At 39.4% G+C, this 41,253-nt stretch carries 35 protein-coding genes and 2 tRNA genes (1 of these 37 cut by a window edge); 28 read left to right on the top strand and 9 right to left on the bottom strand.

All coding sequences use genetic code 11. The features are described 5' to 3' along the window. Positions 1–1,000: 1,000 nt before the first annotated feature. The 3 genes from BUA88_RS08250 to BUA88_RS08240 all read left to right on the top strand — a co-directional run bounded on the left by BUA88_RS08250 (position 1,001) and on the right by BUA88_RS08240 (position 5,501). Positions 1,001–1,699, top strand: a complete 699-nt coding sequence (locus BUA88_RS08250) for a GTP pyrophosphokinase (RefSeq protein ID WP_072915802.1) — start codon at positions 1,001–1,003, stop codon at positions 1,697–1,699. A 51-nt stretch (positions 1,700–1,750) separates the two neighbouring features. After that, entirely contained in the window at positions 1,751–2,605 is an 855-nt protein-coding gene (locus BUA88_RS08245) for an undecaprenyl-diphosphate phosphatase (RefSeq protein ID WP_072915799.1), read from the top strand. A 178-nt stretch (positions 2,606–2,783) separates the two neighbouring features. Next, entirely contained in the window at positions 2,784–5,501 is a 2,718-nt protein-coding gene (locus BUA88_RS08240) for a coiled-coil domain-containing protein (RefSeq protein WP_072915795.1), read from the top strand. 67 nt (positions 5,502–5,568) lie between these two features. Here BUA88_RS08240 and BUA88_RS08235 read toward each other — a convergent pair whose 3' ends face one another. The 6 genes from BUA88_RS08235 to BUA88_RS08210 all read right to left on the bottom strand — a co-directional run bounded on the left by BUA88_RS08235 (position 5,569) and on the right by BUA88_RS08210 (position 9,959). Beyond that, positions 5,569–6,147, bottom strand: coding sequence for an ATP-binding cassette domain-containing protein (locus BUA88_RS08235; protein WP_072915790.1), 579 nt, complete (start codon positions 6,145–6,147; stop codon positions 5,569–5,571). Continuing rightward, positions 6,148–6,828 carry an ABC transporter permease gene (locus BUA88_RS08230; RefSeq protein WP_330390235.1) on the bottom strand — a complete coding sequence of 227 codons (681 nt, stop codon included), beginning with the start codon at positions 6,826–6,828 and terminating at the stop codon, positions 6,148–6,150. Positions 6,829–6,886: 58 nt separating this feature from the next. Continuing rightward, positions 6,887–7,960, bottom strand: coding sequence for an ABC transporter substrate-binding protein (locus tag BUA88_RS08225; protein WP_072915781.1), 1,074 nt, complete (start codon positions 7,958–7,960; stop codon positions 6,887–6,889). A 32-nt stretch (positions 7,961–7,992) separates the two neighbouring features. Further along, entirely contained in the window at positions 7,993–9,030 is a 1,038-nt protein-coding gene (locus BUA88_RS08220; protein ID WP_072915778.1) for a M42 family metallopeptidase, read from the bottom strand. A 22-nt stretch (positions 9,031–9,052) separates the two neighbouring features. Beyond that, positions 9,053–9,676 carry a ribonuclease H1 domain-containing protein gene (locus BUA88_RS08215; RefSeq protein WP_072915775.1) on the bottom strand — a complete coding sequence of 208 codons (624 nt, stop codon included), beginning with the start codon at positions 9,674–9,676 and terminating at the stop codon, positions 9,053–9,055. A gap of 211 nt (positions 9,677–9,887) precedes the next feature. Beyond that, a tRNA-Thr gene (locus BUA88_RS08210) sits at positions 9,888–9,959 on the bottom strand. Positions 9,960–10,061: 102 nt separating this feature from the next. On the opposite strand from BUA88_RS08210, the gene BUA88_RS08205 reads away from it, so the two are divergent. The 3 genes from BUA88_RS08205 (at position 10,062) to BUA88_RS08195 (ending at position 12,141) form a co-directional block, all read left to right on the top strand. Then, the gene (locus tag BUA88_RS08205; protein WP_072915771.1) at positions 10,062–10,748 is read left to right on the top strand and encodes a lytic transglycosylase domain-containing protein; all 687 of its coding nucleotides are present in this window, start codon (positions 10,062–10,064) and stop codon (positions 10,746–10,748) included. Further along, positions 10,745–12,010, top strand: a complete 1,266-nt coding sequence (locus BUA88_RS08200) for a diaminopimelate decarboxylase (protein ID WP_072915768.1) — start codon at positions 10,745–10,747, stop codon at positions 12,008–12,010. The genes BUA88_RS08205 and BUA88_RS08200 overlap by 4 nt, the downstream gene beginning before the upstream one ends. Before the next feature lie 47 nt (positions 12,011–12,057). Next, a tRNA-Leu gene (locus tag BUA88_RS08195) sits at positions 12,058–12,141 on the top strand. 99 nt (positions 12,142–12,240) lie between these two features. Here the strand turns inward: BUA88_RS08195 and BUA88_RS08190 are convergent. Continuing rightward, positions 12,241–14,874, bottom strand: a complete 2,634-nt coding sequence (locus BUA88_RS08190; protein ID WP_072915764.1) for an ATP-binding response regulator — start codon at positions 14,872–14,874, stop codon at positions 12,241–12,243. A 163-nt stretch (positions 14,875–15,037) separates the two neighbouring features. Between BUA88_RS08190 and BUA88_RS08185 the strand changes: the two genes are divergently transcribed. The 13 genes from BUA88_RS08185 (at position 15,038) to BUA88_RS08125 (ending at position 29,133) form a co-directional block, all read left to right on the top strand. Further along, positions 15,038–15,751 (top strand): LytR/AlgR family response regulator transcription factor, encoded by a 714-nt coding sequence (locus BUA88_RS08185; RefSeq protein ID WP_072915761.1) that lies wholly within the window; start codon positions 15,038–15,040, stop codon positions 15,749–15,751. Between the two features lie 171 nt (positions 15,752–15,922). Then, positions 15,923–17,917, top strand: coding sequence for a hypothetical protein (locus tag BUA88_RS08180; protein ID WP_072915757.1), 1,995 nt, complete (start codon positions 15,923–15,925; stop codon positions 17,915–17,917). Positions 17,918–17,987: 70 nt separating this feature from the next. Beyond that, the gene (locus tag BUA88_RS08175) at positions 17,988–18,188 is read left to right on the top strand and encodes a hypothetical protein (protein ID WP_072915753.1); all 201 of its coding nucleotides are present in this window, start codon (positions 17,988–17,990) and stop codon (positions 18,186–18,188) included. Between the two features lie 270 nt (positions 18,189–18,458). Then, positions 18,459–19,517, top strand: a complete 1,059-nt coding sequence (gene hydE / locus BUA88_RS08170; RefSeq protein ID WP_072915750.1) for a [FeFe] hydrogenase H-cluster radical SAM maturase HydE — start codon at positions 18,459–18,461, stop codon at positions 19,515–19,517. A 52-nt stretch (positions 19,518–19,569) separates the two neighbouring features. Next, positions 19,570–21,012, top strand: coding sequence for a [FeFe] hydrogenase H-cluster radical SAM maturase HydG (gene hydG / locus BUA88_RS08165; RefSeq protein WP_072915745.1), 1,443 nt, complete (start codon positions 19,570–19,572; stop codon positions 21,010–21,012). A 57-nt stretch (positions 21,013–21,069) separates the two neighbouring features. After that, a complete protein-coding gene (gene hydF, locus BUA88_RS08160) occupies positions 21,070–22,254 on the top strand; it encodes a [FeFe] hydrogenase H-cluster maturation GTPase HydF (RefSeq protein ID WP_072915740.1) in 1,185 nt (394 codons plus the stop codon). A 37-nt stretch (positions 22,255–22,291) separates the two neighbouring features. Beyond that, entirely contained in the window at positions 22,292–23,770 is a 1,479-nt protein-coding gene (locus BUA88_RS08155; protein WP_072915735.1) for a 4Fe-4S dicluster domain-containing protein, read from the top strand. 193 nt (positions 23,771–23,963) lie between these two features. Next, positions 23,964–25,907, top strand: coding sequence for an NADH-quinone oxidoreductase subunit 5 family protein (locus BUA88_RS08150; protein WP_072915730.1), 1,944 nt, complete (start codon positions 23,964–23,966; stop codon positions 25,905–25,907). Further along, on the top strand, positions 25,904–26,782 hold the full coding sequence (locus BUA88_RS08145; protein ID WP_083572438.1) for an NADH-quinone oxidoreductase subunit H: 879 nt from the start codon (positions 25,904–25,906) through the stop codon (positions 26,780–26,782). The genes BUA88_RS08150 and BUA88_RS08145 overlap by 4 nt, the downstream gene beginning before the upstream one ends. 3 nt (positions 26,783–26,785) lie before the next feature. Beyond that, positions 26,786–27,226, top strand: coding sequence for an NADH-quinone oxidoreductase subunit B family protein (locus tag BUA88_RS08140; protein ID WP_072915725.1), 441 nt, complete (start codon positions 26,786–26,788; stop codon positions 27,224–27,226). Between the two features lie 14 nt (positions 27,227–27,240). Next, the gene (locus BUA88_RS08135; protein WP_072915721.1) at positions 27,241–27,603 is read left to right on the top strand and encodes an NADH-quinone oxidoreductase subunit C; all 363 of its coding nucleotides are present in this window, start codon (positions 27,241–27,243) and stop codon (positions 27,601–27,603) included. Position 27,604: 1 nt separating this feature from the next. After that, positions 27,605–28,684: a hydrogenase large subunit gene (locus tag BUA88_RS08130; protein WP_072915717.1), complete on the top strand. Its 1,080-nt coding sequence runs from the start codon at positions 27,605–27,607 to the stop codon at positions 28,682–28,684. 11 nt (positions 28,685–28,695) lie between these two features. Beyond that, positions 28,696–29,133: a 4Fe-4S binding protein gene (locus tag BUA88_RS08125; RefSeq protein ID WP_072915714.1), complete on the top strand. Its 438-nt coding sequence runs from the start codon at positions 28,696–28,698 to the stop codon at positions 29,131–29,133. Positions 29,134–29,529: 396 nt separating this feature from the next. Here the strand turns inward: BUA88_RS08125 and BUA88_RS08120 are convergent, their stop codons facing one another. Beyond that, a complete protein-coding gene (locus tag BUA88_RS08120) occupies positions 29,530–30,156 on the bottom strand; it encodes a hypothetical protein (protein WP_143151409.1) in 627 nt (208 codons plus the stop codon). A gap of 289 nt (positions 30,157–30,445) precedes the next feature. Between BUA88_RS08120 and hypF the strand changes: the two genes are divergently transcribed. Continuing rightward, complete coding sequence (hypF, locus tag BUA88_RS08115; RefSeq protein WP_072915707.1) at positions 30,446–32,779, top strand: carbamoyltransferase HypF; 2,334 nt, start codon at positions 30,446–30,448, stop codon at positions 32,777–32,779. A gap of 3 nt (positions 32,780–32,782) precedes the next feature. Here the strand turns inward: hypF and BUA88_RS08110 are convergent, their stop codons facing one another. Continuing rightward, a complete protein-coding gene (locus tag BUA88_RS08110; RefSeq protein WP_072915703.1) occupies positions 32,783–33,124 on the bottom strand; it encodes a hydrogenase maturation nickel metallochaperone HypA/HybF in 342 nt (113 codons plus the stop codon). Between the two features lie 205 nt (positions 33,125–33,329). Here BUA88_RS08110 and BUA88_RS08105 point away from each other — a divergent pair, with 205 nt between their 5' ends. The 8 genes from BUA88_RS08105 to BUA88_RS08070 form a co-directional block, all read left to right on the top strand. Continuing rightward, on the top strand, positions 33,330–34,826 hold the full coding sequence (locus BUA88_RS08105) for a hypothetical protein (RefSeq protein ID WP_072915699.1): 1,497 nt from the start codon (positions 33,330–33,332) through the stop codon (positions 34,824–34,826). Positions 34,827–35,142: 316 nt separating this feature from the next. After that, positions 35,143–35,352 carry a HypC/HybG/HupF family hydrogenase formation chaperone gene (locus BUA88_RS08100; protein ID WP_028246012.1) on the top strand — a complete coding sequence of 70 codons (210 nt, stop codon included), beginning with the start codon at positions 35,143–35,145 and terminating at the stop codon, positions 35,350–35,352. After that, the gene (hypD, locus tag BUA88_RS08095; RefSeq protein ID WP_072915694.1) at positions 35,352–36,389 is read left to right on the top strand and encodes a hydrogenase formation protein HypD; all 1,038 of its coding nucleotides are present in this window, start codon (positions 35,352–35,354) and stop codon (positions 36,387–36,389) included. The genes BUA88_RS08100 and hypD overlap by 1 nt, the downstream gene beginning before the upstream one ends. After that, positions 36,377–37,378 carry a hydrogenase expression/formation protein HypE gene (gene hypE / locus BUA88_RS08090; protein WP_072915691.1) on the top strand — a complete coding sequence of 334 codons (1,002 nt, stop codon included), beginning with the start codon at positions 36,377–36,379 and terminating at the stop codon, positions 37,376–37,378. The genes hypD and hypE overlap by 13 nt, the downstream gene beginning before the upstream one ends. Positions 37,379–37,526: 148 nt before the next feature. Then, the gene (locus BUA88_RS08085) at positions 37,527–37,910 is read left to right on the top strand and encodes a response regulator (RefSeq protein WP_072915830.1); all 384 of its coding nucleotides are present in this window, start codon (positions 37,527–37,529) and stop codon (positions 37,908–37,910) included. Positions 37,911–38,210: 300 nt separating this feature from the next. Further along, positions 38,211–39,359, top strand: a complete 1,149-nt coding sequence (locus BUA88_RS08080) for a THUMP domain-containing class I SAM-dependent RNA methyltransferase (protein ID WP_072915687.1) — start codon at positions 38,211–38,213, stop codon at positions 39,357–39,359. A 3-nt stretch (positions 39,360–39,362) separates the two neighbouring features. After that, entirely contained in the window at positions 39,363–41,096 is a 1,734-nt protein-coding gene (locus BUA88_RS08075) for a lectin like domain-containing protein (protein WP_072915683.1), read from the top strand. Positions 41,097–41,128: 32 nt separating this feature from the next. Continuing rightward, positions 41,129–41,253 carry the beginning of an N-acetylmuramoyl-L-alanine amidase family protein gene (locus BUA88_RS08070; RefSeq protein ID WP_072915679.1) on the top strand. The gene runs 940 nt beyond the window's last position, so 125 of the gene's 1,065 nt are visible here — the first part of the coding sequence; the start codon lies at positions 41,129–41,131; the stop codon falls past the right edge of the window.

The raw sequence follows: 41,253 nt of genomic DNA, 5'->3' as shown, positions 1-41,253 counted from the left end.
GCTACTCACTTCCGACTGGCCACACGCGTATGATACTCAGCATTTATGGCAATAGGGATATGATTAACTCAGAGGTTTAGTCTTTGGCTAAACCTCTTTTTATTTGAGCTTTGTTCATTCTATCTGCCAAGAGTCCCAGTCAAGTGCAAGGCCTGGCGGCTCGGCTTCGCCGTCTCTTGACAGCGCCTCTTTTGGCAGATACTAGGCAAACAAGCTCAAAAAAAAATAGGACTGTGGCAAAGCCCATTGCATTTACTACCTGAGACCTACTAATTTGATAAGGTAGTAAATTTTTTTAGATATTCTACTACCTATATACAAGAAATGAACACAGGTAGTAACTTTTTACCACCTTAAGAAAAAATATCAATATAGGTAGTATTTTTTAATTCAAAAACTACTACCTGTGGCTTACTAATTTGAAAAGGTAGTACATTTGGGGGAATTTTCTACTACCTGTAATAAGGAAATGAATACAGGTAGTAATTTTTTACTACCTCAGCAAGAATTATCAAAATAGGTAGTTTGTAAATCAAAAACTACTATCTCTAAAAGCAAAATCTTTTCAGGTAGTAAAACTCTCATTTTTCCTACTACCTATATCAATATATTTACCAATAGATGGTAAAATTAAAAATCTATCTGTATTTTTTATATAAATAATTGTCCCAGTTCTAAATATGTAGTGTGGCTCTGCCACAATCCCATTTTCATCCCTGCTTGATTAACCCATATCAGCAAAAAGTCGAGATGTCAATGCCGCGAAGCGCCGAAGGGCAGCATTGACTTTGAGACTGAGCTGATATGCTGTATCAAGCAGTGTGAAAATAAAAAAAGGTTCAGCCATATACTAAACCTCTGAGATAAACTTATCTTTATTAAAATCAATAAAACAATTAAACAACAAGATTTAAGAAAGACTTAATAAATAGTTGCGGAGAAATGTGGTATAATGTATACGTAAAGAAATACGGGGAGGTGATTCAGTTTGGATTTGAGTATGTTTCCAGATGATGGTGTGAACTCTTGGAACACCGTCATGTTACTTTATGAATCAGCAATTAAAAAAGTTCGTACCAAGGTTGAAATTCTTAATGATGAGTTCCAGCAGGTACGTCAATATAATCCAATTGAGTACATCAAGACAAGAGTAAAGACGCCAGAGAGTATTGTTAAAAAGCTCAAGAAAAATGGTTATGAGGTTTCAATACCTAGCATGATTGAGCATTGTAATGATATTGCAGGTGTGCGTATTGTTTGTTCATTCACTTCGGATATTTATCAGATAGCCGAGATGATTGGACGTCAGACAGATGTTACTGTAGTTTCCATTAAGGATTATATTAAAAATCCTAAGGAATCTGGGTATAAGAGCTATCATATGCTTGTTACTATTCCTATCTATTTGTCAGATAAGACTGTAGATACTAAGGTAGAGATTCAGATTCGTACCATAGGAATGGATTTCTGGGCCAGCTTGGAGCACAAGATTTATTACAAGTTCGAAGGTAACGCACCAGATTATATTAGTCAGGATCTTCGTGAATGTTCTGAAATCGTATCTATGATGGATACTAAGATGCTTCAGCTAAACAATGCTATCATGCAGACAAAGCTGGAAGAGGCGGAACGAGAAATGGAGGCCAGACGCCACACCAATGGGTGGCAAGAAAAGGTTGTAGAAGGAAATACCTTGTAGTATGATAAAGGCTGTCGGAAAAATCCGACAGCTTTTTTTAGGAGGAAAATCATGATAGAAATATTAAAAGCGATTTTATTTGGTATAGTTGAGGGAATCACTGAGTGGCTCCCAATTAGTAGTACAGGTCATATGATTCTCTTAGATGAGATTGTAAAGCTCAATGTATCTGAGGACTTTTACAGCATGTTCCAGGTAGTTATTCAGCTTGGTGCTATTCTTGCAGTAGTAATTATTTTTTGGAATAAGATTTGGCCATTTGGTAAGAAGGGCAATAGAGCACCTCTTAGCGAGAATGGTATCGGTGCATGGATTAAGGGAGATATTTTTGTTCTCTGGTTTCACATCTTAGTTTCTTGTGTTCCAGCAGCCATCGTAGGTGTTCTTTGGGATGATTTATTCGAGGAGCTTTTCTATAATCCAACTTGTGTAGCACTTGCGCTTATTGTATTTGGTGTTGCATTTATCATTGTTGAGACAAAGAAGCATGGACACAATGCAAAGATTAATTCAGTAGCAGATATCACATACACAACAGCATTTTTAATTGGTATGTTCCAGCTTATTGCAGCTATCTTTCCAGGTACATCACGTTCAGGTGCAACAATCGTTGGCGCACTTATTATCGGTGTGGCACGTACAGTTGCAGCAGAGTATACATTCTATCTTGCAATTCCCGTAATGCTTGGCGCCAGCCTTCTTAAGATTGTTAAGTTTGGCCTCAGCTTCACACCAATGGAAGCAGTTATCCTTGTTGTAGGTATGGTTGTAGCTTTTGTTGTATCTATGTTTGTTATCAAGTTCCTTATGGACTACATCAAAAAGCACGATTTCAAGGTGTTCGGATGGTACCGTATCGTCCTTGGTATTATCGTGCTTGTGTGCGGATTCGTAGGATTAATTTAATAGCAAAATTAATTTAGGAAACTAAAGGTCGTCCTGTCAGTGTAGATTATTGGCAGGGCGACTTTTTTGTTAAAGATTTTTAGGTAAAATTACACTTTATTACGTACATATATTGAATTAGTAGTTTAATTCATATTATTATAATTTAGTCCTATAATTTACAAGGAGGTAAGGGAGAATGAAAAGATTCGGAAGGAAGCTTGTCAGAGCACTTTTTGTAAGTGGAACAATTGCTGCGGGATTCGCAATTAACTCTACAAGCACACTTGCGGCTGAAGTTAAAGATGTAGATGAACAGTCTTTAACAACAGTGGAGAATGATGCCAAGGAAGGTCAGATTTCTGAAAATTCTCTCCAGACAATGGAGGACGCAACAGGTGTAATTGAAGGAGACGCCGTTGCAGAAGAAAGCTATCTTAATCAGGCAAAAGACGGGGTTGAGAAGGGAAACCTTACACCTGATTCTGCCACTGAAATTATGAATGGTGGCACTGCTGTAATGGAGCAGGCACAGGAGAAGAAGGAAACAGTTGATTCAATTTATGAAACTGTAACTTCTGAGACAGAAAATGCTAAAACAGAATTCACAGAAGCAGCAAATGGTTATGATTTAGAAGATGATGCCAAAAAAGTAGAAGCTGCTGAAAACACTCAGGACAAGATTTCTGCTGTGAATAATACAGTAGAGGACGCCACAGACAAACATGAGGAATTTAGTAATTCACAGGGAAAAGATTCCCAAGGTTACAAAGATGTTTGTGATGAAGTTACTGACTGCGAGGAAATGGTTGCACAGACACAGGCAGAGTACGACAGATTAGTAGAATATGGTCAGGAACTCAATGAAAAATACAGCGAGCTGATTGAGCGTATAAACAATTATGAAGACGAATCATACAGATATAATTCTGAATTGGTAAATTTACGCGAAGAAATCAGCTATGCTAATAAAGAACTATTCGGACTTTCTGATGAAATAATAGGTCAGGGAAAAGACTATGCTCAGGCGATTGCTAATCTCAATGAGGTTATGAAAGAGCTTAGGGAGGCCGAAGCACGTTTAGAGGAAGCAGCTGCTCATTTAAATGATATTACAGCAGATGTTAACGAGTCTGAGTATAGTACAGATATCAGCGCATATGAGGCTGAACTTGAGAATTTCAATAATGTAAGTCAGCGTGTTAACGAAAGCTCTCAGGAATTAAGAAATTCGAAGGATCACTATCAGCAGTTAAAGAATAGATATAATACACAGACAAAAGCTGTTGAAGAAAAGTATAAGGCGCTTGTTGAACTGCAAGATCAATATAATAAGTGGTTGGCTGAAAACAACTATGAAGAAATGGAAGCTGAGTACAGAGAGGTCGAGGGACTCATTTCTGAAAATAATAAGGCGACTTCAAAGCGAGCTAGAAATCTTTCAATGCAGCAGGGCTATTTAAACTATCTCAATGGTATTAAGAATGGCTATGATGTAAAGATTGCTTCAGATTATGAGCATTTCAATGCAGTAATTGATGCGTCAAACAGATACATTGCAGCATTAATGTCTGAGATGGAAGCATCTGAATTAAAGGATCGTGCCGATGCTGGTTATACAAAAACTAGTGAATGCTACGAGAAATTGAAAGATGTTATTGAGGCTTATAATACAAGCAATACAGAGCTTACAAATGATGAGATAGTTAAAGCAATTGAAGAGGCATTAAAGGATATCGAGAATGATGTCACAGAATTAGAAAAAGATGCTCGTCAGGTTAAGGAAAGCCTTGAAGATGGTTCATTAACTATAGGTAGAGCCGACGAATTAAAGGATAAAGCTGCTTCTGAAATAGAAGATGCTCAAAATAAAAACGCAGCTATACAAGCATGTTATGAGCAGTTGTTAAAGAATGTAAAAGAAGTAGTTGATAACTATAATAAGGCAACTGAATATATTGCGGAGCATGGAGTTGATTCAGAAGAGTATAGAAATCTTTTAGCTGAAATATCCGAGCTAGAGGCAAAGGTTTCAGCTTATGAGGAGCAGTATAACTTTTTCCTTGAAGGCATAGAGGAACTAGATAATAGTACTGAAGGATGGGAGTATTACAATTCGCTTCATGAAGAAGCTGTAGGTGAAATTTTTGCTTTAACAGATATATGTTGTGCTATTGCTGGAGAAATATCTGAACTTGAGGATACATACAATAATTTATTATCATCAACAACACCAGATGAGAATTCTTTAGAAGCTATATTGGATAAGCTTGAGCGTTTACGTGCGGAATTGAAAAAGTATGAAGCACTGTATGAAAAGTATACTGAGCAGGAGAAAGAATCAGGAGAAAAGCTTGAGACTCTTCAAGACCCACATGGACTTAGGGATATATATGATAGTCTTTACTATAACTTGTATGAAGTTAAACAATCATTAGACTCTGCCAAAGCAGACCTAGAAAAACTCTATGAAAAAAAGAATGATCTTTATTATGTATTAAACGGTGCTGAGTTTGAAGGTATAGAAGACTTTTACGATATTGCTGAACAGTATAAAGTAGCTCAGGATTACATCAATCGTTGTGATGAGTTGGTAACAATTGCTGATAATACTCTTGAAAAAGCCTTATGTGTTTATGTTTCATTAGTAGAGAATTTAGATGTTTACTATCAGGATGTTGTACCAGTAGACGTATCATATGAATTTACAAATGGCACAGGCAAGGATGGAAAGACTATAAAGTACTCATTTATTGGAAAGATTAAGGGTAATCTTGAGAAGGCTGAGGCAGCTACAACAATTTGTGGAGTATTTACTTACCTTAAAGCTGCATCAGGTACATTTACTTCAGTAGTTTCAAATGAGTTTGGAATTATTGATACATTCACACAATACATAGATATGAGATTCAGATAAAAAGGATGTACGACTCGTCTAAGAGCTAATCAAAGACACCACCGGTTAATTCCGGTGGTGTTGTTTTTTACAAAGAAATAATATTAGCGTTAAATGCTTCAGCTTCACTGTCATCATGGGTAGTCATGATGACAGTTTTTTCTTTTGTAAGTTCTTTTATTATATTGATGACCTGCTGTTTGGTTTCATCATCTAAGCCCTTAAGAGGCTCGTCCATAATAAGTAAATTGAAGTCAGCCAAAAGAGCTCGTAAAATGGCCACTCGTCGCTTCATGCCGCCACTGTATTCAGACAAAGGCTTTTTGGTTTCTGCACCAAGTCCGATTTTATCAAGCCATTTTATTATTTCAGAATCAGAGACGCCTCGATTTTTATCGATAACCATTCTAATATTAAGTAATGCAGTTAGATTATCGCATAGACGATTTTCCTGAAATACTGCGCTTATCTTCTTGTCTGCTAATCCATTAACCTCGCCAGAATCAGCGGCTTCCAAGCCCATAAGAATATTGAGGAGAGTAGTTTTGCCTACACCTGATTTTCCCATGATACAGTTGAAGGAGCTATCTTCAAAGCTGGTAGAATAATTATCTAAAACTTTTTGGCCATCAAAGGCCTTTGTAAGATTTTGAATTTCAATAGCCATTTATCTGCCCTCAATCCTGTTCATTAATCTATTAATAAAATACGCAAATGCTCTATTAAACACTATGCTCAGAACAATAATAACTATAGTCCAGGCAAAAAGCTCTGGAGTGTTTAGATAAATCTTGGCTTCATATAATCTTTCGCCGATAGAGCCCTGTGGAAGTCCAATGATTTCAGCGGCAATTCCAGCTTTAAAGCTCATGGCATTTGAAAGTGTTGCTGCGGCATGATAGAAAGGAATGACTTCGGGTATATAGATAAAACGAAGTCGTCTTCTTAAAGGAATTTTAAACACCCGTGCCATCTCCAACATCTTTTCATCCATGGATAAAAGCCCCTGTAAAATGTTGGTGTAAATTACAGGAAATGCCATCAGAAAAGAAATGAAAACTGAAAGATTTCTGGATGGAATCCATATGAGCACTAATATAATAAATGACGCTACTGGAGTGGATTTGATAACAGCCACTGGAACAGAGATAAACTCTCTGAATCGTATAGACGTATATGAAAGGGCAGCAAAAACTGCGCCAAGGATATTGGCGATAATTAGGCCTATGAAAATTCGTATAAACGTAAATAATATGGATTGCCAAAAAGAAATAACTCCAAGCAGCCCACAAAGGCTTTTTACGACCTTTATGGGAGATGCTAAGAGAATATCAGAATCTAAATACATAGACAGTAGCTGCCATATGATTAACCAAAATATGACAGCCCAAAGTCTTATAGTTTTTTTATTTTTCGATGTAGTAGAATTCATCTGCTGGTACCTGTCCACCTACAGCTTCAGGGTTCTGATTGAAAAGTTCGTCTAAGTATCCGCCGAGCTTTGCTTTCATATCATCACCTGCGATAAATGTGATATTGCAGTATGGGATAGCCTTCTGTGCTACTGCCGCCTTAATAATATCATAGTTTTCGATTAATGCAGAAGCATCTTCAATATTTTCATTTGTATATTTAGTAGAAGCTTCATACTGCTCCATGAAAAGCTTTACAGCTTCAGGATGCTCATCTACAAAAGCTTTTCTTGCAACAACGACACCAGTTACCAGTGTAGTATTTGAATCATTTGAATTGGCAATATTTTCCCACTCTGTTGTCATGTTAATAGCAAGACGCATGTTTTCATTTTGCATAAGTGCTGTGGTAGCAAATGGCTGTGGAAGCATTGCAACACCATTGTCGTCATTTAAAAGTGCGCTTACACATTCTGCATGCTCTGCTTTGTATTCGATAGTAACATCCTTTTGAGGGTTGATTCCGTAAGATGAAAGCATGTAATTAAGAGCGTACTCTGGAGTAGCACCCTTACCACTTGCGTAGATTGTTTTACCTTTCAGATCATCTACGCTTTTGACTGTCTCACCATTTTCTACAATGTATAAAACTCCAAGTGTATTGATGGCAAGAACCTGAACCTGTCCTTCAGTCTTGTTGTATAAAACAGATGCAAGGTTTGCAGGAACAGCAGCGATATCTACATTGCCCTGGATAATCTGAGGAGTGATTTCATCAGGTGCAGCAGAGATTGTAAATGTATAGTGATTAGTAGCTGTATCACCCTTGTCAGAATCATCCATAAGCTTCATCATACCCATGGCAGTAGGTCCCTTTAAAGCTGCTACATTAATATCTACATCCTCAGCTGGAGTTGCAGAATCAGGAATAGCCTCATCAGAGGCTTCTTCTGTAACCTCAGTCTCTTCAGTAGGTGCAGCTTCTTCAGAAGCTTTACTTCCACATCCTACAAGACATGTAGCCATCAAAGCTGTTGCCATTAATAGTGACAGAATCTTTTTATTCATTTTTTCCTTCTTTCTACTTACGTAAATACGAATTATTTAACGTAATTTACAATAAGCTTAAATGTATTTTCAACGCCCTTTTTATGTGAGCGCTCGTAACCGTGACTAGCGTAAACACCGGCGCCGATAAGACCATGTTTTACATCATAGCCTGCCCTGAGGGCAGCATCGGCATCAGAGCCGTAATGTGGATATACATCGATAGCAAAATCAATCTTATTATCCTTTGCAACCTTCACAAGGTTTGAAACTACATCATAATTGTAAGGGCCAGCAGAATCCTTTGCACAGATGCTGACCTGAGTCTCTTTACAGTCGAGACCTTCACCGATACATCCCATATCTACAGAAAGGATTTCGGTGACACCTTCTGGTACTGTACCACAGGCACCGTGACCAACCTCCTCGTATACAGTGATGTGATGGTAAACTTTTCTTTCAGTAGTAATCTTGTTATCTGCAAGATACTTTGCCTGTCCAAGAAGAATACCAACAGAAAGCTTGTCATCAAGGAAACGACTCTTGATATAGCCTGACTCTGTAACACGAGTACGTGGCTCGAAGGCAACGATATCACCAATCATAATTCCAAGCTTCTTTGTGTCCTCAGCGCTTGATACCTCTTCATCGATAACTACTTCCATGCCCTTAAATTCACGAGTCTTTGTAGAGTAGTCATCATTTACATGAACTGATGCATCATTAAGCTGGAAAGTACCTTCGTAAACCTTACCTTCACGAGTATAGATGCGGCAGTTCTCAGCTTCGCCATTGTTAGGAGAGAATCCACCAAGAGGAGTAAGTACAAGATTACCATTGCTCTTAATCTGGCTAACCATGCCACCTAAAGTGTCCATGTGAGCCTCGATGAGAATAGCATCATCCTCATTCTTGCCACCTAAATCTACAAGGATACCACCCTTGTTTGTCATAACTGGCTTGTAGCCAAGCTTCTCATATTCCTTCATAAGATGCGTTGCAGCAGTAGCAGTGAAGCCTGTAGGGCTGTCGATTCCTAAAATATCCACTGTCTGTTGAACCATGTAATCTACGTATTTCTTTGTCTGCATTTCTGATATGTCCTCCAAATTCTTATTCTATTCCAACCTCGGCTTTTGCCATTTTGTCTGCAGCCTCATTGCCAGGGATACCTGTATGAGCCTTAACGTGAACAAAATTTACCTTCAATCTATCCTTAAGCTGGTCATATTCTTCAACATAAAACATTGAAATCTTTTTATTTGTCTTCCAGTATCTGAGAGGCCATTTCTCGATGCCCTCGTAGTCGTAGAAGAGAGTCATTTCTGAAAGTCCAAGCTCTACAGCCTTGTGCATTGCTGCAACGGCACCGTGAACCTCGCCAGCAACATTTCTGGAAACGGCTTCCTCAGGATCATTGCCATTACCGCGAATTTCAATATCTTCTTCAACATCACTGTAATGAAGAAATCCACCATAGCCATACACTCCGGTAGCTACATTAAATGAGCCATCCGTAAATGCGTATATATCTGGAAGTATGGTTACTCCATCAGCTTCGCTTTTTGTGGCAGCAGAAGCATTTCCTGTCATAAAAGCTTCAGCCTCATCAAGAGTTTCAAAGCCTTTGAAAACTGCACCAGGATAACCTGAAGTATTAGACTGACATTCAAGCCATGTCTTATAAATGCCAGGTACCTTTCCAACCTTTACAGCATAAAAGTTTTTCTTTGCCATATTATTCTCCTGTGAATTATTCTATTTAATATAGTAAGAGTAATGGTGGGATTTTTCAAATTAAAATATGAAAAAACTCTGAAACTTATTGAGAAAAATTGCATGATAAGAGGTGTTTAGATAGTATAAATATATGGGGTTTACATCACCACTTTATTATGGTAAAGTGTAGAGCAAATAAAAAAAGAGCCTTATTTTTGGCACAAAAATAAGCTGGTGACGGGAATTGAACCCGTGACCCCTTCCTTACCAAGGAAGTGCTCTACCTCTGAGCCACACCAGCTTGCTTATTCAGCAAGAAAAAGGATATCAAAAGTAGGTGGTGAAGTCAATACTGTAGCACTATTTTTGTTGTATGTATCAGGGGTTTTAGGGGAAAAAGAGTATGAAGATTTCGTTGGTGTCTCCAGGGGCACAGGTGGTTTATGAGGAGTTCATGCAAGCTATTAATCAGAGCTCATCTCAGGGGCGAACCAGTGCTTCAAACATTAGTAAAGCATTTGCCAAGGCATTGAATACAACTACTGTTGCAGACAGTATTTCCAGTGCCACTTCATACAAGGACATTTTTATCGAGGCAAGCAGAAAGTATGGAGTAAGCTATGACTTGCTAACAGCAATGGCTCAACAGGAGTCAGGTTTTGATTCTGATGCAGTCAGTCGAAGTGGCGCAATGGGAATTATGCAGATAATGCCAGAAACCGCCAAGGAACTGGGATTAGAGCACCCATTTGATGCCTATGAAAATATTATGGCGGGAGCCAAGTATATTTCTCAGAAGTTACAGGAATTCAGCGGTAATGTAGATAAGGCTCTTGCAGCATATAATGCTGGAAGCAGTGTTGTAAAACAATATGGCGGAGTTCCACCATACGGAGAGACACAAAGCTACGTGAAGAATATTAAAGCAATAATGAAACGAGGGGCAGATGTGCCTTACACTAATTACATTTCACGTAATGCCACACGAAATCAATTGGAGGAAGACCTAAAAAAGCTTTTACGCGAACTACCAGACACAGAGGAATATGCAGTACTTAAGCAAACATTAGCGGAGATTAACTATTTATGAAAACCCCATTTGTTACAAAAGAGAAGATTCAGGAGATTACAAAGGAGATTCCTACCCCATTTAACATCTATGATGAGAAGGGAATCCGTGAAAACGCCCGAAAGGTTAACCAGGCATTTAGCTGGAACAAGGGCTTTAAGGAGTATTTTGCTGTAAAGGCAAATCCAAATCCATTTATTTTAAAAATCTTACAGGAGGAAGGCTGCGGTGTAGACTGCGCTTCTTATGTTGAGCTGGCTCTTTCCAATGAGCTTGGATTTAAGGGCGACGATATAATGTTTTCTTCTAACGATACTCCTGCCAGCGAATTTAAGTATGCTGACGAGCTTGGAGTAATCGTTAATCTTGATGATTTCACACACATTGATTTTTATGAAAAGGTAGTGGGACATTTCCCAAAGAAGATGTGCTGCCGTTTTAATCCAGGTGGAGTTTATGAGCTTTCAAATGGAATCATGGATAACCCTGGCGACAGCAAGTATGGTATGACAAAGGAGCAGATTTTTGAGGCATACCAGATTCTTCGCGACAAGGGTGTGGAGGAGTTTGGAATTCATGCATTCCTTGTTTCAAACACAGTTACAAACGAATATTATCCAACACTTGCAAAGACTTTATTTGAGCTTATAGTTGAGCTTAAAGAAAAGACTGGAATCTCTATTTCATTTGTAAATCTTTCAGGTGGTGTTGGAATCGCATACAGACCAGATCAGACACCAAATGATATTCTTGCAATCGGAGAGGGAGTTCACAAGGCGTTTGATGAAATCCTTGTTCCAGCAGGACTTGGTGATGTAGCAATCCTTACAGAGATGGGACGTTTCATGATGGGACCTTATGGTGGCCTTGTTACAACAGCAATCCACGAGAAACACATCTACAAGGAGTACATTGGTGTTGATGCCTGCGCGGTAGATTTAATGCGTCCAGCAGTTTATGGTTCATATCATCATGTTACTGTTCTTGGAAAAGAAAATGCTCCAGAAGATCATGTATATGATGTAACAGGTTCTCTCTGTGAGAACTGTGATAAATTTGCAGTAGACAGACAGCTTCCAAAGATTGATAAGGGAGACATTCTTTTCATCCACGATACTGGTGCACACGGTTATTCAATGGGCTACAATTACAATGGAAAACTTAAGAGTGCAGAGGTACTTTTAAAGGAAGATGGAAGTTTCAAAATGATTCGCCGCCCAGAGACAATCAAGGATTATTTGGCTACATTTGATGGGCTTGGAATAGTGGATAATTTACTTTAAAATATTATTGAAAACGCAGACGTAATTTAGTATACTAGTCTGCGGACGCCGGCTTGTCGGAATTGGCAGACGAGGCAGACTCAAAATCTGTTGATGGCAACATCGTGCGGGTTCAAGTCCCGCAGCCGGCACTTGCATTATAAAAACGCCTTAGCATTTTTGCTAAGGCGTTTTTGTTATGCCACGACACACCCATCGCGAAGCGATTTTCCAATGGTTGCGCTTTCCCGTTATTTTAGTTTTTCCTTTAACTTTTCCAACAACTCCCCATACATCTTAACAACCTCATCATGGTGCTCATCGATATACTCATAGCGCCCCTCTTTAACGGCAAACTCCAATCCTTTAGCAGCTTCAGAAACCTTCTGTGAACCAATGGTAAGCGAGGTGCCTTTTATTGAGTGAGCGACTATTCTGTAGTTATTCCAATCTTTTATCTGATAGAACTGATTCAGCTGTCCACGTTTATCATCATTCATGTAGGTAGTCAGAATTTGATGATAAAAATCTAAATCTCCAGCTGCAAATTCCAGACCTGATTTTGTATCAAGGAAGTCAAGCTTCGAGGTAAAATCAGATGATTTGGCTGCATCAGCAATAGGATTATCATCGTTGTTTTCATCTGAAAGGCTTGTTATCAGCCTGTCAGGAAGATGCTTTAATACCATGTTTTCGAGGGCTGATGGATTAATAGGTTTAGAGAGGTAGTCGTCAAATCCATCTTCCAAATATTTTCTATCAGAACCCATAAGTGCATTGGCAGTGAGCATAATAGCAGGTATGTACTGGTTAATACAATCTTTGTCAGTACGTAATAATTTAAGGACTTGCACACCATCCATCTCAGGCATCATGTGGTCAAGGAATACAATATCGTAATGATTCTTGTGAAGCAGATCTAAAGCTTGATAACCATTCTGTGCACAATCAATCTGGATACCGGTTTCCTTTAGAAGTCCCACGAAAACATCCTGATTCATCTGAACATCATCAACTGCCAAAATTCTTGCATCTTTAGCGGTAAAGCCTACTTTATATTTTACGCTTGAACCGGCAGCAAAGTGTTCCTTAGTCTTGCCCAGAGGCGAATGATCAGAAACAACGAATGGTAATTTGACGGTGAAAGTTGAGCCTCTTCCGTAAACACTGTCGACGGAAATTGTTCCATGTAAAAGTGAAACAAGATTCTTAGTAATCGCCAATCCAAGACCAGTACCTTGAACGGTTCTATTCTTACTTAGTTCGAAACGCTGGAAGTTCTCAAACAGATTTGGGAGGTCCTCCGATTTAATTCCGATACCGTTATCTTTAACTTTTATAGAAAGAAGTATTTGCTGCTCATCAAGTTCTTCATAGGAAACTAATACGCTGATAGTTCCACCATCTGGAGTGTATTTTACAGCGTTGGAGATAAGGTTAGAAAGAATCTGTTTCAATCGAACCTCATCGCCGTGTAAAATATTAGGTGTATTGGGATCGCATTCCAATGAGAAATTCTGCATCTTCTTTTGAGCCATACTCAGGAACATATTGTAACTGTCATTTAAGGCCATGCCGATGTCAAAATCCGTAGATACGATTTCAATTTTTCCTGATTCAATCTTTGAAAAATCAAGCACGTCATTAACAAGAGACGTAAGATTTCGGGATGCTACATTTATATTATCAGCATATTTTAAAATATTTTCTTCATGGCATTCTCTAAGAATCAGCTCATTCATACCGGTGATTACATTAATAGGGGTACGAATCTCATGGGAAATGTTGCTAAGGAATGAGCTCTTTGCGGCGTTTGCTGACTGCGCTTCCTGGATAAGACGATTTTCTTCAGTCAAATCTGTGGCTACCAAAATGTAGCACATTGGCTGGTTGTTTCTATCCATTTTGCAGGAGAAATTAACCAGAGTTACCTTGCCAGTAACATTGGCAGTGAGACGATAATCAATGGCAATTCCGTCCTGGGCTTTATCAAACATTCGCATAGGTTCACCACTTCGCAAATCGAAAATCTCTCTGAGTCGAATACGTTGCGGTTCTTTATCAAGTCCTAAAAGTTTATTGGCATAATCATTTGAAAGATTCAGATGATAGTTGGTATCAAAAACCAAAAGTCCTGTTCCTAAGGTTGAGAAAATATCCCTACTTATACTGTTAATGGTGATATAGAAAACCATGTAGTCATTGGCGGAAATAAAGAATACGGCAAAGGCTATTGATACACCAAAACAGTAGAAGGCATGAAGGAAAGGAACTTCATGCATAGTAAGGAACAAATCTGGAATAGATGATGATGCAAAAATAAAGTTAGATAAAAATGCAAATAGTACCAGCTGTTTATCTCTTCTATACTTAACGTTAAAGGCCCACACGAATCCCACTGTCAGCAAGCAGATGGCTATCAAAAGCTGATATGAATAGTGGAATAGATGTCTGTAAGGGTCATCTCTTACATAAATAGTGTAGTTGTCCAGTCGGTAAAATTTGTTTGAACCTGGATTTCCGTAAATTACCAAGTCCAAAAGAGCAGCCAAAGAGGTCACCCATATAATGAAGATTTCAGCGGTCCTGCTTATGTTCAGACAGCTGGTTATAAGGATGATTTCTGCAATGATATAAATATCTATTCCAAGTAAACCTATAACTCTAAAGATATAGGCAAGCTGTAGATTTGGACTTAAGGACATGAGGGAATAGCCTAAGGAACAAAGTCCACTTCCAAGGGCAAGCAGGAAAACAGAATATTTAAAGAATCCCTTTGTATGGCGCTCTCTTCTTAGGAAGCTGACACCAAGATGAACAGAAGTGGTACCAACTATCAGAATGATTATATTTATATAGAGCATATTTTCTTGAATAAATGTCATAGTATTTTCCTTTTAATATAGAAGAAATATATTTTGATTATTCAATACTATTATATATAAAATACAAACAATTTTCATTATCAACTACACAAATATGTGGTATTATGAATTAAAAGTAATGTGTGAAGTATAGTTATGCTTAACAGAATACTGGGGAGGCAAGATGAGAGTAGCGGTTATTGATGATGAAAGTATTTTTAGAATGCAGCTAAAAATGATGGTTGAGAAAGTGTCTGCAAAAAGGGCACTGGACCTGGAGGTGGAGGAATTCGAGACCGGACAATCTTTTGTGGAAGCGTTAACAGAACGTCGCTTTGATATTGTCTTTATGGATATTTTTATGCCAGATATGGATGGTATAGAAACCGCTAAAAAGCTGAGAGAGCTTACGGAAAAGACATTCCTTATCTTCATGACTGCTTCTGAAGGACATTATCCTGATGCTTTTTCATTGCATGCCTTTGATTATGTTACAAAGCCTTTTACTTTGGATAGAATAGATAATGTTATTTCAGAAATTGTTGATCATACGCCTATAGATGCTATTTTTATCAAAATAACAGTCGGTTCTGTGGATGAAAGAATTTATCTTAAGAATATCGTTTCTGTTACAACAGATGGACATTACCTGGAAATCCATAAGGATGATGGCAGCTCTTCAAGAGTACGCCTAACGTCTGGAGAATTCATTAGTATGACCGGTTCTGACAGACGATTCATAATGATTAACCGAGGCATTATTATCAATATGGATTACATTGACAGAATCGAAGGCGGAGATGTTTATTTGGACGACAGATCGATTTATCCAATGTCTGCCAAGAAGATTGCCGATATTACACAAAAAATTAGGGATTATCAGTTTAGTAACAATTAAATTTTATTATAAAAAACCACTAGAGACGTAGGTTTTTGCCAAAATCAATGCGATTTTGCCAAAGCACTTGCGTCTCTCTTTTATTTTGGTAATGTGTAATTAATGAGAATTATAACCTATAACGTTTTTCTCGGGAGAGTATAAAGAATAATTAGAAGGACTAGATAGTTTATGAAAAATCGTTCAGTTCAAGCTATATCCATTGGCTTGTCTGCTATTTCGCTGGTCGCTCCAGTTTGTACGACTATATATGCTAAAGCGGCTGAAGTAGTAAACGATGCAGAAATCACGACAGAACAGCAGGTAGTTAGCGATTCTGGCGAGAAGGCTATAGCTGAAGAGGTTTCCAATTTATCGAAACAACTTAAAACGAACACCATAAGCCAACTTAGTGAGGCTGCCTCTGAGCCAGCAACAGAGGGGCAGTTTGACGAGGAGGTTTCAGCGGTATTAGAAAAAGAAGCTACTGCAAATGAAGCAGTAGGTTCTGTTAGTGCGTCTGTAGACAACATTGTAAAAGCTGGCGAAGCTATTGATGAGGCACAGACTCAGGTGCAGGATGCTGTTTCACAGGCAGACAGTGCCCTTAAGAATGCAGGCGAGGCTACATCTGCAGCTAATGAACAGGCTCAGGGAGCAGTTTCTGTTATTAAGGATGAGAATGTTTCCGAGACTGATGCAGCCACTATTATTGCGGATACTGATAAGACAGTTGAGGAAGCGCAGACTGCTTTTGATGAAGCTGAAAATAAATATAACGAAGCTTTAGAAGCTTACAACTTAGCAAAAGATGATTATGACACAGCACTTGCTGCATATAATGCTAATAAGGAAGAGGCTACTGGTAAGTTAAATACAGCTGAGGCTGAATTAGAATCTGCACAGAAACATCTTGAGGAGCTTCAGGCACAGCTGGAAGCAGCACAGAAGAAACTGGCAGATGCTGGCGCTGATGCATTGGTGGCAGCTGAGACAAATGTACTGACAGCCAGTGAAGAGGATAGAGTACAGTACGGCATAGAATATCTAAAGGTATTACTTCAGTACTACCAGCTTCCTAAGGCAGAAGGTCTGACAGAAGGACAGTCGATAGAGATATTGAATCCGGACGACATGATGTCAGATGATTGGAAAAGCGTTTTGATTAATTATGATGTAATTGACGAAGAAGGTAATCATATCCGTAATGTAATTGCGAATTACGGATATAGAATAGATGATAAGACAGGAGAGATAACATTCTATTCTAAGGAATTAAAATCTCTTAACGTTAAAAGTGTCAAGTTACAAAAGAATGTCCGTGAAAAAAAATCAGTCAATGTTAGCCTTACTAATGATGATATGAGCTTCAAGGAACACTCCTTTAATGTAGGAGACGAAGTATGGACAGAAATAATAACAGATTATGTGACCTATATTTCAGGAGTTCGGGCAAAGCTGGATGCCTATAATAGTCTGCTTGCTTCAGTGGAGGTTGCCAAGGCAGATTTTCAGGCAGCTAGAGAAAAAGTGGTTTCTATAAAGACTCAGATAGAAAAGCTGAATGGTGTTAAAGATATTGATTCAGCTGCTGAGATGGCCAGATTGAAAGGTCTGCTTGAAAGTGCAGAGGCTGATTACAATGGTGCTAAGGATAATCTTGAGAATGCCAAAGCGACACTTTCTGATGCAAAGTCGTTATTCAATGAAAAATTTGTTAAGGCAAATTCTGGTTCACAGACCAGTTCTGCAGGTAGTATTCAGTCATCGTCAAGATCGCTTGCTTCCAGCATCGCAAGACTGGAAGCAAGACTCGATCAGGAGTTGGTTGAATTGGAGGAGATTCAGGATGAAGAGACTCCGACTACTATAGATGGTAAAGCTGTGGTATCGAGTATTAGTGAAGAAAAAGTATCTGATGCAGAAGAAAATTCAGCCGTTTCAAGTGCTGAAAATTCAGCTTCACGTGATAGCGTTATCCAGCCACAGGAAATCACTCCAATACCAGGCGAGATTGTTACTATCGAAGAGGAGGAGATTCCTCTGGCAATTACTTTGGCAGGACTTCTTCAGCATGGAAAATGGTTTGCTGGATTGGCAGGTGTTTTTGCTGCTGGAGCAGGTGTAAGTGTTTTTGAAGTCAAAAGAAGAGCAGCTACAAAGATTATAGATAAGCTAAATCAGTAGTATTATTGCCAAAAAATCGACGATTTTGCCAATCTATTGTTCATGCTTCTTTAGAATGGTAAAGTACATATTGTTAGATGACGTTCACATAAACATCACAGATATGACACAGATTAGACGCAATTTAGATAATGATGAGTTATTGAGAACGGCAGGTATAGGGTGTCGAGGTGTTGATAAATATTCACAGCCAGAGCAGCTGGTGGCAGGGGAGGCCACAGCTACTCAAATCGAAATTATTATGGTCGCTGAGAATGAAAGAGAATGGTGAGAGGTATTGATGTTATGAAGGTGTTTATCCTTAAGATGAAAATGTTTAGGACTATGGTGGAGAATCACAGGACTAGACGAATGCTTAAAAGGCTGGAAACTAAGAAGAACTAATCATCCGCGACGACACAAGGAAGAGGAATCCGTGAGGGTTCCTTTTTTTGTATCTAAAATAAAACAGCAAACGGGCAATATACCCCTTTAACCTTTAAAATTTTATGATATAGTATACTTTGTGAAAAAATAAACGATAATTTTTTATCAATAAGGTATGGATTCAAAGTTAATAGAAACATTAGACAAACTTAATACTAATCATTCTCTTGAGCTGGAGGAATATCAGCTTCTTATAGAGAACATTAATCCTGATTTAATGAAGCGTGCAGCAGAATACGCGGTAAAATATCAGGAACAGTTTTACGGGAATAAGGTATTTATAAGAGGCCTTGTTGAATTTACTAACTATTGTAAAAATGACTGCTATTATTGTGGCATTCGAAGAGGCAATAGGGAGTGTGAACGTTACAGACTTAGAACAGAAGACATTATTTCCTGTGCCCATGAGGGCTACAAGTTAGGATTTAGGACTGTGGTACTTCAGGGAGGCGAGGATTTTGCCTATAGCGATGAGGATATCTGTGATATTATCCGCAGAATCAAAGCAGAGCATGATGATATGGTAGTTACTCTTTCAATAGGAGAGAGGGACCACGATAGTTATCAGGCATACTTCGATGCTGGGGCAGACAGATATCTCCTTAGACACGAGACAGCTAATCCAGAGTTATATACTAGGCTTCATCCTGCAGAGATGAGTTTTCTACACAGAATGAATTGTCTACAGGACTTAAAGAATATCGGTTATCAGGTTGGTGCGGGCTTTATGGTTCAGTCGCCAGGACAGACAGCCAGAGATTTAGCCATGGATTTGAAATTTATTGAAGAATTCAAACCAGATATGTGTGGCATCGGACCTTACATAAGTCATAAGGATACACCTTTCGCAAAAGAAGAAAGTGGTACTTTGGAGATGACACTGTTTCTCATATCTCTCTTAAGAATGATTTATCCACAGATGCTTATTCCTGCCACTACAGCACTTGGCACTATTCATCCAAAGGGACGTGAAATGGGTATTCAGGCTGGTGCTAATGTTGTAATGCCGAATCTTTCGCCTACATCTGTACGTAAGATGTACACATTATATGACAATAAAATCTGCACAGGCGAGGAAGCGGCAGAATGCATCAACTGCCTAAAGGGACGCGTATCCTTCGTTGGATATGAAATCGTAGAAGACGCCGGCGATAGAGTAGGTTTTTACAAATAAGTTTAAATAGCCTGTATGTTACAGGCGAGATATAAATTAGAGGTAATAATAAATGTACAATGTAAAATCACTTAAGGCTGATGAGTTTATCGACCATCAGGAAATCCTCGACACAATAGAATATGCCGAAGCAAACAAAAATAATTATGAGCTTATTGATCAGCTCCTTGAAAAAGCAAGACCAGTTAAGACAGCAGAAGGCTGTGTATGCTCTGGTCTTTCACATCGTGAGGCAGCAGTTCTTCTTGCCTGTGATGAGCCAAAATATATTGAGAAAATGTATAAGGTAGCACAGGAGATTAAGGATGCCTTCTACGGCAATCGTATCGTTCTTTTTGCTCCACTTTATCTTTCAAATTACTGTGTAAATGGATGCGTTTACTGTCCATATCATCTTAAGAACAAGCACATTGCTCGTAAAAAGCTTACACAGGAAGAGGTAAAGGCTGAGGTTATCGCACTTCAGGATATGGGTCACAAGAGACTTGCAATCGAAGCAGGTGAGGATCCAGTTAACAACCCAATCGAGTACATCTTAGAGTGTATCGATACAATCTACAGCATTCACCACAAGAATGGTGATATCAGACGTGTAAATGTTAATATCGCTGCTACAACAGTTGAGAATTATCGCAAGCTCAAGGAAGCAGGAATTGGTACATACATCCTCTTCCAGGAGACCTACAATAAAAAGAGCTATGAGGAGCTTCATCCTACGGGACCAAAGCATGACTATGCTTACCATACAGAGGCTATGGACCGTGCTATGGAGGGTGGAATCGATGATGTAGGACTTGGTGTTCTCTTCGGACTTGAGAGCTATAAATACGAGTTCACAGGACTTCTCATGCACGCAGAGCATCTTGAGGCAGTACACGGCGTTGGTCCTCACACTATCTCAGTTCCACGTGTTAAGCACGCTGATGACATCGATCCAGATGTATTTGACAACTCTATTCCAGATGAGATGTTTACAAAGATTGCAGCCTGCATCAGAATAGCAGTTCCTTACACAGGTATGATTATTTCTACTCGTGAGTCAGAGGAAGTTCGTCGTAAGATGCTTCAGGTTGGTATTTCACAGGTTTCTGGAGCCAGCCGTACATCAGTAGGTGGTTACACAGAGAAAGAGCGTCCACACGATACAGAGCAGTTTGATGTTTCTGATCAGCGTACTCTCGATGAGGTAGTTAAGTGGCTCATGGAGACAGGTCACATCCCATCATTCTGTACAGCTTGCTACCGTGCAGGACGTACAGGCGACAGATTTATGTCGCTTTGTAAGACAGGCCAGATTATTAACTGCTGTCATCCAAACGCACTCATGACTCTTACAGAATACCTTGTAGATTACGCTTCTGAGGAGACAAAGAAGGTTGGCTACAAGATGATTGAGGAAGAGCTTAAGAAGATTCCAAAGGAAAATGTTAGAAAGACAGCTGAGGAAAATATCGAGGCTATCAAGAACTCTAATCGTAGAGATTTCAGATTTTAGTTCTTAGTTTTTTAATAAAATAAACAAAATTATATTGTATTCTTATAGGAGGCGAGTATGTCCCTTAACAATACAGCCAGTGGCCAGCGTGTCCACATCGGCTTTTTTGGAATCAGAAATGCTGGAAAATCCAGCATCGTAAATAAACTTACAAATCAGGAGATTTCTCTGGTTTCAGCTCATAAAGGCACCACTACTGATCCTGTAAAAAAGGCAATGGAGATTTTGCCAATCGGTCCGGTGGTTATCATCGATACAGCAGGTTTTGATGATGAAGGCGAGCTTGGTGAACTTAGAAAGCATCGCACATATCGTATCTTAGACGAGATAGATATTGTGGTAATGGTACTTGATGCCAGAGAAAAAGAGCTTTCAGAAGAGGAAGCTGATTTCCTTAAAAATGTAAAGGAGCGCAAAGTTCCTTACATTATAATAGAGAATCATACAGATGAGGCAGAGGCTCATGGGTATTCTGGTCTTGAGGAAGAGAATCTTATATATGTAGACGCCACATCAGACGATATGTCAAAGGTGAAGGAAGCATTGATTAAGCTTCTTCCAGATATGAAGGAGCCTGTACTTGTTGCTGATTTGGTAGAGCCAAAGAGTACTGTGGTTTTGGTTATCCCAATAGATGAGTCGGCACCAAAGGGAAGAGTAATTCTTCCGCAGCAGATGGTTCTAAGAGACCTTCTTGATAACAATTGCAAGATTCTTTGCTGCCAGCCAGAGGAGTTGGCTGAGGCACTTGAAGAAGATAAAAATATTTCATTAGTAATTACTGATTCCCAGGCATTTGAAGAGGTTTCAAAGATTGTTCCTGAGGATACAGTGCTTACTTCATTTAGTATTCTTATGGCTCGCTACAAGGGCAGCCTGAATACTCAGCTTGAGGGTGTTGCAGCTCTTAAGAAATTAGAGGATGGGGACAAGGTTTTGATTTCAGAAGCCTGCACTCATCACAGACAGTGTAACGACATCGGCACCGTAAAGATGCCAGGATGGGTTAAAAAATACACTGGCAAAGAAATTGATTTTGAATTTTCTTCTGGAAATGATTTTCCTGAAGATTTATCAAAATATAAACTTGTGATTCATTGCGGTGGTTGCATGATAAATGGGGCTGAAATGCAGAATCGCGTTAAACATTGCAAATCCCAGGGGGTTCCGGTCGTTAATTACGGAATGGCCATAGCGGAGTTCAATGGTATTTTAGACAGAAGTCTAAAGGTAATTAATTAACATTCACTGGCAAATAAAAAGGTAAAAGGAGAAAAATATGGTAACTTCAGATCAAAGTATTGTACGTTTGAAGCACAACATTATGGAAGAGGTTTGTAAGCTTGCTTGGAATGGTGAGCTTGATGCAGAGCACAAAGAGGCTGTTTGCTACGAAATCATCCCTGGTCCAAGACCAACATATCGTTGTTGTGTTTATAAGGAGAGAGAAATCGTAAGACAGAGAGTTATTCTTTCTTGCGCAGAGAATCTTCCAACAAATCCAGATTCAAAGAACGTTGTTCAGGTTATCCAGCCAGCTTGTGATGACTGTTCAATCGCTTCTTATTCAGTAACAGACAACTGCCGTTTCTGTCTTGGAAAGGCTTGTCTTAACTCTTGTAAGTTCGGTGCTATCACTCCAGGTGAGAGAAGAATGCACATCGATCCTACAAAGTGTAAGGAGTGCGGTATGTGTGCTAAGGAGTGTCCTTACCAGGCTATCGTTCACCTTGAGAGACCATGTAAGAAGGCTTGCCCAGTTGGCGCTATTTCTTACGATGAGTACGGTCACTGTGTAATCGACGATGAGAAGTGTATCTCATGTGGTCACTGTATCCACAGCTGTCCATTCGGTGCTATCGGTTCTAAGACATACCTTGTACATATCATCAAGGCTATCCTTGAGGGCAAGAAGGTTATCGCTATGTGCGCACCTGCTACAGAGGGACAGTTCGGTGAGGATATCTCAATGGCTGCAGTTAAGGCTGCTTGTAAGAAGGTTGGTTTCACAGACATGATCGAGGTTGGTCTCGGTGGCGATATGACAGCTGCTTACGAGTCAGCTGAGTGGTTCGAGGCTAAGGAAGAAGGTCGTAAGATGACAACATCTTGCTGCCCAGCTTTCATCAACATGCTTAGAAAGCACTTCCCAGATCAGTTTAGAGATAATATGTCTTCTACAGTATCTCCAATGTGCGCTATCTCACGTTTTGTTAAGGCTACAATGGGTGAGGATACTGTTACAGTATTCGTTGGACCATGTATCGCTAAGAAGTCTGAGGCACAGGATGAGACAGTACCAGGAAATGCAGATTACGTCATCACATTTGGTGAGCTTCGTGCGTTAATGCGTTCTAAGGGCGTTGAGTTCGAGCCAGTAGAGGAAGATTACCAGGAGTCATCTACATTTGGTAAGCACTTCGCTTCTTCAGGCGGTGTTGCTAAGGCTGTTATCGAATGCATGCAGGAGCGTGGACAGAATACAGATGATATTAAGCTTATGCAGTGCGCAGGTGGTGCTGAGTGTAAGAAGGCACTTATGCTTCTCAAGAGCGGTAAGCTTGATGTTGATTTCATCGAGGGTATGATTTGTGAAGGTGGTTGCGTTGGTGGCCCATCTAAGCACAGAGCTGAGAGAGAAATCGTTAAGGCAAGAACAACTCTTATCGGAAAGGCTGATGGACGTAAGATTCTTGCAAACCTTGAGAATTACCCAATGGATAAGTTCTCTATGTACAGAGATGGACACATGGAATAATAAACAAATTAAAAGACCTCTTCGGAGGTCTTTTTTTATTTGCTTATTATTCCATGATAAATTATTCAAAACTAACAAAAATCCGCAATAATTAGCAACTATTTTGTGGAATATATGCTATACTAGAATAGCTGAATGCAATTGGGGAACAGATTCAGCGTATATAATGTAATTACATAAGGAGGGGGAAATAATGGAAACATTAGTGACAGCATTGATTTGCTTTCCATTTCTCTGGGCGATTTTGCCTGCGGTGATTCACAATTCAAAACGCAGAGCATTTACCGTCTATCTGGGCTGTGCCATCGTAATGGTGTTATCAGTCTTCACTGCGGTTCAGTGGTTTTTGGCAGGGGGCCAGACACTGGATTTTCGTCTCCCATATCAGCAGGTTTTTGGAGAAATCTTCATGTGGGGCGATATTTTCTTAATGTGTTTTATCACATATCTATCTTACAAACATAATAGATTAATAATCGCATTCCTTTCGATTATATCTACTGTGGTGCCAACGGTTTTAGAAAAGTTTGGACCTGAGCTTGGTATTAGACCAACAATGCGTTTTGACTGGCTCACTTTCATCATGGTTCTAATCATCGGTGTTGTAGGTTCACTCATTGGAATTTATGCAGTTGGTTATATGCATGGCTTTCACATTCATCATCACAAGGAAGTGACTGATAGAAGAAGCTTCTTCTTATCAATGATATTTGTTTTCTTTGGAGCAATGTTTGGTCTGGTTACATCTGCAAATCTTCTAGGATTATATTTCTTCTGGGAAATTACATCTGTTACATCTTTCCTTTTAATAGGATATACCCGCACAGATGAAGCAATTAATAATTCTTTCAAGGCTTTATGGATGAACTTACTTGGTGGCTGCGGCCTTGCAGTGGCTATTTCTGTAGGAATTGTATATTTCCACACAGCAAATCTATATGATTTGATTGCTGCCGCAGAGAAGAGCGGAGCATCAGATATGATTTGTCTGCTTCCAATAGCAATGCTTGCTTTTGCAGCACTTACAAAGTCAGCTCAGTTCCCATTTTCAGGATGGTTACTTGGAGCCATGGTAGCACCAACACCTTCATCAGCACTTCTTCATAGTGCGACAATGGTTAAGGCTGGTGTGTACATGCTTATCAGACTTTCACCTGCAATGGCAGACAACTATGTTGGTAACATGGTTGCCCTTATTGGTGGTTTCACATTTGTTGCTGCATCCTGCTTCGCAATTACGGTATCAGATGGAAAAAAGGTTTTGGCATATTCTACTATTTCAAACCTTGGACTTATTGTGGCATGTACAGGCTGTGGCTATGAGGAAACAATCTGGGCGGCAGTATTCCTTGTAATCTTCCATGCAGTTTCAAAATCTATGCTTTTCCAGTGCGTAGGTGCAATTGAAACTACAATTGGAAGCCGTGATGTTGAGCAGATGCAGGGCTTGATGAGTATCTTCCCTAAGCTGGCTTTCATCCTTATGGTAGGTATTGCAGGAATGTTCCTTGCACCATTTGGAATGCTTATTTCAAAGTGGGCAGCGCTTAAGGCTTTCATTGATACAAGCTCAGTATATGTATCAACACTTATGGTACTTTTCATCTGCTTCGGTTCAGCTACAACAATGTTCTATTGGACAAAGTGGATGTCAAAGATACTTGGTGCATCAAAGAGAGAAAAATCAAGAGACCTTACAAAGAAGAATGAGTACATCTCAATGTTCTTTCACGCTTTTATGATGATCTCACTTATCCTTGGTTTCCCATGGCTTTCAGAGCATGTGCTCAAGCCACTTTCTAATGATATGTTTGGTGTGGTTAAGCAGGTTATTTCATATGAAAACATGGTAATCATGATTGTACTTTTGTGTGGAGTTTTCGTAATTCCATTTATCAATTATCTTTTGACAAAAGGACAGAGCGGTAAGCAAGTCATCACTTATATGGGTGGAGCAAACGCTGGAGATAATTTTAATTTTGTTTCATCAACAGGTGATCCTAAGGAAATGGAAATCTCAAACTTCTATATGGAAGAAGCATTTGGTGAGAAGAAGCTGTTTACACCAGCGATTATGATTTCTTCATTCATTTTGATTGTTTACCTGATTATCGTAGTGGGAGGTGCTTTACAATGATGGTTCAGACTAGAATTCTTTTGGCAATCCTCTACGTAGTGGTTGCACCATTTGTTATAGGGTTATTGGATGGCTTTGATAGAAAAATCTCTGCACGAATGCAGGGCAGAAGAGGTCCATCAGTTTTTCAGCCTTTTTATGATTTAAAGAAGCTTTTTGAAAAAGAGTTTTTAACAGCAAATAAGATGCAGTTATTTTTAATTCGCTCTTACCTTTGCTTCATTATACTTTCAGGGATACTTTTCTTTGCAGGTTTTGATTTATTGCTTGTAGTATTTGCACTTTCAACCTCAGCAATGTTTTTGATTCTTGCATCTACAGCTACACATTCGCCATTTTCATCTCAGGGAACATCTCGTGAGCTTGTGCAGATAATGGCATGTGAGCCAATGGAGCTTCTTGTGGCAGTAGGTTTTTATCTTGCAACCAGCACCTTCACAGTGTCAGATATCGTTGCAGGCAGTGATGTTGCAAATATAAGATTTTTACCAGGTTTTTTTGTAGGCTTTGTATTTATTCTTACAATCAAATTCAGAAAATCACCATTTGATATTTCTACAAGCCATCATGCACATCAGGAGGTAATCAAGGGTGTTACTTCTGAAATGGTTGGTAAGGAATATGCAATGGTAACAATCGCAGAGTGGTATGAGAATGCTATCCTTTTAGGAATTGTAGGATTGTTCTTCATTAGCAGCAACCCTCTTACATTTATTGGAGCTGTGATTGCAATACTTGCAGTTTGGTTCCTTGAGATTCTCATCGATAATACATCAGCAAGAGTAAAGTGGCAGCTTATGTTAAAGCTTGCTTGGGGAGTGACAATCGTGGCCGCTGGAATGAATCTTTTCTTGCTGGAGATAATTAGGGGGTAAATCATGGCTAAGATACATAAATCACCATGGCTGCTTCATTATGATGGAAGTAGCTGCAATGGATGTGATATAGAGGTTTTGGCATGCACAACACCTGTTTATGACGTAGAACGCTTTGGTGTTATCAATACAGGTAATCCAATGCATGCAGATATTTTCCTCATTACTGGAGGTATCAATTCTCAGAATGAATCTGTAGTAAAACAGATCTACGAGCAGATGCCTCAGCCAAAGGTAGTTATAGCAGTTGGTACCTGCGCCTGCACTGGTGGCATTTTTAAGGAATGCTACAACATTAAAGGCGGCGCAGACACAGTTATTCCAGTAGATATTTATGTGCCAGGCTGCGCGGCTCGTCCGGAGTCAATTATAGATGGTGTAGTAAAGGGTGTTGCTCTTTTCAAGGAGAAAGCTGAAGCTCTTGCAGCATCACAGAGGGCATAAAGTAGGAGGAAGACATGCAAGAGTTAAAGAAGGATTTATATTTAATAGATAAGGCAGAGCTTCTGACAGTCATCATGGAGAAGAAAAATGCTCTTTGGAGACTTTGTCAGATTTGCTGCTCATATCCAAAGGCAGAGAATCATTTTGAGGTTACTTATTCATTTGCCAATGGCCAAGATATTTCAAATTACAGATTGATTGCTGAGCGCGAGGAGGAGGTTCCATCTATTTCCCGTGTCTATAAATCAGCAATTTTCTACGAGAATGAAATGCACGAGCTTTGGGGACTTCACGTTGAAAATATCAAGCAGGATTTCCATGATAAGCTATATCGTATAGACGTAGAGACACCATTTTTAGAGAAGGAGGGTGAGTAGGATGGGAAATAGAAGTATAGTACCTTACGGCCCTCAGCATCCAGTTTTGCCAGAGCCAATTCATCTTGATTTGGTGCTGGAGGACGAGAAGGTTTTGGCAGCAATTCCTTCGATTGGATTTATTCACAGAGGACTTGAGAGTCTTACATCAAAGAAGGATTTTAATGAGATGGTTTACGTTGCAGAGCGTATCTGCGGTATCTGCTCCTTCATGCATGGCATGGGCTATTGCATGGCAGTAGAGGATATTATGAATGTTGAGGTTCCTCGTCGTGCCGATTATCTTCGTACAATCTGGGCAGAGATGAGCCGCCTTCACAGCCACTTATTATGGCTTGGATTACTTGCTGATGGATTCGGATTTGAGTCACTTTTCATGCATTCATGGAGACTTCGCGAGAAGATTCTTGATATGTTTGAGGCATCAACAGGTGGCCGAGTAATCTTCTCTGTAAATACAATCGGTGGTGTATTAAAGGATATGCCAGCTGATATGCTTCAGGATTTTGTACGTCAGCTTAATGACATGGAAAAAGAAATCCGTGAGATGACAGATATCTTCCTTACTGATTACACAGTAAAGAGTCGTCTTGTAGATATAGGAATCATCACTGGTGAGGACGCTATCCGTCGTGGTGCAGTTGGACCAATGATGAGAGCATCTGGCATCAATGTAGATATGAGAAAGAATGGCTATGCAGCCTACAATGATTTGGATTTCGAGGTGATTACCAGCACAAAGTGTGATTCCTATGCACGTTGTGAGGTCCGTATCGGAGAAATCTTCCAGTCAATCGATATCATCAGACAATGCGTAAAAAAGATTCCTGATACAGAAATAAATACAAAGGTTACAGGCATGCCAAACGGAGAATCATTCATCCGAGTTGAGCAGCCAAGAGGAGAAGCATTTTATCATGTACGTGCTAATGGAACAAAGTTCCTTGACCGCTTCAGAGTCCGCACGCCGACCTTTGCAAACATCCCAGCTCTCACACAGACTCTTCAGGGATGCCAGTATGGTGACGTACCTTTACTCGTATTAACCATAGATCCATGTATAAGTTGTACTGAGAGATAAGGAGGAAGATTATGGGACAGTTTTTACCATTTACAAAACAAGTAATCAAGAACCTCTTTTCTGAGCCTGCTACAACTCAGTACCCTTTTGTACCACGAGAGTATCCAGAGCGCACAAGAGGTCATGTGGATATCAATAAAGATAATTGCATCCTATGTGGAATGTGCATGCGCAGCTGCCCACCAGGGGCTATCACAGTTGATCGTGTAGGCAAGACCTGGAGCATCAACCGCTTCGATTGTGTTCAGTGTGGCTACTGCGTAGAAAAGTGCCCTAAGAAGTGCCTTTCTATCACGCCAGGTTACCAGGAGCCAGGTCCAGAGAAATTCTCATACACTGTAGAGGTTCCTTATGAACCCCCAAAACCTGCAGCAAAGCCTGCAGCACCTGCTGCGGCAACATCAGTTACTGAGGGAGCCAAAGCAGTTTCTGAAACAAAGGCAGAATAGGAGATAATAAGAAAGGGGCGGTGATGCTCCTTTCTTTGATTATTATGATTTTCAATATTAGATGAAATCTGGTTTATATTGAAAGATAAATATTGAGATTTTCAATATAGAGGGTAAAAAAATCGCTGTTGAAAAAAATTGAGATACATTTTCAATATATGAAGAAAAAATATCTATATTGAAAAAAATCAACCGAGATTTTCAATATATGAAGAGTTCTTTTCTCTGTTGAAAAAAGTAGGGTTGATATTTTCAATATAAGCTAAAAGTTTATCTATGTTGAAAATCCTAAAGAAATATTTTCAATATAGAAATAAAATGGTCCTATATTGAAAATCCTAAACTAAAATTTTCAATGGAGCAGAAAATAATAGCTATATTGAAAATAATGACTCTTTACAGATGGAGTTGAGTTAAAGCAGCTTCGGCATCTGAGAAAGAAAAAGGATTTTTCCTTGTTTCAAATGTGACTATGAGATTTTTGCCAGGGATAATACCATTGTTTGAGTAGAGCTGGAGTTTTCCATAGGCATTCTGGGAATATGATTTGTCATCCATAAGCCCAAAGTGCTCCCAATATATCAATTCATCTGTTAGTGGATGCTTTATTGTGAAATCAGGATAGAAAATAGTTTTTCCAAGAAGTAGTTCGCATTCATATCTATAAGGTATGTGATGTTGGTTTAGCACCATGTCGATAAAGACTTCTGACTTTGACCTAACCTGATTTCCGGAAGGACAGGTAAAGGATAATTGCTCCGGGTGATTTGGGCATTTATTATAATTTTCCGATACCCATGAAGAATGGTTGGAATTTTCAGCCTGGATTAATGCATTATATTCGGGATGGGAAATGAACTTTGTGAGCTTTTCATTAGGCTTAGAGATAATTCTAAAGTAAGATTTTAATCCTTTGATTTTCGCTGATATACAGTCCCTTTTAAGTGACAAAAGTTTTTTATGTGCAAGAACATTAGCTAATTTATATTCGGTTCGTGGAAGATATTCTTTTTTCTCTTCCATTTCAATGTACCAGCGGGAATATTTACCCATATTTCCATAAATAAATAATTCACCTTCTGGATAATTTTTGAGATCATTTTCAATTTTAGATAGCTGATTTTCTAGAGATTTAATCTCTGATTCAAAATATGTATTTATAAAATAATCCTCCTTATTCTGATTTGATATAATATAAAAGGGAATATTGTTTAGAAATAAACAAAAAGATAAAAACGAAAAACAAGAAAGATTGTAGCATGAGATTTCTAAAATGACAACAAAAAGTTATAGAAATTGAGTAGATTTAAAAATGACAATAAAATATACCATTAAAGGGTTGGTGCAGGGAATAGGATATAGACCTTATGTTGCCAAGCTTGCAGATGAACTAAATATAGATGGCTATGTCAGAAATACAGGTGGCATAGTGACTGTAGTAGCTAGTGGTCCGGATGATATATTAAATCTTTTTCGCCAGAAGCTTTCTTCTGATGTGCCCACAGGGGGATTTATCACTTCAATAGATGAGGAAATATTAGTAGAACAAAAACTTGAATCAGGTTTTAGAATCATAGAATCAGATAAGGATGCCAAGAAGAATCTTCCGCTGATTCCTGCAGATATTGCCACCTGTGATAAGTGTAAAGAGGAGCTTTTTGATAAGAAAAATCGCCGTTACCTGCATCCTTTTATCAGCTGCACTACTTGCGGGCCAAGGTACTCCATTATCGAGAAGCTTCCATATGACAGGGACACTATTACAATGAAGGATTTTGAAATGTGCCCTGAGTGTCAGGCTGAATACATAGGAAAAAATGACAGGAGAAGACATGCTCAGACTATAGCTTGTAAGGTGTGCGGTCCTCGTCTGAAATTTACTGATTTAAAGTATAAGAATGCTGACAATATTACGTCAAAAAGTATTGTTGATAAGTATGTGGAAAACTATAACGAAAACGATTTAGATAGCGCAATTGCGGCATCTCTTTCGTTGATAAGTCATGGTGGAATTCTGGCAATCAAGGATATTGGTGGATATCATTTGGCCTGCAGCCCTTTCAATGAAAAAGCAGTGGCTGCACTCAGGACATTGAAGCATCGTGAGGAAAAAGCATTTGCTGTCATGTTTGAAGATGTGGAACAGGTAAAAGAGTTCTGCAAGGTAAATCAGCATGAGGCAGAATTGCTGGAATCACCGGCCAGACCGATAGTATTAGTAAGAAGAAAAAAACATATTAAGGCTGGAAGTAAGCATATCGCTGGTAATGTATATCTAAGCAGTCCTGACATAGGAGCAATGCTTCCATGTAATCCAGTGCAGATGATGCTGGTGAAGGAATGTGGTCCACTTATCATGACCAGTGGAAACGCTAGCGGTGATGTGCTTGAGATAGATAATAAGAAAATGCTTCAGTGGCTGAAGGAGAGGGTGGCATCAGGAGAAGTGGATGGCACACCTATTGTCATGCTGAGTCATGATAGGAAGATTCTTCGTCCAATGGATGATTCAGTTATGAAGGTCGTAAAAGGCAGACAACAGTTTATTCGCCGTGGACGAGGACACGTTCCAAATCCTATACCTGTGGATATTGATGGTGAAATATTTGCAGCAGGTGGAGATTTAAAATCCAGCTTCTGTTATGTAAAAAATGGACTGGCATATGTAAGTCAGTATCTTGGAGATTTGGAATCAGTAAGCTGCCAAAAGTTTTATAGAAATGAAATGGCTGCTATGGAAAAAATCTTTGGTTTTAAACCGAAGGAAGTAGTAACTGATCTGCATCCTGGATACTTTAGTGGCCAGGTAGGCCTTGAATATGCCCAGAAAAAGAATTTGCCAATTCACAAAGTGCAGCATCACAAAGCTCATGTTTTATCTGTAATCGCAGAACACAATCTAAAAGGACCAGTTCTTGGCTTTGCATTTGATGGTACAGGTTATGGTGAGGATGGAACTGTCTGGGGCAGTGAAGTGTTTCTTTGTGACGGAAAGTGTGGCATAGACAGAGTTGCTGATTTACGCCCATCCAGATTAATCGGAGGTGACGAGGGGGCAAAGAACTGCGACACCATTTTGGTGGGAATTCTTCATGAGAATGGTCTTGATGAATTGATTGAAAACGAAAATGCCAAGCTCATTAGAACTGCTATCGACAGTGATATAAATGTAGTGACATCCACATCCATGGGACGTCTTTTTGATGCGGTAGCAGCCATGCTTGATATATGTCACTACAATACTTACGAAGGTCAGGCACCTATTGAACTAGAAAATATGGCAGCCCGAACAGAAGAAGTTTATCCATTGTGTTTTGGAGAAAATGGTTCAACTGAAGAAATTTTCTTAGAGATTGCAAATGCAATAACTCATGACGTGCCAAAAGAATCCATAGCAAGAGGATTTATTTACGCTGTAGCAGATTACATTTTGGAGATAGCGACAATTTATTCAGAAAGACTTGGAAAAGAAAAACAGATAGTTCTGTCAGGAGGTACATTCCTGAACAGGATACTGTTAGAACGTACAATAGAGTTGCTTGAAGCTGATGGTTTTAAAGTATATATCTCAGAGCAGCTTCCACCAGGAGATGGTGGAATATGCTTAGGTCAGGCTATGGCATCCCGCCTATTGGAGAGATGCTAAAGCCTAGGATACTTCGATATTTTTTACAATAAAATCAGTGCACCTATTAAGCTTTAAATTATCACTGCCACATTTAGGACAGACATTCTTGAACTCATGGCGGGTGAATTCGCTGCCGCAGTCTTTACACAGAACCATAGATTCCTTTACAGTGGCATCGACCTTTACGCCCGCAAGTGATGTGCCTTCACTCATTACCTGAAGATATTCTTCTATTATCTCGGGTACATAATCGCACTGATCACCAATCAATAAATGAATTTTATCTACATGGCTGACGTTGTTCGCGTCAGCCTGTTTTTTTATTAAATTAAAAACATATTCTGTAACTGCAAGCTCGTGCATGTTATTCCCTCCTAATACACAGTAAAACAATTATATCAAATTTAGCCCCAACAGGGGAAAAAGGATACTAAAAGTAACGTTATAAATTAAATATGAATTTTCAGTGAACTCTATTTACATAACGTTTCGGGGGGGTATTATACAGCCATTGAGGCTTCCAAATAGATTAGGGAAGCAAGATGAGGTTTTGAGGAGGAAGATATCCATGAGAAAGAATCAGTTTTTAGCATGTATGGTGGCAGCTGCAACAGTATTTTCATCAGCTGTAGCATTAATCCCAGTTCAGACAGCCAACGCACAGGGACTTACACAGGCAGCAAATGCAGAGTTAGTAAAGTATGGCGCTTTAGAGAACTCAGAAGTTGAGCTTATGAAGTCACTGTTTGATTTTGAATATTATAAATCTCAGAATCCAGATTTAGTAGAAATTCTTGGTAACGATTATGACATGCTTTTCAAGCATTTCTGCAAGTGTGGTGTTTTTGAAGGCCGTACTTGTAATCCTAATTTTGACCCAGCAGCATACGCATCAGCTTATGGAGATTTAAAGGATTTATATGGAACTGATATCGTAAAGTATTACCAGCATTATGCAGCATTCGGTTCTAAGGAAAACAGAACACTTACAACAGTAAAGGCTTGCGCAGATGCAGGTATTTCAGTTCAGACGCTTTCAAGTGCTCCAGTAGTAATTACTCCACAGGTATTTAAGCTTTCAGAGCAGCTTGGAATTACAGATTACACAGCAGTACAGGCAGCTGTAAATGCAGTTGTTGCTTTTGCTGAGAAGCATTCTGCCGATATTCCAGAAAACACAGTAACCCATATATCGGTTCAAATGGCATATTCAAAGACAGAAGTGAGACCTGAAAGAGCAACAGCAACGGCATATGCGGACGCCAAAACTGTAGTAAGTGCAGCAGAGAAGACTGGTACTATTGCTGTGGATGAAGGTAAGTTTAATAAGTATATTGATTTTGCGATTATCAAAGGTTCTACTGGTTATGCTATTGTATCAGCTTCGCCTAATCATTCTGATGGCTCCTATAACCATGAGCAGTTTGAAAATGATATGTTAAATTCAACACCTGTATATCATACAGAAGGATACATTAGTGCATCTGAGATAACATATAGTTCAGTAGTAGCAAAATATGAGCTGTCATTATCTATTCCTTGGACAGGAACTGATTCAGGTTCAGAATCATCAGTATCTATTGACTATAAAGATGATCCACTATATCAGTGCACATATTGGGCTTCCACAGAAGATAGAGATGATGGAGATAACTGGATTAGGGTACAAAAACAGGGTGGAATTGTATACAATTTATCATCTACTGAAAGTGTAAGTTGTGAAACAACAGAAGAAGGTACAAACATGAGAGGCTGGAGCGAGGAACTTAAGGGATACTATACAAATTCTGAAGGTACAGAAGTTCATGTGTTTGCAGACGATGCAGAAAAGCAAGAATGGCAGGATGCAAGAGAGTACCCAGCTATGGATGGATACGAGGAAGATTACGGCTTAGACAACAAGGGACAGCCAGACACAACATATACTTATGGATTTGATATTCAGCAGGATAATGAAGGAAAAATAACAGGTGTATCAATTGGTGTTTATAATGATGACACTCAGTTTGGTTATGTTTATGAAGACTCTTATACATACACACCTATAAGTGGTTTATCATATTAATATAATCAATTAAGGTATTTAGAAACAAGGGCTCTTGGCGTTGCCAAGAGCCTTTTTTTTCTGCATTCACAGTGATAAAATAAAAGGCACGAGTAATAGAAAAGGGGGTAGTTACTATTCACAGTAACTCCACCTACATTCATAATGAAAGTCTTTCAGACTTCTTTCTCGGTGCTAGGGCACCTAACATTATTCATGTAGGGGGAGTCACTGATTCCAGTATAAAAATATTTAATGAGTGTTATCTTACAAGCAAGCTTGACAATAACTCTCATTAAATATTTATAACTGTGAATAGTAACATGATGTAATCATAATGTGTGTTGCAATACCAGGTTTAGTTAAGAAATTAAAGGACGGGAAGGTTACCGTGGATTTCAATGGAAATGAAGTGGAAGCCTACGCCGGACTTGTTAATGTAAAAGAGGGGGATTACGCTTTGGTTCACGCAGGCTGTGTGATTCAGACTTTGAAAAAGGACGAAGCAGAAGAAATCATGGAGCTGATGGGAGGCTTGGAAGCCTAATGGAATTACCACAGCTTATAGATTTTTTGAGAGACTACGACGGCGAAAAAATCCGCCTCATGGAAGTCTGCGGTAGTCACACTCACGCTATCGCCACTCACGGAATAAGAGATGTATTATCACCAAAGATTGAATTGCTGTCAGGGCCTGGATGCCCCGTGTGCGTCACTCCTACAGCATACATTGATAAATTGATAGAGCTTAGCCTTCAGTCAGACACTACAGTAGCTACATTTGGAGACTTACTTAGAGTGCCGGGCTCACGAGAGAGCCTGAACGAGGCAAAGGGCCGCGGCGGAAGTGTTGAGATGGTATATTCTCCAATGGATGTGCTTGCTCTTGCAAAGAATAATCCATATCGTAAATACGTATTCGCTGCTGTGGGATTTGAGACTACAGCGCCGGTTTATACACTACTTTTGGATAATGCCATAGCCCAGGGGATCACGAACATCCAGCTTCTTACCGCACTGAAAACCATGCCAGGAGCTATCTCGTATCTCTGTGATAATGGAGCAGAGATTGATGGATTTATTGCCCCGGGACATGTGTGTGCAGTGACAGGAGCAGATTATTTTAATGAGCTTGCAGAAAAATATCAGATTCCGTTTGCGGTTTCTGGCTTCGGGGCAAAAGAGCTTGTTATTGCCATTTATGGACTGACCCAGATGGTATTAAATAAAGAAAATATAGTAAAGAATTTCTACACCTCAGTTGTGGCCCAGGATAAAAATCCTATTATTGAAAGCCAGTTAGAAAAATATTTTGAGCCGGCAGATGTGGCGTGGCGCGGTATGGGTATCATCCCAAAATCAGGCTTACTACTCAGGGAAGAATATAAACATTTTGATGCAGGAAGTAAGGGGCTTGATGTGGATAACAAAAAGAATAAAGCCTGCAAGTGTGGAGAAATTCTTATGGGCAAGGCAAAGCCTGTCGACTGCCCACTTTTTGGAAAAATCTGCACACCAATGTCACCACAGGGGGCATGTATGGTGTCAGAGGAAGGAAGTTGTTTTAACGCATGGAGAAGATAATTATGGAGCATGGCTCTGGTGGTCGTGCTACTGGGGAATTGATAAGAGAAATTTTTGAATCGCAGTTTAATAGTGATGTTCTTTCAGAGATGGAGGATGCAGCAGTTGTTCCAGGTAACGGCACAATTGCCATGACAACAGACAGTTTTGTGGTCACACCGCTGGAATTTCCAGGGGGAGATATTGGACGTCTGTGTATCTGCGGTACAGTGAATGACCTCTGCATGAGAGGTGCTGTTCCCAAATACATTACCTGTGGTTTCATCCTTGAAGAAGGAGCAGATGTGGAGCTCCTTCGCCGTATAGTAAAATCAATGGCTGATACCGCCAATGAAGCAGGTGTAAAAATTGTTGCCGGAGACACAAAGGTTATTGAAGGCGACGGTGGAATTTACATTAATACAGCAGGAGTTGGATTTGTCCCAAACGATGTGGATATTAAGGCTAAGAATGCCAGCCCAGATGATGTTATTATCGTTTCTGGAAATGTGGGAGATCATCATGCCACAGTTCTAAGTCAGCGCATGGGTATAAAAAATACAATCCAAAGTGATAACGCACCTCTTCAGGAGATGGTTGGAAAATTGATAGAGAATCACATCCCAGTTCATGTTCTAAGAGATGTGACCAGAGGAGGGCTTGCCACAGTATTAAAGGAATTAGCACTTGCCAGTGGTCTAAGATTTGATATTTTACAGGAAAAGCTTCCAGTGAATCCCCAGGTGAAATCCTTCTGTGGACTCTTAGGTTTAGATCCGCTGTATATGGGAAATGAAGGAAAGCTTGTAGCTATTGTTCCAAAGGAATATGGCCCACAGGCGGTGCAGATTATAAAAAGCAGTAAATATGGAGAGAATGCATGCATGATAGGTTCTGTCAATGCACCTGATGACCAGTCAGAAATAGGAGCTCTTATAATGAAAACAGAGATAGGTGGAAGACGCTTCCTTGATATTCTTCAAGGAGAAGGATTGCCACGTATCTGCTAAAAATTGCCGCTAAATCTTGTTACAATGGACGTAATAATCCCCATATACACCAATAGTTAACATAAAGTTCATAACTAGTTCGGCGGTTAGTATGCTATAATATAACCACACATCCTAATTAACAATAGGAATAAGGAGGATGCTTGCTTTGGGCAAAACAGTTTTGATAGTGGACGACTCCCGATTTATGCGAGCGGTAGTCCGAAACGAAGTGGAAAGAAATGGCTGTACTGTTGTAGCTGAAGCTGACTGTAGTGATGGGGCAGTGGAGAAATACAAAGAGTTTAAGCCTGATATAGTAACTATGGACATCACGATGACTGTTGATGGACATACAGTTGGTCGTAGTTCTAATGGTATTGATGCTATTAAGCAGATTAAGGAATATGACCCAGATGCAAAGATTCTTGTGGTAAGTGCTATGGGCCAGAAGTGTTACGTTATTGAAGCCATTGAAGCTGGCGCCAAAGATTTTGTTATTAAACCTTTTGATGAGGCTAGATTTGCAGAAGCGTTATCGCATTTTATGTAATTATTAAATATGGATTTATAAGGGTTACGTAGTGTAGCCCTTTTTAATTGTATGCAACGGAAACTGGAAAACCTGGTGTGTATAAGACACCTGAGTATTAACTCAGAGGGGTAAAAGAAAAAGACCGAGTTTTCGGTCTTTTTGAGGGGAGTATAAATAATTAATAAGGGTATGATAAGGAAACTCCTTATCATGGTTGTGATTATAATATAGTTAATCGACTAATGCAAGGAAAAGTTGAAAAAAGATATCATCTAGTCTAAGATATTTTTAGTTAGTTAAGTAATAGGAGATTTAGAATTGCCAAAAACATTTACCATTAGTTGCCCATGTCACTTTGGACTTGAGGCACCATTAAAAAGAGAAATTTATGATTTGGGCTACGACATTACAGAGGTTACAGATGGAAGAGTGACTTTCACAGGTGATGCCGAGGCTGTTTGTCGCGCAAATATCCATTTGCGTACAGCGGAAAGAGTCCTTGTAGAAGTGGGCCGTTTTCACGCTACCACATTTGAGGAGCTTTTCCAGGGAATTAAGGCTCTGCCATGGGAGGAGTATATTCCTGAGAATGGTAAATTCTGGGTTACAAAGGCTACATCTGTAAAGAGTAAGCTTTTTTCCCTTACAGATATTCAGTCCATTGCAAAAAAGGCAATGGTTGAGCGCATGAAGACATATTATGACGTTCAGTGGTTTAAGGAAGATGGGGCAGATTATCCTGTTCGAATCTTCTTATTAAAGGATGATGTTGTTGTTACACTTGATTCCACAGGAACACCGCTTCACAAGAGAGGCTATCGTACATACACCAGCAAGGCGCCACTTTCTGAGACTATGGCTGCAGCACTTATTCAGCTAACACCATGGCGTGCTGACAGAATTTTGGTGGATCCATTCTGTGGCTCAGGTACATTTTTGATTGAAGCAGCCATGATTGCTGCAAATATCGCACCTGGTCTTAATAGAGATTTTACCTCTATGGATTGGACAAATCTTATTTCGCCAAAGCTTTGGAATGAGCTTTTGGATGAAGCAAGAGAAGAAGTTGATACATCAGTAGAGTGCGACCTTCAGGGATTTGATATTGATCCTGATATGGTTAAAATCGCACGCCTTAATGCTAAGCAGGCTGGAGTTGACCATATGATTCACTTCCAGGTTAGAGATGTTGGTGCATTAAGTCACCCTAAGAAATATGGATTTATTTTGACCAATCCTCCTTATGGAGAGCGTCTTGAAGATAAAAAAAATTTGCCGGAGATTTATGGCAAGCTTGGAAAAGCCTATGCAGGCCTTGATAGTTGGTCAATGTATGTAATTACCAGCTACGAAGATGCGCCAAAGTCAATTGGAAGAAAAGCAGACAAGAATCGCAAGATATATAACGGAATGATAAAGACATATTTTTATCAGTTCCTTGGACCAAAGCCTAAGAAAAAGGACTAGAAGATGAAACTTTCCAAAAGATTTACGGTGTTTCTCTTAATTATTGCAATCACCGTGTTTGGAAAAATGAATAATTGGAATGACAGGTATGCAGCCGTCGATTCATTTAGAGGAGCAACTTTAAATGAAGACGTGCTGTATCCTTTAATGTCTAAAAATCTTAATGACTCAGGTAAACTGAGACTCTACATTAATGATAATCTCTACTCTAGTTATGAGCAGGAGGCTATTTTGGATGACAGGTTGAATCCTGTTGGCTCACTGGAGTTCATTCGCAGCACATTAGGTGGTTCTGCCTTTATGGAAGACGAGAATTGTGCTGTGGTTCAAGTTTCTAATAATATCTATGAGTTTCTTGTGGATAATAAGACAGCCACTGCAAATGGCAATGATATGGATTTGGCTATCAAACCATCAATGCATACCGGCAGGATGTACGTAGGACTAAAGGACTTATGTGATATTTTCGGCTACGATTATTCATATGATCGTTCAACATATACGGCTAATATCAAAATCAACAAGCTGCCAAAGCTTCCACTTGTCTATGATTTGCGAGATGTGGACAGAGTCAGCTTTATAAGAAATCAGGGCTCTACTGCTACCTGTTGGGCGTGTGCATCTCTAGAGGCATTAGAGTCGTCACTTTTACCTGCATCCCATTATAAGTTTTCTGTTGATTCCATGATTAATAACAACAGCTTCCAATTGGATGAGGCTGCCGGTGGTGAATACACTATGGCATTGGCATATCTGTTATCATGGCAGGGACCTGTTGAGGATGAGAAGGATGGAGGTCTTATTCAGGAGCTTACGGGAGAGACTACACCACCTTCAGTGCATTTACAGGAAGCTCATTTTTATGATTCAGAAAAACTTGATGATATAAAGTGGGCTGTTTACAAATATGGCGGCGTTTCCACATCAATTTACGCCAGTGTTAACACAGCGAATCTGAACGGATCCAGCTGTTATAATCGCAATACAAATTCATATTGCTATACAGGAAATGAAAAGCCTAATCATGACGTAGTAATAATTGGCTGGGATGATACATATCCAGCAGAAAATTTTAGCACCGAAGTTCCTCGCGGAGGAGCTTTCATCTGTCAAAACAGTTGGGGTAGTGGATTTGGTGATGATGGTGTATTTTACATTTCTTACTATGATTCAAATATTGGTAATCAGGCTGTTTCATATGTTAAGGCTGACACTAATAACACATATAATTATATTTATCAAAGCGATTTGTGCGGCTGGGTTGGACAGATTGGTTATAGCAAGGAATGGGCATACGGCTGCAATACATTTACAGCTGAGGCAAATCAGCAGATAGAAGCAGCTGGTTTCTATGCATTGGGAAAAAACACAAGTTATCAGATATACTTTGTTCCAGATTATAAAAACACAAGCACACTTTCATCAAAAGAAATTGTTGCATCTGGAACAGTAGACCAAGCAGGCTATTATACTGTAAAATTTAATCAGGCGAAAACAGTAGAAAAGGGAGAGAACTTCGCCATTATTCTCTACATCAACACACCTGATACCAAGCGCCCACTTGCAGTGGAATATGTTAGTGATTCAATGACAGCGGCAGTTGATATCACAGACGGTAAGGGCTTTATCAGTAACAATGGATTGGATTGGGAAAATGTAGAGGATGTTGCAAAGGCAAATCTTTGTATTAAGGCCTACGCAAATGATGTCGTTGAGGTATTTGAGGACGACAAATAAATTTCCCTATAAGGGAGCGGAGAGATAATGTAATGGAAAATAAGGTTTTGGGGGCCTTTACGGCTATCATCCTGGCGGTGGTAATTGCCATGAGCTGTCTTCTTATTTATGTGCCAAATATGCACATTATTGCTCTTAAGGTACAGGACAGTAAGCT

Source organism: Pseudobutyrivibrio xylanivorans DSM 14809 (assembly GCF_900141825.1).
In the GTDB taxonomy this organism is placed as follows: domain Bacteria; phylum Bacillota; class Clostridia; order Lachnospirales; family Lachnospiraceae; genus Pseudobutyrivibrio; species Pseudobutyrivibrio xylanivorans.
The sequence above is the reverse complement of the archived record's forward strand: the minus strand, read 5'-3'. Positions and strand labels throughout refer to the sequence as shown.

Coding starts and splice junctions, on each gene's coding strand:
- BUA88_RS08110 (WP_072915703.1), bottom strand. CDS start 33,124: ATGCACGAGCTTGCAGTTACAGAATATGTTTTTAATTTAATAAAAAAA.
- hydE (WP_072915750.1), top strand. CDS start 18,459: ATGGATTCAAAGTTAATAGAAACATTAGACAAACTTAATACTAATCAT.
- BUA88_RS08225 (WP_072915781.1), bottom strand. CDS start 7,960: ATGAATAAAAAGATTCTGTCACTATTAATGGCAACAGCTTTGATGGCT.
- BUA88_RS08130 (WP_072915717.1), top strand. CDS start 27,605: ATGGGAAATAGAAGTATAGTACCTTACGGCCCTCAGCATCCAGTTTTG.
- hydF (WP_072915740.1), top strand. CDS start 21,070: ATGTCCCTTAACAATACAGCCAGTGGCCAGCGTGTCCACATCGGCTTT.
- BUA88_RS08240 (WP_072915795.1), top strand. CDS start 2,784: ATGAAAAGATTCGGAAGGAAGCTTGTCAGAGCACTTTTTGTAAGTGGA.
- BUA88_RS08245 (WP_072915799.1), top strand. CDS start 1,751: ATGATAGAAATATTAAAAGCGATTTTATTTGGTATAGTTGAGGGAATC.
- hypF (WP_072915707.1), top strand. CDS start 30,446: ATGACAATAAAATATACCATTAAAGGGTTGGTGCAGGGAATAGGATAT.
- BUA88_RS08075 (WP_072915683.1), top strand. CDS start 39,363: ATGAAACTTTCCAAAAGATTTACGGTGTTTCTCTTAATTATTGCAATC.
- BUA88_RS08150 (WP_072915730.1), top strand. CDS start 23,964: ATGGAAACATTAGTGACAGCATTGATTTGCTTTCCATTTCTCTGGGCG.
- hypE (WP_072915691.1), top strand. CDS start 36,377: ATGGAGAAGATAATTATGGAGCATGGCTCTGGTGGTCGTGCTACTGGG.
- BUA88_RS08205 (WP_072915771.1), top strand. CDS start 10,062: ATGAAGATTTCGTTGGTGTCTCCAGGGGCACAGGTGGTTTATGAGGAG.
- BUA88_RS08140 (WP_072915725.1), top strand. CDS start 26,786: ATGGCTAAGATACATAAATCACCATGGCTGCTTCATTATGATGGAAGT.
- BUA88_RS08105 (WP_072915699.1), top strand. CDS start 33,330: ATGAGAAAGAATCAGTTTTTAGCATGTATGGTGGCAGCTGCAACAGTA.
- BUA88_RS08180 (WP_072915757.1), top strand. CDS start 15,923: ATGAAAAATCGTTCAGTTCAAGCTATATCCATTGGCTTGTCTGCTATT.
- BUA88_RS08190 (WP_072915764.1), bottom strand. CDS start 14,874: ATGACATTTATTCAAGAAAATATGCTCTATATAAATATAATCATTCTG.
- hypD (WP_072915694.1), top strand. CDS start 35,352: ATGGAATTACCACAGCTTATAGATTTTTTGAGAGACTACGACGGCGAA.
- BUA88_RS08100 (WP_028246012.1), top strand. CDS start 35,143: ATGTGTGTTGCAATACCAGGTTTAGTTAAGAAATTAAAGGACGGGAAG.
- BUA88_RS08250 (WP_072915802.1), top strand. CDS start 1,001: ATGTTTCCAGATGATGGTGTGAACTCTTGGAACACCGTCATGTTACTT.
- BUA88_RS08155 (WP_072915735.1), top strand. CDS start 22,292: ATGGTAACTTCAGATCAAAGTATTGTACGTTTGAAGCACAACATTATG.
- BUA88_RS08220 (WP_072915778.1), bottom strand. CDS start 9,030: ATGCAGACAAAGAAATACGTAGATTACATGGTTCAACAGACAGTGGAT.
- BUA88_RS08235 (WP_072915790.1), bottom strand. CDS start 6,147: ATGGCTATTGAAATTCAAAATCTTACAAAGGCCTTTGATGGCCAAAAA.
- BUA88_RS08120 (WP_143151409.1), bottom strand. CDS start 30,156: ATGGAAGAGAAAAAAGAATATCTTCCACGAACCGAATATAAATTAGCT.
- BUA88_RS08135 (WP_072915721.1), top strand. CDS start 27,241: ATGCAAGAGTTAAAGAAGGATTTATATTTAATAGATAAGGCAGAGCTT.
- BUA88_RS08145 (WP_083572438.1), top strand. CDS start 25,904: ATGATGGTTCAGACTAGAATTCTTTTGGCAATCCTCTACGTAGTGGTT.
- hydG (WP_072915745.1), top strand. CDS start 19,570: ATGTACAATGTAAAATCACTTAAGGCTGATGAGTTTATCGACCATCAG.
- BUA88_RS08185 (WP_072915761.1), top strand. CDS start 15,038: ATGAGAGTAGCGGTTATTGATGATGAAAGTATTTTTAGAATGCAGCTA.
- BUA88_RS08215 (WP_072915775.1), bottom strand. CDS start 9,676: ATGGCAAAGAAAAACTTTTATGCTGTAAAGGTTGGAAAGGTACCTGGC.
- BUA88_RS08230 (WP_330390235.1), bottom strand. CDS start 6,828: ATGTATTTAGATTCTGATATTCTCTTAGCATCTCCCATAAAGGTCGTA.
- BUA88_RS08125 (WP_072915714.1), top strand. CDS start 28,696: ATGGGACAGTTTTTACCATTTACAAAACAAGTAATCAAGAACCTCTTT.
- BUA88_RS08200 (WP_072915768.1), top strand. CDS start 10,745: ATGAAAACCCCATTTGTTACAAAAGAGAAGATTCAGGAGATTACAAAG.